This window comes from Streptomyces shenzhenensis, from assembly GCF_021462265.1.
Taxonomy (GTDB): Bacteria; Actinomycetota; Actinomycetes; order Streptomycetales; family Streptomycetaceae; genus Streptomyces; species Streptomyces shenzhenensis.
Map to the genome: position 1 here is coordinate 1 of NZ_JAJONF010000017.1, position 55755 is coordinate 55755.

General features: G+C 73.0%; 54 protein-coding genes (1 of these 54 only partly in view). 21 read left to right on the forward strand and 33 right to left on the reverse strand.

The annotated features are described in order from the left end of the window. Window positions 1–24: 24 nt before the first annotated feature. The 5 genes from pqqB to LQ326_RS22100 all read right to left on the reverse strand — a co-directional run bounded on the left by pqqB (window position 25) and on the right by LQ326_RS22100 (window position 4857). Window positions 25–921, reverse strand: coding sequence for a pyrroloquinoline quinone biosynthesis protein PqqB (pqqB, locus tag LQ326_RS22080; RefSeq protein ID WP_234539038.1), 897 nt, complete (start codon window positions 919–921; stop codon window positions 25–27). A 56-nt stretch (window positions 922–977) separates the two neighbouring features. Further along, window positions 978–2090 (reverse strand): hypothetical protein, encoded by a 1113-nt coding sequence (locus LQ326_RS22085; protein WP_234539040.1) that lies wholly within the window; start codon window positions 2088–2090, stop codon window positions 978–980. Window positions 2091–2140: 50 nt separating this feature from the next. Then, window positions 2141–2542 (reverse strand): SseB family protein, encoded by a 402-nt coding sequence (locus tag LQ326_RS22090; protein ID WP_181809386.1) that lies wholly within the window; start codon window positions 2540–2542, stop codon window positions 2141–2143. 297 nt (window positions 2543–2839) lie between these two features. Then, the gene (locus tag LQ326_RS22095; protein ID WP_234539042.1) at window positions 2840–3385 is read right to left on the reverse strand and encodes a cysteine hydrolase family protein; all 546 of its coding nucleotides are present in this window, start codon (window positions 3383–3385) and stop codon (window positions 2840–2842) included. Further along, entirely contained in the window at window positions 3382–4857 is a 1476-nt protein-coding gene (locus LQ326_RS22100; protein ID WP_234539043.1) for a purine-cytosine permease family protein, read from the reverse strand. The genes LQ326_RS22095 and LQ326_RS22100 overlap by 4 nt, the downstream gene beginning before the upstream one ends. A gap of 244 nt (window positions 4858–5101) precedes the next feature. Between LQ326_RS22100 and LQ326_RS22105 the strand changes: the two genes are divergently transcribed. Together LQ326_RS22105 and LQ326_RS22110 are read left to right on the forward strand one after the other, a co-directional pair. Further along, window positions 5102–6061: an ATP-binding protein gene (locus tag LQ326_RS22105; protein WP_234539046.1), complete on the forward strand. Its 960-nt coding sequence runs from the start codon at window positions 5102–5104 to the stop codon at window positions 6059–6061. Between the two features lie 47 nt (window positions 6062–6108). Beyond that, the gene (locus LQ326_RS22110; protein WP_234539048.1) at window positions 6109–6501 is read left to right on the forward strand and encodes an SCO5389 family protein; all 393 of its coding nucleotides are present in this window, start codon (window positions 6109–6111) and stop codon (window positions 6499–6501) included. 269 nt (window positions 6502–6770) lie between these two features. Here the strand turns inward: LQ326_RS22110 and LQ326_RS22115 are convergent, their stop codons facing one another. Further along, entirely contained in the window at window positions 6771–7739 is a 969-nt protein-coding gene (locus LQ326_RS22115; RefSeq protein WP_234539049.1) for a pyridoxal-phosphate dependent enzyme, read from the reverse strand. A 174-nt stretch (window positions 7740–7913) separates the two neighbouring features. On the opposite strand from LQ326_RS22115, the gene LQ326_RS22120 reads away from it, so the two are divergent. Further along, on the forward strand, window positions 7914–8594 hold the full coding sequence (locus LQ326_RS22120; protein WP_234539050.1) for a helix-turn-helix transcriptional regulator: 681 nt from the start codon (window positions 7914–7916) through the stop codon (window positions 8592–8594). Window positions 8595–8930: 336 nt separating this feature from the next. Here LQ326_RS22120 and LQ326_RS22125 read toward each other — a convergent pair whose 3' ends face one another. The 3 genes from LQ326_RS22125 to LQ326_RS22135 form a co-directional block, all read right to left on the reverse strand. Further along, window positions 8931–10190 (reverse strand): vWA domain-containing protein, encoded by a 1260-nt coding sequence (locus LQ326_RS22125; RefSeq protein WP_234539278.1) that lies wholly within the window; start codon window positions 10188–10190, stop codon window positions 8931–8933. A gap of 206 nt (window positions 10191–10396) precedes the next feature. Beyond that, entirely contained in the window at window positions 10397–11614 is a 1218-nt protein-coding gene (locus LQ326_RS22130; protein WP_234539051.1) for an AAA family ATPase, read from the reverse strand. Window positions 11615–11655: 41 nt separating this feature from the next. Further along, window positions 11656–13074, reverse strand: a complete 1419-nt coding sequence (locus LQ326_RS22135) for a hypothetical protein (RefSeq protein WP_234539052.1) — start codon at window positions 13072–13074, stop codon at window positions 11656–11658. 209 nt (window positions 13075–13283) lie between these two features. Between LQ326_RS22135 and LQ326_RS22140 the strand changes: the two genes are divergently transcribed. The 4 genes from LQ326_RS22140 (at window position 13284) to LQ326_RS22155 (ending at window position 16900) form a co-directional block, all read left to right on the forward strand. Then, complete coding sequence (locus tag LQ326_RS22140) at window positions 13284–13790, forward strand: SigE family RNA polymerase sigma factor (protein ID WP_234539053.1); 507 nt, start codon at window positions 13284–13286, stop codon at window positions 13788–13790. Between the two features lie 10 nt (window positions 13791–13800). Then, window positions 13801–14349 (forward strand): hypothetical protein, encoded by a 549-nt coding sequence (locus tag LQ326_RS22145; protein WP_234539054.1) that lies wholly within the window; start codon window positions 13801–13803, stop codon window positions 14347–14349. 137 nt (window positions 14350–14486) lie between these two features. Further along, complete coding sequence (locus LQ326_RS22150) at window positions 14487–15647, forward strand: dolichyl-phosphate beta-glucosyltransferase (RefSeq protein ID WP_234539055.1); 1161 nt, start codon at window positions 14487–14489, stop codon at window positions 15645–15647. Further along, complete coding sequence (locus tag LQ326_RS22155; RefSeq protein WP_234539057.1) at window positions 15644–16900, forward strand: hypothetical protein; 1257 nt, start codon at window positions 15644–15646, stop codon at window positions 16898–16900. The genes LQ326_RS22150 and LQ326_RS22155 overlap by 4 nt, the downstream gene beginning before the upstream one ends. A 7-nt stretch (window positions 16901–16907) precedes the next feature. Here the strand turns inward: LQ326_RS22155 and LQ326_RS22160 are convergent, their stop codons facing one another. Continuing rightward, window positions 16908–17705 (reverse strand): SAM-dependent methyltransferase, encoded by a 798-nt coding sequence (locus LQ326_RS22160; protein WP_234539058.1) that lies wholly within the window; start codon window positions 17703–17705, stop codon window positions 16908–16910. Between the two features lie 204 nt (window positions 17706–17909). On the opposite strand from LQ326_RS22160, the gene LQ326_RS22165 reads away from it, so the two are divergent. After that, window positions 17910–18302: a cold-shock protein gene (locus LQ326_RS22165; RefSeq protein WP_234539059.1), complete on the forward strand. Its 393-nt coding sequence runs from the start codon at window positions 17910–17912 to the stop codon at window positions 18300–18302. Between the two features lie 178 nt (window positions 18303–18480). Here the strand turns inward: LQ326_RS22165 and LQ326_RS22170 are convergent, their stop codons facing one another. Further along, window positions 18481–19350 (reverse strand): DUF3152 domain-containing protein, encoded by an 870-nt coding sequence (locus tag LQ326_RS22170; RefSeq protein ID WP_234539060.1) that lies wholly within the window; start codon window positions 19348–19350, stop codon window positions 18481–18483. A 139-nt stretch (window positions 19351–19489) separates the two neighbouring features. Here LQ326_RS22170 and LQ326_RS22175 point away from each other — a divergent pair, with 139 nt between their 5' ends. From LQ326_RS22175 to LQ326_RS22185, 3 genes are read left to right on the forward strand one after another with little or no spacing between them, the layout of a single operon-like run. After that, on the forward strand, window positions 19490–20182 hold the full coding sequence (locus tag LQ326_RS22175; protein WP_234539061.1) for a response regulator transcription factor: 693 nt from the start codon (window positions 19490–19492) through the stop codon (window positions 20180–20182). After that, window positions 20179–21666 (forward strand): sensor histidine kinase, encoded by a 1488-nt coding sequence (locus LQ326_RS22180; RefSeq protein ID WP_234539062.1) that lies wholly within the window; start codon window positions 20179–20181, stop codon window positions 21664–21666. Before LQ326_RS22175 ends, LQ326_RS22180 begins: the two co-directional genes overlap by 4 nt. Further along, window positions 21660–22250, forward strand: a complete 591-nt coding sequence (locus tag LQ326_RS22185; protein ID WP_234539063.1) for a hypothetical protein — start codon at window positions 21660–21662, stop codon at window positions 22248–22250. The genes LQ326_RS22180 and LQ326_RS22185 overlap by 7 nt, the downstream gene beginning before the upstream one ends. A gap of 97 nt (window positions 22251–22347) precedes the next feature. Here the strand turns inward: LQ326_RS22185 and LQ326_RS22190 are convergent, their stop codons facing one another. Genes LQ326_RS22190 through LQ326_RS22200 form a run of 3 tightly spaced genes read right to left on the reverse strand, consistent with a single transcriptional unit; the run spans window position 22348 to window position 24105 of the window. Continuing rightward, window positions 22348–23016, reverse strand: coding sequence for a hypothetical protein (locus LQ326_RS22190; protein WP_234539064.1), 669 nt, complete (start codon window positions 23014–23016; stop codon window positions 22348–22350). Continuing rightward, window positions 23006–23491: a DUF6114 domain-containing protein gene (locus tag LQ326_RS22195; RefSeq protein ID WP_234539065.1), complete on the reverse strand. Its 486-nt coding sequence runs from the start codon at window positions 23489–23491 to the stop codon at window positions 23006–23008. Before LQ326_RS22195 ends, LQ326_RS22190 begins: the two co-directional genes overlap by 11 nt. Continuing rightward, window positions 23482–24105 carry a DUF6230 family protein gene (locus LQ326_RS22200; protein WP_234539067.1) on the reverse strand — a complete coding sequence of 208 codons (624 nt, stop codon included), beginning with the start codon at window positions 24103–24105 and terminating at the stop codon, window positions 23482–23484. Before LQ326_RS22200 ends, LQ326_RS22195 begins: the two co-directional genes overlap by 10 nt. A gap of 755 nt (window positions 24106–24860) precedes the next feature. Here LQ326_RS22200 and LQ326_RS22205 point away from each other — a divergent pair. Beyond that, window positions 24861–26597, forward strand: coding sequence for an alpha/beta fold hydrolase (locus LQ326_RS22205; protein ID WP_234539069.1), 1737 nt, complete (start codon window positions 24861–24863; stop codon window positions 26595–26597). Here the strand turns inward: LQ326_RS22205 and LQ326_RS22210 are convergent. Together LQ326_RS22210 and LQ326_RS22215 are read right to left on the reverse strand one after the other, a co-directional pair. Further along, window positions 26587–27777: a beta-ketoacyl-[acyl-carrier-protein] synthase family protein gene (locus LQ326_RS22210; protein WP_308401992.1), complete on the reverse strand. Its 1191-nt coding sequence runs from the start codon at window positions 27775–27777 to the stop codon at window positions 26587–26589. The two genes, LQ326_RS22205 and LQ326_RS22210, sit on opposite strands and share 11 nt — an antisense overlap. A 64-nt stretch (window positions 27778–27841) precedes the next feature. Further along, on the reverse strand, window positions 27842–28021 hold the full coding sequence (locus tag LQ326_RS22215; RefSeq protein WP_234539074.1) for a hypothetical protein: 180 nt from the start codon (window positions 28019–28021) through the stop codon (window positions 27842–27844). A 319-nt stretch (window positions 28022–28340) separates the two neighbouring features. Between LQ326_RS22215 and LQ326_RS22220 the strand changes: the two genes are divergently transcribed. Beyond that, window positions 28341–28865, forward strand: coding sequence for a helix-turn-helix domain-containing protein (locus tag LQ326_RS22220; RefSeq protein ID WP_234539076.1), 525 nt, complete (start codon window positions 28341–28343; stop codon window positions 28863–28865). Between the two features lie 75 nt (window positions 28866–28940). Here LQ326_RS22220 and LQ326_RS22225 read toward each other — a convergent pair whose 3' ends face one another. From LQ326_RS22225 to LQ326_RS22260, 8 genes are all read right to left on the reverse strand, one after another. Further along, window positions 28941–29675 (reverse strand): LuxR C-terminal-related transcriptional regulator, encoded by a 735-nt coding sequence (locus LQ326_RS22225; protein WP_234539077.1) that lies wholly within the window; start codon window positions 29673–29675, stop codon window positions 28941–28943. 105 nt (window positions 29676–29780) lie between these two features. Further along, the gene (locus tag LQ326_RS22230; protein WP_234539078.1) at window positions 29781–31208 is read right to left on the reverse strand and encodes an MFS transporter; all 1428 of its coding nucleotides are present in this window, start codon (window positions 31206–31208) and stop codon (window positions 29781–29783) included. A 62-nt stretch (window positions 31209–31270) separates the two neighbouring features. Next, window positions 31271–32209, reverse strand: coding sequence for a ThiF family adenylyltransferase (locus tag LQ326_RS22235; protein WP_234539079.1), 939 nt, complete (start codon window positions 32207–32209; stop codon window positions 31271–31273). After that, window positions 32206–33195: a hypothetical protein gene (locus LQ326_RS22240; protein ID WP_234539080.1), complete on the reverse strand. Its 990-nt coding sequence runs from the start codon at window positions 33193–33195 to the stop codon at window positions 32206–32208. The genes LQ326_RS22235 and LQ326_RS22240 overlap by 4 nt, the downstream gene beginning before the upstream one ends. Then, a complete protein-coding gene (locus LQ326_RS22245; protein ID WP_234539081.1) occupies window positions 33192–34421 on the reverse strand; it encodes an acyl-CoA dehydrogenase family protein in 1230 nt (409 codons plus the stop codon). The genes LQ326_RS22240 and LQ326_RS22245 overlap by 4 nt, the downstream gene beginning before the upstream one ends. Before the next feature lie 59 nt (window positions 34422–34480). Beyond that, window positions 34481–34876, reverse strand: coding sequence for a hypothetical protein (locus LQ326_RS22250; RefSeq protein WP_234539082.1), 396 nt, complete (start codon window positions 34874–34876; stop codon window positions 34481–34483). 249 nt (window positions 34877–35125) lie between these two features. Further along, a complete protein-coding gene (gene glpK, locus LQ326_RS22255) occupies window positions 35126–36646 on the reverse strand; it encodes a glycerol kinase GlpK (protein ID WP_234539083.1) in 1521 nt (506 codons plus the stop codon). Between the two features lie 42 nt (window positions 36647–36688). Next, on the reverse strand, window positions 36689–37456 hold the full coding sequence (locus tag LQ326_RS22260; RefSeq protein WP_234539084.1) for an IclR family transcriptional regulator: 768 nt from the start codon (window positions 37454–37456) through the stop codon (window positions 36689–36691). A 199-nt stretch (window positions 37457–37655) separates the two neighbouring features. On the opposite strand from LQ326_RS22260, the gene LQ326_RS22265 reads away from it, so the two are divergent. Further along, window positions 37656–38081: an ATP-binding protein gene (locus LQ326_RS22265; RefSeq protein WP_234539086.1), complete on the forward strand. Its 426-nt coding sequence runs from the start codon at window positions 37656–37658 to the stop codon at window positions 38079–38081. 133 nt (window positions 38082–38214) lie between these two features. On the opposite strand, the gene LQ326_RS22270 is transcribed toward LQ326_RS22265, so the two are convergent. Together LQ326_RS22270 and LQ326_RS22275 are read right to left on the reverse strand one after the other, a co-directional pair. After that, window positions 38215–39378, reverse strand: coding sequence for a PP2C family protein-serine/threonine phosphatase (locus LQ326_RS22270; protein WP_234539281.1), 1164 nt, complete (start codon window positions 39376–39378; stop codon window positions 38215–38217). 216 nt (window positions 39379–39594) lie between these two features. Next, window positions 39595–40353, reverse strand: a complete 759-nt coding sequence (locus LQ326_RS22275) for an IclR family transcriptional regulator (RefSeq protein ID WP_234539088.1) — start codon at window positions 40351–40353, stop codon at window positions 39595–39597. A 252-nt stretch (window positions 40354–40605) separates the two neighbouring features. Between LQ326_RS22275 and LQ326_RS22280 the strand changes: the two genes are divergently transcribed. Next, window positions 40606–41973 carry an MFS transporter gene (locus LQ326_RS22280; protein ID WP_234539089.1) on the forward strand — a complete coding sequence of 456 codons (1368 nt, stop codon included), beginning with the start codon at window positions 40606–40608 and terminating at the stop codon, window positions 41971–41973. Window positions 41974–41998: 25 nt separating this feature from the next. Here LQ326_RS22280 and LQ326_RS22285 read toward each other — a convergent pair whose 3' ends face one another. The 4 genes from LQ326_RS22285 to lnt all read right to left on the reverse strand — a co-directional run bounded on the left by LQ326_RS22285 (window position 41999) and on the right by lnt (window position 47064). After that, complete coding sequence (locus LQ326_RS22285; protein WP_234539090.1) at window positions 41999–43966, reverse strand: helix-turn-helix domain-containing protein; 1968 nt, start codon at window positions 43964–43966, stop codon at window positions 41999–42001. Window positions 43967–44042: 76 nt separating this feature from the next. Continuing rightward, window positions 44043–44849, reverse strand: coding sequence for a 3-hydroxybutyrate dehydrogenase (locus LQ326_RS22290; RefSeq protein ID WP_234539091.1), 807 nt, complete (start codon window positions 44847–44849; stop codon window positions 44043–44045). A gap of 54 nt (window positions 44850–44903) precedes the next feature. After that, window positions 44904–45383: an NUDIX hydrolase gene (locus tag LQ326_RS22295; protein WP_234539092.1), complete on the reverse strand. Its 480-nt coding sequence runs from the start codon at window positions 45381–45383 to the stop codon at window positions 44904–44906. A gap of 67 nt (window positions 45384–45450) precedes the next feature. Then, window positions 45451–47064, reverse strand: a complete 1614-nt coding sequence (gene lnt / locus LQ326_RS22300) for an apolipoprotein N-acyltransferase (protein ID WP_234539093.1) — start codon at window positions 47062–47064, stop codon at window positions 45451–45453. 186 nt (window positions 47065–47250) lie between these two features. Here lnt and LQ326_RS22305 point away from each other — a divergent pair, with 186 nt between their 5' ends. Then, window positions 47251–48279 carry an O-antigen ligase family protein gene (locus LQ326_RS22305; protein WP_234539094.1) on the forward strand — a complete coding sequence of 343 codons (1029 nt, stop codon included), beginning with the start codon at window positions 47251–47253 and terminating at the stop codon, window positions 48277–48279. Window positions 48280–48395: 116 nt separating this feature from the next. Here the strand turns inward: LQ326_RS22305 and LQ326_RS22310 are convergent, their stop codons facing one another. Continuing rightward, window positions 48396–48956, reverse strand: coding sequence for a hypothetical protein (locus LQ326_RS22310; protein ID WP_234539095.1), 561 nt, complete (start codon window positions 48954–48956; stop codon window positions 48396–48398). Between the two features lie 87 nt (window positions 48957–49043). Further along, a complete protein-coding gene (locus tag LQ326_RS22315) occupies window positions 49044–49835 on the reverse strand; it encodes a glutamate racemase (protein ID WP_234539096.1) in 792 nt (263 codons plus the stop codon). A 39-nt stretch (window positions 49836–49874) separates the two neighbouring features. On the opposite strand from LQ326_RS22315, the gene LQ326_RS22320 reads away from it, so the two are divergent. Further along, the gene (locus LQ326_RS22320) at window positions 49875–51071 is read left to right on the forward strand and encodes a glycosyltransferase (RefSeq protein ID WP_234539098.1); all 1197 of its coding nucleotides are present in this window, start codon (window positions 49875–49877) and stop codon (window positions 51069–51071) included. Window positions 51072–51084: 13 nt separating this feature from the next. Here the strand turns inward: LQ326_RS22320 and LQ326_RS22325 are convergent, their stop codons facing one another. Beyond that, window positions 51085–52422, reverse strand: coding sequence for a TerD family protein (locus LQ326_RS22325; RefSeq protein WP_234539099.1), 1338 nt, complete (start codon window positions 52420–52422; stop codon window positions 51085–51087). A gap of 279 nt (window positions 52423–52701) precedes the next feature. Between LQ326_RS22325 and LQ326_RS22330 the strand changes: the two genes are divergently transcribed. From LQ326_RS22330 to LQ326_RS22345, 4 genes are all read left to right on the forward strand, one after another. Beyond that, window positions 52702–53160 (forward strand): DUF6643 family protein, encoded by a 459-nt coding sequence (locus tag LQ326_RS22330; RefSeq protein WP_234539100.1) that lies wholly within the window; start codon window positions 52702–52704, stop codon window positions 53158–53160. Window positions 53161–53203: 43 nt separating this feature from the next. Continuing rightward, entirely contained in the window at window positions 53204–54028 is an 825-nt protein-coding gene (locus LQ326_RS22335) for an MOSC domain-containing protein (RefSeq protein WP_234539101.1), read from the forward strand. A 398-nt stretch (window positions 54029–54426) separates the two neighbouring features. Then, the gene (locus LQ326_RS22340; RefSeq protein ID WP_234539102.1) at window positions 54427–55032 is read left to right on the forward strand and encodes an Rv1733c family protein; all 606 of its coding nucleotides are present in this window, start codon (window positions 54427–54429) and stop codon (window positions 55030–55032) included. Window positions 55033–55209: 177 nt separating this feature from the next. Next, a protein-coding gene (locus LQ326_RS22345) for a right-handed parallel beta-helix repeat-containing protein (protein ID WP_234539103.1) crosses the window boundary here: on the forward strand, window positions 55210–55755 show its 5' portion. It continues 1893 nt past the right edge of the window; the window shows 546 of its 2439 coding nt (coding positions 1–546); its start codon is at window positions 55210–55212; the stop codon falls past the right edge of the window.

Below are 55755 nucleotides of genomic sequence, written 5' to 3' on the forward strand. Positions count from 1 at the left end.
AGCCACCTGGCCCCCGGCGGTCCGCTAGATCGCGAGCTCGATCCCGTCAGGGAGGACTTCGACGCCCTCCGCGGCCACCCTGGCGCGGGCCCCGGACGCCGGGTCGAGCAGGGGGTTGGTGTCGTTGAGGTGGGTGTAGATCCGGCGGGTGCGGGGATGGCCGGCCAGGGCGGAGAGGCTGCCGTGCGCGCCGGAGACCGGGAGATGGCACATCGCCGTCCGCCGGGGACCGGAGCCCACCGTGGCGTCCGTCTCGGCGGCGGTGAAGAAGGTGCCGTCCAGCAGCACGCAGTCGGCCTCCGCGCACAGTTCGTCCAGGGTGTCGCTCCAGGCGCCGACGCACGGGGCGTAGAGCAGCACTCCCCCGGTGGCCAGGTCCTCGACGCGGTAGGCCGTGACCCAGCGGCCGTCGGCCCCGGCGAGCGCGGCCGGGACGTACGCCGGGGCCGTGGCGCCGACCGGGTGTGCGGTGACGACCAGGCCGCCGGCCAGCACGAAGCCGCCGTCGGCCAGGCTGTCGGCCCACTCCCAGGGGGCGTAGCGGTCCAGGGCGCCCCGGAGCGGAGCCAGCACCGCCCCCACCGGCGGGGCCGCGTACACCTTGAGGTCCGGCGCCCCGCGCAGCACGGCCAGGCCGGCGACGTGCTCGGCCTCGGCATCGGTGAGCAGTACGCCCCGCACCGGGGTCTCCCGCGGGCCCGGCCCCGGCCACAGCGCGGCCGTGGCGGTGAGCTGGGCGCGGATGTCCGGGGAGGCGTTGAGCAGCCACCAGTCCCGGCCGTTGCCGCTCAGGGCGACGCACTCCTGGCTCCGGGAGGGCAGCTTGCCGTCCCGGGCGGCGGCGCACAGCCCGCAGGCGCAGTTCCACCGCGGGAATCCGCCGCCGGCGGCGGTGCCCAGCAGGACGACCCTCACGACCATCCGCCCCTCTCGCTCTCCCCGGCCCCTGCGGGGATCTTCCCTCAGGACGCGCCGTGTCACCCCTGTTCGGGGGGAACTTCCGGCCGTCCTCCGGAAGGCCGCCGGTCCACCGGGCGCCGCGGCGGAATCGGCTCCGAGGGGAAGTCGCGGCCACCGGTCCACAGCGCGGGCACGGCGTCACAGCGCCGGCACAGCTCGTAGGCGACCGCCTCGTAGTTGACCCGCCAGCCGTGGAAGTGCGGCCAGGCCTCCTCGGTGCCGCGTTCGGCCCGGAAGCCGGTTTTCTCCAGCATGGTCACGGCCTCCTCGAACTCACCATAGGTCAGCTCGACGGGGGCGTCCGGGGCCGGGTCGGTGTCGAAGGCGGCCCGCACGGAGGCGGCGATGTCACGCAGCGCGGTGAACCCGGCGCGCAGCACCAGCCGGGCCTCCGGCGGGGCGCTGCGCGGGGCGAGCGCCAGCTGCATGGCCGCCGCGTCCATCACGGCGATCAGGCCGACCAGCCAGCTGCGGTAGGGGCGGGGCGAGCGGAAGGCCAGCAGGACCGGGTAGGTGGCGTGGCTCTCCCCCATGTCCGCGGCCAGCCGTTCCCAGGACCGGTACAGCTCCGGCAGCGCGGTCTCGGTGTCCACGAGCCACTGCCGGGCGAGGATCTCTGGGCCCCACGCGGGCTCCCCGGCGCGGGACTGCAGAAGGGTGACCTCCAGTTCGCGGCGGTTGTAGGCGGCGTACAGCGTGGGCAGGTAGGCGATCTGCAGCGCGATGACGACCGGGCCGGTGGCGGCGGCGACGAAGTCGAGCGCGGACAGCCGCAGCCGGTCGCCGCTGGCGAAGCCGAGGGTGAACAGGCTGGAGCCGGCCTCCCGGAAGGCGGTGCTCCAGGACAGCGGCGAGAACGCGTACAGCAGCAGCCCGAAGCCGAGGAACGCCCCGCCGAGCCAGGCGGTGAGCATGCCGATCAGCATGAGCGGGGCGAGCCAGGTCTGCGCGCGGTCGATGGCCCGGTAGCCGCCCCGGTGCGCGGCGAGGCAGAGCACGCGGCGCAGGCCCCACCACAGCCGGTAGACCAGCACCGAGTACAGGCCGCGGGGGACCACGAGCGTACGCAGGATGCTGCGCAGGACCAGGATCAGTACCAGTCCCCCGGCCACCCCGGAGATCCATTCCATGGCGCCATTCTGGCCCGCACGGCGGTCTCACGGTGACCGGAGCCCTTCGGTCAGCCCGCGGGCCGGGCCAGCAGGGTGCGCACTCCCTCCGAGGTCAGCGTCAGCGCGTGCGCCGAGCTGCCGTCGATGGCGAGCGACAGGTTCTCCTCGGGCCACTGCGAGGCGAGCGCGCCGAGCGGCACCACGCGGTAGCGGGAGACGGTCGGCAGCAGGCCGGTCAGCTCCCCCTCCGAGGTGAACACGGGGACGACGGGGTCGCCGTCGGGGCGTTCCAGGACGGGCAGGGCGATCATCGCGGGGTCGGCCGCCTCCGCGGCGTCGTCCGGCACCGGGACCAGCACGTCACTGTGCGCGAGTGTGTCCAGGGCGTCGTGGTCCTCGGCGTTCACGGCCAGCGAGTCGAGCGCCCGCTGGGCCGGCGTCGGGAAGTCGTCGTGTGCGGGTGTCACCATGGCAGATCCCCAGGTAGCGGTGGTGGTACGGGCCGCGGAAGTCCGGCAGGGCACCGGGCGGCCACGGCACGCGTACCCGGTCCTGGCCAGGGCATGCGGCCGGAACACGGCCGGGGCTTTCGCCGCACGCGGGCACCGCGCCCGGCCGCCCCTGTCCCGGCAGCTCACGGCCGGGAACCGGCCGGGGTGGCGGAGCGCAGAGAGGGGTGGCGCGGGGCGGGGGGGGAGCCAGGCGGGGTGACGGTTCCCGACGGCCTCGGCGTCCTGGAGAGCGTGGCGGTGTTCCGCCGGGACTGGCTAGGCGAGCACTTCGGCGGTGGTCGTCACCCGGATCAGCGGGCGGTAGAGGTCCAACAGGTGCAGGGCCTTCGCGTGGGAGTCGTCGTCGGCGCCCGCGCAGGCGTCGGCGACGACCAGGACCTCGATGCCGGCGTCGGCGGCCGGCAGTGCGGTGGACAGGACGCAGCAGTCGGTGCTGACGCCGGCCAGGACCAGGCGGCCGTGCGGGGCGGCGCGGGCAGCGAGTTCGGGGGTCCACTTGCCGAACGTGGGGGCGTCCAGGACGACTTCGGCCTGCCCGGCGAACTCGTCCGTCAGGCGCCAGAGTTCGGCGTCGGGAGGCCGGAGTGCGAAGGGCCACCGGTCGTAGTAGGCACGCCATGCTCCGGTGGGGCGGGCCGGGGCGACGAAGCGGGTGAAGACCGTGCGCGAGCCGAACGCCGGGAGCAGGCGTCGTACGCCCGCTGCCGCCTCGGCGTAGCGCGGGGCGGCCCAGGGGCCGGCCGGGTCCGCGAACACGTGCTGCATGTCGATGACGGCCAGGAGGCCGGGCGGGGTGGTCATACGGTCGTCGCCGGGACGCTCGCGGGCAGGGACTCCTGGGCCCTGACCCGGCCGCGGCCCAGGGCCAGGGTGCCGAGGAAGCCGAGCGCCAGGGCGGCCAGGACGCCCAGGTTGGCGTACGCCCAGGCGCCGGACCTGCCGCCGAGGCCGAGCGGACCCAGCAGATACCCCTGCCAGGTCAGCCAGCTCGCGGCGGTGTTGGTGACCAGGCCCCAGCCGAGGGCGGTGGCGGCGAGAGTGAGCAGCAGGGGCAGCAGGGGGACGTCGCCGTAGCGGCCGTCCGGGCGGTAGAGGCCGGCCTCGTCGTAGTCGCGACGGCGCAGTGCCAGGTCGGCGAGCATGATCCCGCACCAGGCGGCGATCGGCACGCCGAGGGTGGTGAGGAAGCCCATGAACTGGCCGAGGAAGTCGCCGGCGAAGAAGACGATGTAGACGGAGCCGGCGGTCATCAGGACGCCGTCGGCCAGGGCGGCGAGGTAGCGGGGCACGGGCAGGCCCGCGGAGAGCAGGGCCAGTCCGGAGGAGTAGATGTCCAGGACCGCGCCGCCGACCAGGCCGAGGACGGCCACGACGGCGAACGGGACCAGGAACCAGGTGGGCAGCAGGGTGGTGAGCGCGCCGATGGGGTCGGCGGCGATCGCCTTGTCCAGGGGCGCCGAGGAGCCCGCGAGCAGCAGCCCGAAGACCAGCAGGAGCAGCGGGGCGACGGAGCCGCCGAAGGTGGTCCAGCCGATCACGCCCCGGCTGGCGGAGGAGCGGGGCAGATAACGCGAGTAGTCGGCGGCCGCGTTGACCCAGCCGAGGCCGAAGCCGGTCATCATGAACACCAGCGCGCCGATGAACTCCTGGGCGCTGCCGGACGGGATCGAGTTCACCGTCGCCCAGTGGATGTGGTCGGCGACGAGGACGACGTAGACGACGGTGAGGACGCCGGTGACCACCGTGATCACGGTCTGCAGCCGCATGATCAGGTCGAAGCCCGTCACTCCGCCGGCCACGGTCAGCCCGCAGACCACGATCAGCGCGACCACCTCGGTCTCGGTGCCGCCGCCCCGGCCGAGCCGGGTGAAGACGGTCGCGGTGGCCATGGTGGCGAGGGCGGTCAGGACGGTCTCCCAGCCGACGGTGAGCACCCAGGAGACGACCGAGGGCAGCCGGTTGCCCCGGACGCCGTAGGCGGCCCGGCTGAGCACCATGGTGGGTGCCGAGCCCCGCTTCCCGGCGACCGCGACGAAGCCGCAGAGCAGGAAGGAGGCGAGGATGCCGAGGACACCGGCGGCCAGCGCCTGCCAGAAGGAGATGCCGAAGCCGAGCGCGAAGGCGCCGTAACTCATCCCGAGGACGGAGACGTTCGCGCCGAACCAGGGCCAGAACAGGGTGCGCGGGGTGCCCTTGCGGTCCCCGTCGCCGATCACGTCGAGCCCGTGCGTCTCGACCTGGAACTGTCTGCCGGGTTCCCGTGCGTCCGCCATCGTCGGCCCATCCGTCCAGGTGTGTTGGCTGGAGGCTAGGTCGGCCGGTGACGACGGTCAAGAACAAATGATCAGGCGGGCCCCGGGGCAGCGGGCCCGTACGGCACCGCACCCCCGGCAGGCCTGTGGCCCCGTCAACCACCCGGATCCGCAACCCGATCGGGCCACCCCGATTTGACACCGTCCACCGCCCGCTCCAATCTTTGCTCATGAATTCCATTTTCAAAAGGAGGAGCGGCAGAGGATGCGTGTGGCTTTCGTCGGCAAGGGCGGCAGCGGCAAGACGACGCTGTCGGCCCTCTTCGCCCGTCATCTGGCCCGCTCCGGCGCACCGGTCGTGGCGATCGACGGTGACATCAACCAGCACCTGGCCCATGCCCTCGGCCTCGACGAGGACCAGCTGTTCGCGGCGCCGCCACTGAGTGCGCGGACCGGCGCGATCAAGGACTACCTGCGCGGCACCAACCCCCGGATCGCGTCCCGGGAGGCCATGGTCAAGACGACACCGCCGGGGCGGGGCTCGCGGCTGCTGCGGCTGCTGGGCGACGACGAGGTGCACTCCCGCCATGTCCAGGACGTCGGCGGGGTGCCGCTGATGGTCACCGGGGCGTTCGCCGGGAGCGACCTCGGGGTGGCCTGCTACCACTCCAAGCTCGGCGCGGTGGAGTTGTATCTCAACCATCTGGTGGACGGGCCCGGCGAGTACGTGGTCGTCGACATGACGGCCGGCGCCGACGCCTTCGCCTCCGGTCTGTTCACCCGTTTCGACATGACCTTCCTGGTGGTCGAGCCGACCCGCAAGAGCCTGTCCGTGTACCACCAGTACCGGGACCACGCGGCCGAGTTCCAGATCCCGGTCGCCGTGGTCGGCAACAAGGTGGCCGGCGCGGACGACCTCGCCTTCCTGCGCGAGCGGGTGGGCGACGACCTGCTGGCCCACTGCGGGCTGTCGCCCTACGTCCGCGCCCAGGAACAGGGGCGGGGCGGCGGCGCGCTGGAGCGGCACAACTCCCGGGCGCTGGACCGGCTGCGGGCCGCGGTGGACGCGCGGAGCAAGGACTGGGAGGCCTTCCAGCGGCACGCCGTGGAGTTCCACCTGCGCAACGCCGCCGCCTGGGCGGACGCGGCGACGGGCCGGGACCTGGCCGCCCAGGTCGATCCGGACTTCCGGCACGGCCCGGCGGCACTGCCCGCCTTCGTCTGACACCACCACCTTCAGTGACCACAACGAGAAGAACAGGACATCACCACATGTCGCTCGACGTCTCCCCGCAACTGCTCGCCGAAGCCGAGAACGGTGCGGTACGGGAGGAGGACTTCATGGAAACCGTCCGTACGTCACTGCCCTACGCGTACGAGCTGATCGCCCGACTGGCCGCCGAACTGCGTTCCGGAACCGCCGAGTTCGCCGACAACCAGACCCCGCCGCCCTCGGAGCGGGAGCGCGGGCAGCTGCTGCGGGCACTGTCCTCCGACGCGATCCGGGGCAGCCTGGAGCGGCACTTCGGGGTCGCCCTGGCCTTCCAGAACTGCCACCGGGTCGCGGTGTTCCCGCCCGGGGCGCGCGGCGGCGAGACGCACACCCGGTTCACCTCGACGCGCGCGCAGATCCTCAACCAGTCACCGGAGTTGCGCGACTGCTGAGTTCTCCGCCGGGCGGCTCCACGAGAGCCGCCCGGCACCGCGGGCGCTCCGGCGCGAACCGTCGGCCCGCGGGCTCCGGGAGACCGCGGCGGCGGCCGCCCGGACCGGCCGGGGCGAGTCCGGCCGGGCCGGCCGGTCCCGACCGGCCGAACACGCCCACGGCGGCGGTGACGGCCCCGTGGGAGTCGCGCACCGGCATCCCGAAAGCCGCCGCGCTCCTCGCCGCCGCCGCTCCTCGGTGAGCGTGCCGCGCGTGCCCTGCCGCGCGCTCAGCCGGCGACGATCTCGGCGAACCGCTCCGCGCCCACGTTGCCGCCGGACAGGACGACCCCGATCCGGCGCGGCAGCGGCGCCACCCGGTGGGCGAGCAGCGCGGCCAGACCGCTGGCGCCGCTCGGCTCCAGGACGGTCTTCAGACGCTCGAAGGCGAACCGCATCGCGTCCCCGATCTGGTCGTCGCCGACCAGCGAGATGTCGTCCACCAAGCGCTGGTTGAGGGAGAAGGTCAGCTCCCCGGGGATGTCCGCGGCCTGGCCGTCGGCGATGGTACGGGGCACCGGGACCGACACCCGGTGTCCCGCCGCCAGGGACCGCTTGGTGTCGTCGCCGGCCTCGGGCTCGACCCCCACCACCCTGATCCCGGGCAGCAGCCCCTTGGCGGCGGTGGCGCTGCCCGCGATCAGCCCGCCGCCCCCGACCGGCACCACCAGGGCGTCCAGTTCGCCGGCTTCCTCGATGAGTTCGAGAGCGGCCGTGCCCTGTCCGGCGATGACGTGCGGGTGCTCGTAGGGCGGGATCAGCGCGAGCCCGCGTTCGGCGGCGAGGGCCTCGCCGATCGCGACCCGGTCGCCGGTGTAGCGGTCGTACGTCACGATCTCCGCGCCGTATCCGGCGGTCGCCTCCAGCTTGGCGCGCGGACTGTCCTCGGGCATCACGATGACGGCGGTGGTCCCGAGTTCACGGGCAGCGAGGGCGACGGCCTGGGCGTGGTTGCCGGAGGAGTAGGCGGCGATGCCCTTGGCGAGCTGCGCGGCGGACAGCCGGGACGCGGCGTTGTAGGCGCCCCGGAACTTGAACGCCCCGACGCGCTGGAGATTCTCGCACTTCAGGAAGACCTCCGCACCGACCAGTTCGTCCAGGGTGCGCGAGCGCAGCACGGGGGTGCGGTGGGCCACGCCCTTGATCCGCGCCGCCGCGTCCTGCACGTCCCGGAGGGTCACGGGCGGAGTGTCGGGCATGTTCGTCCTCCGTTCTGGGCGCCGCCGCGTGCCGGGTGGGCGCCGGCGACGGACGTGACAGCGGCCGTTCGTCACCGGCCGGCGGCCGCTCGGCGCCGACCGCATGGACTGATTGTCTATCATCTGGACGTGAAGTCCAGACCAGATCGGGGCGGATGGCACGGAGGCGAGCCGATGGCACAGGAACGGGCGGTTGCGGGCGGGGAGGCGGCGGCGCGGGCCGAACAGGACGCGATCATCGGCGCGCTGTCCCCGGTCGTCGACGGGATCGCGGCGACCTTCGGCTCCTTCTGCGAGGTCGTCGTCCACGACTTCCGCCGTCCGGAGCACTCCGTCGTCGCCCTCGCCGGATCAGTAACCGGCCGGGGGGTCGGCGGTTCCATGAGCGAGATCGGCGTGAAACTGCTGGCGGCCGGTGACGAGGCACGCGACGAGCTGAACTACCTGACCCGCACCCGGGACGGGAAGCTGGTCAAGTCGTCCACGATGGTGCTGCGCGACTCACGCGGCACGGCGTTCGGGGCGCTGTGCGTGAACCTCGACGTCACGGCCGTCCACCAGGTGCACGCCCTGGTCGGCGGCCTCGCCGGGGTCGGCGGCGGGCCCGGGGCGCCGCCGGCCACCACGTTCGGCGACGACGTCACCGCCGTCCTGGACTCGATCGTCGACGCCGGCCAGCTCCGCCGGCCCAAGCCGTGGCCCCACCTCACCCGCGAGGAACGGCTGGCACTGTTCCGGGACCTCGACCGGCAGGGCGTCTTCGCGGTGCGCGGCGCGGTCCAGCAGGTCGCCACCCGCCTCGGCATCTCCCGGGCCTCTGCCTACACCTACCTGTCGGCGGCGCGCGCCGGCTGACCGACGGCCCCTTTCGAGACCGAGGCCGCCGTCGGGTCGTCCGACCACGCGCTACGGGCCCGCCCCGTGCTCGACGGTGGCATGCACCGACTGCCCGGCACCTGGGCCCCGGCCCGGTCCGGCAGCCGTCGGCACCGCGTTCGTCGCGCCCGCCGCCCCCGGCGGACTCGCCCGCCGTGTCGCCACCGCCCGGTCGGCACGTCCACCGCGCCCCGCCACCCCCGCCACCGCCTGGCCGGCACGTCCACGTCTGCGCGGGACGCGGGCCCGGTCGTCAGCCGCCGCCAGAGCATCCGGAGCCGCACGGGCAGCGCACACGACTCGAAGCCGGCTGTGCTAGCCGATGTCGACGACCCGGGCCCAGGCGGGCGGTGCGTCCGGTACGTAGCCGGGGTCGTCCGTCTCCCATGACGTGCCGCCGTACCGCCGGGGGAACAGGCCCACCACCGTCCGGCAGGCCGGCTGTGTCTTCGGCCAGGGTGTCTGGCCGTCGGTGAGGGCGACGACGACGTCCGGGGCCGGCCGCGCCCGCAGTGCCCTGGCGAAGCCCGCGCGCAGGTCCGTACCGCCGCCGCCGACCAGCGCGATGCCCTCCGCGCGGCACAGCGGCTGCACGGTCCGGGCGGCGGCGTCGCAGGACAGCACGGAGACCAGGTCCCGTCGGCCGCCGACGGCGCGGGCGATCGCGGTCACCTCCAGCAGGGCGCTGCCCAGTTCGGCGTCGCTGACCGAACCGGAGGTGTCGATGACGACCGAGACCCGCGGCGGGCGGCGGCGCAGGCTCGGGAGCACCACGCCGGGCAGCCCGGCCGAGCGGCGCGACGGGCGGCCGTAGCTGTAGTCGTCACCGGCGCCGGCGGCCGCAGCCGCCGAGCGGACCGCGGCGCCCAGCAACTCCCGCCAGGGCTGCGGCGGATGGAAGGCCTCCTCCGCCCAGCGCCGCCAGCCGTCCGGCGTGCTGCCCGGCCGCCCGGTGATGGCCTGCGCCACCCGGAACCGGACCCCGTCCCGCTCCTGTTCGCTGAGGCCGTGCGCGCCGTCCGGGCCCAGGTCCCACTCCCGTTCCCGGCCGTCGGCCCCGCTGCCGCAGTCCAGCCAGGTGAGGTCCTGCGTCAGCGGCCCGAGCCGGAACTGGCGCAGGTATTCCTCCATCAACTGGCCTTCGGGCAGCCGCAGCATGTACGGCCGGACGGCGCCCTGCGGCTGGGCCAGGCCGTCGCCGTACGCGTCGTCGTTGATCTCCAGGTCCGCCGCGATGTTCATCCGCAGCCGCTCACCGGCCCCGGTCAGCCCGCGCTGCCTCGCCACCCGGTCGCTGCGCGCGTGGTGGTCGCGCAGCAGGTGCGACACCTCGTGCACCCACACGCCGGCGAGGTCCTCCTCCGGCATCCGGTCCACGAAGGCGGGCGAGACGTAGCACCGCCAGTGCTTGTCGACGGCCATGGTCGGCACCTGCCGGGACGCCACGACGTGCAGGGCGAACAGCGCCGTCGCGAGGTAGGGCCGGGCCCGGGCGGCCTGCAGCCGGGCGGCGTACAGCTTGTCCAGGTCCAGCGCCCCGGCCGGTACGGCGTCCGGGGCGGTGCTGGGGTCGATGCCCGGTGCGGCCTCCGGTTCGGCGCTCGATTCGGTGCCCAGGCCGGTGCTCGGGCCGGCGCCCGGGCCGACGTCCGAGCCGGTGCTCGGACCGGTGCCCAGGCCGACGTCCGGGCCAACGCTCGGTTTGGTGCTCACGTCGGCGCTCCGTTCGGCGCATCGTTCGGTGCTCACGTCGGCGCTCGCTTCGGTACCCGGTTCGGTGCTCATCGGCCGGCCTTCGCGGTGACGCGTTCGGCGGCCCGGTCGGCGCGGCGGGACACCGCCACCACTCCGGCGAGCCGTTCGATCGCCGCCGGGACGTCCCAGTCGTCCCGGCGCAGCGAGGCCAGGGTGGTGGCGGGGACGACCACGAGGTCGGGGGCTCCGGTGTCCAGCGCCCGCACCAGCAGGGCCCAGGCGGCGTCCCACCGGGACCGCTCCGGCCGTTCGCGGACCGCCGCGACCACACCGTCCAGCACGGCCTGGCGCAGATCACCGCGCTCGGGCAGGTCGGCCGCGGCCGGGTCCGCGAGCAGCGTCTCGGGGTCCGGGAGCTCCATCCGGTCGACGCTCGCCAGCAGTTCCAGCCCCGGGCCGTCCCCGACGGTCCCTCTGACCAGCAGGGAGAGCACGTCCCGGGAGGAGCCGGCGGCGTGCGCGAAGGCGACCAGGCGCAGCGTCATGTCCCAGCTGCGGGGCGACGGCCAGGCGCCGCCCCGCCGCATCTCGCCGCTCGGCAGCCGGTGGACGAGCGTGGGCCGGGTGGCGAGCAGGCCGCACACCGCGCGGCGCGCGAAGTCCACCGCGGCGGGCAGCCGTTCCGGGTCGAGCCGGGGCAGGATCGCCCGCGGCCAGGTGCCGCCGAGACCGCGGACGACGACCTCGTGGTCGTGGGCCCACTGCAGATGCACGAACCGGTTGGCCAGCGGCGGGCTCAGCTCCCAGCCGTCGGCGGCCGAGGAACGCGGGTTGGCGGCGGCGACGATCCGTACGCCGGGCGGCAGCCGGAGGGCGCCGACCCGACGCTCAAGGACCAGCCGGAGCAGGGCGGCCTGCACCGCCGGGGGCGCGGTGGACAGTTCGTCGAGGAACAGCAGGCCGCGGCCGGCCCGCACCAGCCGTACCGCCCAGTCCGGCGGGGCCATCGGGACGCCCTGGACGGCCGGGTCGTCGCCTACGACGGGCAGGCCGGAGAAGTCGGACGGCTCGTGCACGCTGGCGATCACCGTGGTGAGCGGCAGGTCGAGCGTCTCGGCCAGCCGGTTCAGGGCGGCGGTCTTGCCGATGCCGGGCTCGCCCCACAGGAGGACGGGCAGGTCGGCGGCGACGGCGAGGGTGAGCGCCTCCAGCTGGGTGTCGGGCCGGGGTTCGGTGACGGATTCGCCGAGGAGTCCCAGCAGGGTGTCCGCGACGGCGAGTTGGTCAGGGGCATGAGTGGTCATGGGAGATCACCTTGGGGTGTGAGAAAGCAAGTGGGTGGGTGTCAGCGCCAGGTGGCGGGGCGTGGGCCCAGGCGTGGGTCGCGGACGGACCGGCGTCGCCGGGTACGGACCGGCCCGGTGCGGGATCCGGCGAGTCCCGCGCGGTAGAGGCCGTATGTGATCCGGCGTTGCGCGGCCGACTCCAGCTCGTCCTTCAACGGGCCGTCGCGCAGCACGGCTTCGGGCCCCAGCAGGCCTTCGACGACGGCGAGCGCACCGGCGATGTCCCCGTGGTCGAGGCGCTCGCGGACGCCGGTGAGGCAGTCGGGGCGGCGGTGCGCCTCGTCGATGACCCGCAGGCAGGGCAGCGGCGGGCCGCCGAGCGCCACCAGCAGTTCCTCGCGCCGCAGTTCGTCCGGCGAGTGGTCCAGTGGGGACAGCACTCCGTCGACCATGCCGATCCGGTGCCGGGCGCCCCGGCACTCCACGAGGCCCGGCTGCTGCCCGGCCGGGTCCGTGAGCGGGACCCGGGTGGCCGCCTCGTGTCCGGGGACGAGCGCCGCGGCGACCAGCGGATGCAACCGGTCGGCGTCGACCAGCCCGGCACGCAGCAGCTCCAGGTCGGGGAGCGTCCAGGTCGCCGCGTCGGGCAGCACGGGCAGCGCGCCGGTGCCGTCGTCCCGGCCGACGGACAGGGTCCCGTCGGCCGCGAGTCGCAGCGCGAGCCGCCGCCGGCCGCTCAGGCGTACGGCGACGATGCCGCTGTCCCGTCCCTCGGCATCCAGCACGATCAGCGCCTCGTCCGCCCACCGCTCCGTGGCACACGACGCTTCTTCGCGAGCCAGGAGTCCGTCGGCGGACACGAAGGATCCGCCGCGGGCGGGCCGTTCGCCGTACGCGGGCCGGTCGGCGTACGCGGGCCGGTCGGCGTACGCGGGCCGCTCGGCGCCTGCGCGGATCCGCAGCTCACCGGCGGCACCCGCGTCCCACAGATGGCGGTGCAGGTCGAAGCGGAACCGCCGGCTGGGGCGCGGATGCGGATGCCCCCGGGCGGCCGGCTCGGTCAGCGTGCCGTCCCACAGCGCGAGGCTGATCCGCTGCCCGGCGTCGGCCCAGGCGGGCGGGGTCCGGACCACGAGGCACACAGCGCCGTCCCCGGTGTCGTAACGGGCGAGCGGCATGGTCAGCCCCGGCCGCAGCAGCCCGCCTGGCGCGACCCTCGGCAGATGCCAGCGCAAGAGGTCGGGCGCCAGCCGGCGCAGGTCGGCGCGGACCTGTTCCTTCACGTCCCGGCCCCAGGCACGGGCCAGGGCGCGCAGGTCGAGGTCGATGTCGAAACCGGCGGCGGCAGCGGCCCCCGCCCAGTCCCCGGCAGTGCGGCGGGCGGTCGCGGTCTCGATCATGGCGGGCGGCACGGCGAACTCGCGCACGCGCCGCCACAGGGAGAGGCGGGTGTCCCCGTCCGTGAAGTGAGTGGCCATCAGCACTCACCTTGAGCGGACGGGACCCCCAATCTGACAGCGGAGTAAGTGGTCATCGCGGCGAGCATACGGCGGCCTCGCCCCGGTCTGCCAGCCGATTACGCACCGGTGCGCACGTGACGCGGATCACCCCGACCGGGTGCAGCGTTCTGCCGCTTCCAGGGCCTTTTCCCAGGTGTAGACAGCCGGGGAGAGCGGGGACCGTGGGAATGGAGCAGGCTCGGGCCGGTGAGTACGACGAGTTCGTGGCGGCCCGCTGGTCGGGGCTGTTCCATCTGGCCCGTCTGCTCACCGGCGGCGACCGGCATCGGGCCGAGGATCTGTTGCAGGACTCCTTGGTCCGGTTGTGGTTCGTCTGGCCGAAGATCGCCGACGAGGCACCGGAGGCGTACGTCCGGAAGGTCATGGCGCGTGCGGCGGCCCGTTCGGCGCGGCGCCGCTGGTGGGGCGAGCGCCCCGTCGAGGAACTGCCCGAGGTCGCGGTGGCCGGTGACATGTCGGCGATCGTCGCCGAGCGTTCCCGGTTGGAGGCCGCGCTGGCGCTGCTGACACCACGTCAGCGGGCCGCAGTCGTCCTGCGCTACTACCAGGACCTGCCCGACCGGCAGGTCGCCGAGGTGCTGGGGTGCCCGGTGGGCACCGCCCGGTCGCACGCGGCGCGCGGGGTGGCCCGGCTGCGGGATCTGCTGGCGGACGTCATCGAGCCGGTGGGGTGAGGAAGAGGCCATGGATCACTTCGAACGGCAGTTGACGCAGCTGATGCACGGCGACCGGGAACCGGCGGCGTTCGAGCCCCGGCATCGGGACCGGCTGCGGGCCGGTGTGCGGGCGCGACGGCGGGTGCGGGCGGCCCGGCGGGCGGCCGGCGGTGTCCTCGCGGCCGCGGGGCTCTGCCTCGGCCTGTTCCTGTGGCCCCACTCCGATGTCCGTGACGAGCCCAGCGCACCGCACCCCTGGCCCGCGGCCAGCCCCACCGGCGGTACGGCGCCGACGCCGAGCCTGTCCCCCAGCCCGCCGCCCTCCGGCGTCACGACCTCGGCTCCCCCGCCCACGGCCACCACCGCGCCCGACGTCACCCCGCCGGCCACGAGCGGGGACACCGCCTCCTCCTCACCGACCACGACGCCCACGGCCACCCCGGACGCGGGCACGACCCAGGGCGCCGCCCAGGGCTCGTCCACCACGTCCCCGCCGTCGGCACCCGCGACCGCGAACTCCAGCCCGTCGGGCGGCGCGTCCGCCGGCTCGTCGGCCACGGTCGACTCGGCCGGATAACGGCCGGACAGCGGCCGGACAGCGGTCCGACAACGGTCGGACAACCGCCCGGCACCGGACCGCACCCGTCACCCACCCCCACCACCGGGTGTGCCCTCGGCGCGCCCCGAAAACGAGTACGAATGCCAAAAAACATTATGAATCACGCTCGGGCCACCTTCCCGGTTCCGGCGCCGCCGCCTCCGGCGCACCACGACGAACCGGTCCTCGACCTGGCCGTACCGGTGTTCAACGAGGAGACGGACCTGGAGCCGAGCGTGCGCCGGCTCCACGCCCACCTGCGGGAGACGTTCCCGTACCCCTTCCGGATCACCGTCGCCGACAACGCCAGCACCGACGCCACCCCGCTCATCGCGGCCCGGCTCGCCGCCGAGCTGCCCGAGGTGGAGTGGATACGGCTGGCCGAGAAGGGCCGCGGCCGTGCGCTGCGGGCCGCCTGGTCGGCGTCCTCGGCGCCGGTCGTCGGCTATCTCGACGTGGACCTGTCGACCGGGCTCGCGGCGCTGCTGCCGCTGGTCGCCCCGCTGCTCTCGGGCCACTCCGACCTGGCCATCGGCACCCGGCTGGCGCCCGGTGCCCGGGTGGTGCGCGGCCCGAAGCGGGAGGTCATCTCCCGCTGCTACAACGTGCTGCTGCGCTGCACCCTGGCGGTGGGGTTCTCGGACGCGCAGTGCGGGTTCAAGGCCGTACGGCGGGACGCCGCCGCGCGGCTGCTGCCGCTGGTGCGGGACTCCGCGTGGTTCTTCGACACCGAGCTGCTGGTGATCGCGGAGCGGGCCGGGCTGCGGATCCACGAGGTGCCGGTCGACTGGGTGGACGACCAGGACAGCCGGGTCGCGCTCATGTCCACGGCGCTCGCCGATCTGCGCGGCATCGCGAGGCTCGGTGTGTCGCTGGTCCGCGGCACGCTGCCGGCGGGGCGGCCACCACGGCCGTACGCCGTCCCCGCGGCCGTCATGGCTCTCGCGCATCTGCTCCTGTACGCGGCCCTGCGGCCGGACGCCACCGCGCAAGTGGCCAACGCGCTGTCCCTGCTGGTCTGCCGGCCCCTCACCCAGCAGGTCCGCGGCCGGCTTCCGCTGCCCGCCGGGACCACTTTGCCGGCGCTGCCGGCCCTGGCCGCCCGGCTCACCGTCACCGCCGGTTCGCTCGCCGTCCTGCGGCTCGCGGCCCCCGCCGCCGGGCTACGTGCGGAACTCGCCGTACTCGCCGCCGCCCACCTGTTCCTCGCCGGGTCCCTCCTCCTCGCGCGGCCGGCCCTCGGCGGGCGGCGCCGGACCGGATCCCGGGCCTCATGACCACGTCCCTGCGGAGCACGGCACCGCCCCTGACCGCCGCGCTGGAAAGCGCCGCGCCGGGCCCCGGACAGCGGCTGCGCGACACGGTCCGCCGCTACGGCCCGGCCCTCGCCGTGTACGGCGTCCTGAAGCTCATCGGCTTCGGCTCTTTCATGTATCTGCTGGACTCGGCAGGCGACTTCCGCGGGAAGCATCCGCGGTTCGGGGGCGGCGCGCACGCCTGGGACGTGCTGGGCACCTGGGACGGGTGGTGGTACCAGCAGATCGCCCTGCACGGCTACCACCCCGCGCTGGTGCCGGTACCCGGCGCCACCGGCCTGATCACCCTCCAGGGCAACTCAGCCGCGTTCTTCCCGCTCTACCCGGCGCTGATGCGGGTGGCGATGGAGGTCACCGGTCTCGGTCCGTTCGGGGCTGGGCTGCTGGTGTCGGTCGTGGCGTCGTTCGCGGCGGCGCTCGGGATCTCCGCCGTGGCCGCGTGGTTCGGCGGCCGGCGGGCAGGGCCGGCGGCGGCCGGGCTGTGGGCCGTGTGGCCGGGCTCCGGGGTGGAATGGGCGGTCTACTCCGACTCGCTGTACGTGGCCCTGGCCGCCTGGTCCCTGTACGCCGTGCTGACCCGCCGCTGGCTGACGGCGGGGGTGCTGGTCTTCGCGGCCGGGCTCAACCGGCCCACCGCCGCGGCCCTGATCGCCGCCCTCGCCCTGGCCGCGCTGCCCGCGCTGCGCCGCCGCGAGGACGGCGTCGCCCGTCCGCTCACCGCGATGCTGGTGGCACCGCTGGGTCTGCTCGGCTATCTGGGCTGGGTGGGCCACCGTATGGGCGACTACGGCGGCTACTTCGCCCTCCAGTCGGGCGCGTGGGGGCACGAGTTCGACTACGGCAAGCAGACCCTGGACGTCCTGACGTCCGTCCCCGTGGGCCACTTCGGCTATCTCTTCGCGCTCCCCTTCGCCGACGTCATCGGGGTCGGGGTGGTCCTGCTGGACCTGGCACTGCTGCCGCTGCTGTTCCGGCTGCGGCCGCCGGCGGTGCTGGTCGTCCACACGGTGCTCACCCTCGCCCTGGTGCTGGGCAGTCAGCAGTACTTCGCGAACGTCTCGCGCTATCTGCTTCCCGCCTTCCCGCTGTTCGTCCCCCTGGCGGTCGCGCTGCGCCGCGTCAGCCTGCCCTGCCTCTGTGTTGTGCTGGGCATCGCGGCCCTGGCCTCCGGCTCGTACGCGGGCTACGCCCTGTTCGAGCTCGGAGTGCCCTGACGACGGCTCAGGCCTTCTTGACGGCCACCCCGCCGTAGAAGCCGATCTCGTCGGAGCCGGCCGGCGGGGTGGTGTCCGGGCGCCAGAACGGAACCTGGGCCACGCCGGGTTCGATCAGCTCGAGCCCGTCGAAGAACCGCTCGACGCGGGCCTTGGGGCGCAGGTTCATGGAGGCGGTCGCGTTGTTGTAGACGGCCCGCGCCTCGCTGCGGTCGGCGAAGTCGCCGGTGGCGTGCGAGAGCACGAGGAAGCTGCCGGCCGGGAGCGCGTCGCGCAGGGTGGCCACGATCCGCTCGGGCTCCTCCTCGTCGCGGACGAAGTGGAGGACGGCGACGAGGAAGAGGGCGACGGGCTCGCCGAAGTCGATGATCCGGCGCACCTCGGGGTGCTCGATGACGGACCGCGGGTCGCGCAGGTCGGCGAGGACGATACTGGTGGTGCCGGCCCGGCTGAGCAGCGCGTCGCCATGGGCCTTGACGATCGGGTCGTTGTCGACGTAGGCGACGCGGACGTCCGATGCCAGTTCCTGGGCTATCTCGTGCACGTTCGGCGAGGTGGGCAGCCCGGTGCCGATGTCGAGGATCTGGCGGACGCCGCTGTCGATGACGTGCCGGACCGCGCGCTGCAGGAAGCCGCGGTTGGCCCGGACGCCGATAAAGACCTCGGGCGCGACGGAGGCGAGCTGGTCACCGGCCTTGCGGTCCACCTCGTAGTTGTCCTTGCCGCCCAGGAGGTAGTCGTAGATCCGCGCGGGGTGCGGCTTGCTGGTGTCGATCTCCACGGACCCGGTGCCGTCCTGCGTCACGTGCGCTCCTCTCAACGACCGTCCCGGCTCCCTTTGGCTCACCGACGGCTGGCGACAGCTTTCCATATCAACTTCGGTGTCGGCGTCCGGAGTTCCCCGCTCTGCTCCCCTTCTGTTCCCTTCCGGTCGACCGACCGGGCCGGGCTTGACTACCATCGGGGCCAGGTGTCCGGGCAGGTGGCCCGGTTTGGTTGGGGGTTTTACATGGTTACTGGTCGTGTGGTGCGGTTCGACAGCTCGCGCGGGTACGGGTTCATCGCTCCGGACGGTGGTGGCGAGGACGTCTTCCTGCATGTGAACGACATGCAGATGCCCGAGTCGTACGTCCGCCCCGGTGTTGCGGTGGAGTTCGACATCGAGAGCGGCGAGCGCGGTCCGAAGGCGTCCGGAGTCCGGCTCGTCCGCGGAGCCGATGTGGTCCGCACGCTCGGACCGGACGACGACTCGCTGTGCGATCTGCTCAGCGCGGAGGAGTTCACCCGCGAGGTCACCGAGACGCTGCTGGCGTCGGCGCCCACGCTCACCGCCGAGGAGATCGTGCGGGTCCGGGGCGCGCTGGCCCAGTTCGCGAAGAACCACGGCTGGATCGAGGGCTGATCGCAGCGGCGGGCGACCGGTTCACGCATCGCGCGCGAAGCAGCCGGCCGCCCGCCGTGAGGGCGGCGACCGCCCAGAGGGCCGGCACGCCCGGCCCCTGCCAGGGGCCGACGGGCATCCAGCAGACGCCGGCGGTCGCCTGGACGGACCAGGTCGGCGTACCCGTCGTCCCTCCGGGTCAGGACATGGCCGGTCCGGTCAGGTACCGGCCCTTCCCGTCGTACGGCCAGACGTTGGGCAGGCAGCCGTGCATGCCCTTGATCTGCTGCATCATCACGGGGGCGGGCTGCCCCGCTCCCGGGCAGCCGACATGGCCGTGGCCCAGGAAGTGGCCGACCTCGTGGTTGATGATCAGCGCCCGGTAGTCCTTGACGCGATGGGCGTAGACGGGGGTGGCGAGCAGCCAGCGTCTGAGGTTCACCATGACGTTCTTCGCGACGTTGCAGTTGACCTCGCCCCCGGTGTCGAGCCCGTACTCCCCGCAGATCCTGTCCACCGTCCCGGGCGTCGCGACCCGGACGACGAAGTCGGTCGGACCGCTCGACACCCGTTCGAACGCCGAGCGGCCGTCGGCGGTCCAGCCGCGCGGGTCGGCCAGGATCCGCTCCACCTGCCGGGCGACGTCCGTCGCGGACAGGTCGATGCCGTTCTCGACGTCGACCCGGTAGCGCAGGACCGTGCCGGACCCGACCCTGGTGCTCGCGCCGGCCGCGGTGACGAACGTGCCCGGTCCCGTGGCCGGGATCCCGGGCGTGGCCGAGGTGCTGGGGCGCGGGAAGCCGGAGGCGGCGGCCGAGCCGGGCGCGGGACCGGTGGCGCCGGGGCGGCCGGCCCGGGCCCGCTCGGTGGGCCCGGCCGGTGCCCCGCCGTGGGCCGCCTCCGTACCGGCCGGACTCCCGTCGACGGCCGCGAAACCGGCGGCCCCCAGGACGGCCAGCGCGGCCACGGCCGCCCAGACCGGCCCGCGCCGCCTCCGTCCGCTGGGGCCGGCGTGGGAGGGGCCGCTCCGTCGACGGCCACGGGAGGAACGTGCTGTGCGCGTGGTCATGACCGTCAGGCTGTGATCGGAATGTGATCGGATCTGGCGCGTGCGATAACGAAGAGATAACAGGCAAGCGGTTGCGGGTTTATATGATCATCCCGTAACAAATGCGCGGCTGTGCGGATCCGATGCGGATACTGAGCGCATGCCACGCGTACTGCTGATCGAAGACGACCGTGCCGTGCGGGAGGGGGTGGCCCTCGCCCTGCGCCGCCAGGGTCACGAGGTCGCCCCCGTCGCGACCGGGGAGGACGGGCTGGAACGGGTGCGTTCCTTCCGGCCGGACGTCGTGGTGCTGGACCTCATGCTGCCCGGGATGTCGGGACTCGACGTCTGCTCCCGGATCCGCGGCCTCGACCAGACCCTGCCGATCGTCATGGCGACCGCGCGCGGCGACGACGAGGACATCGTCGTGGGCCTGGAGGCGGGCGCCGACGACTACGTGGTCAAGCCCGTGCAGGCGCGGGTGCTGGAGGCCCGCATCCGCGCGGTGCTGCGCCGGGCGGGCGGCGCACCCGCCACGGGCGGCATACCGAAGATCGACACCTACGGGGACCTGTCGGTCGACCGGGCCGGGCTCGCGGTCGCCCGTGGCGGTGTGCCGGTCCCGCTCGCCCCCTCCGAACTCCGGCTGCTGCTCACCCTGTCCGCGGCGCCCGGTCAGGTGTTCAGCCGGCAGCAGTTGCTGGAGGCGGTGTGGGAGCACAGCTACCACGGGGACGCGCGGCTGGTGGACGCCTGCGTACGGCGGTTGCGCGCCAAGCTGGGTGAGCCGACGCGCGAGCCGCGTCACATCCAGACCGTGCGCGGCTTCGGCTACCGGTTCGCGGCCCGGTGAGGCGCCCTCGTCTCCCGCAACTGCGCGGTCTGCGGATCCGGCTGGTGCTCGCCTTCACGCTGGTCGCCGCCGTCACCGCGGGCACCACCGGTGCCCTGACCTTCCGCGAGGCCCGTACCGGCGTGCTGCAGCAGAGCCAGGACGCCGTGATCCAGCAGTTGCGCACCCAGGTCGGCCGCTCCGCCCCGGACCTCGCCTTCCCGCCGGACGAGGACGCGCTGGCCCGGTTCGCGGCGGACGTCGCCCGCTCCGAGCCCTCCGGCACCTGGCGGGTACTGGCCGCCTACGGCCGGCTGAGCGCCACCTCCGCCCCCGGCGACCGCTTCACGGAACTGACCCCGGCCGTCCGCGAGGCCGTCGGCTCCAGCATGGCCACCGTCTTCCAGCGGGTGGCCGTCGGCGACCGCACCGCACTGGTCGTCGGCATGTCGGTCACCTTCGCCCAGGTACCCGTCAAAGGCGTGTACGCCTCCGGCGTCCATGTCTTCCTGACGGTGCCGCAGACCACCGAACGCGCCTACGTGGACGCCCTGGTCACCGCGGCCGAACGCGCCGCCGTGCCCGCGCTGACGCTCGCCGTGCTGCTGGCGCTGCTCGCCGCCCGCGGAGTGCTGCGCCCGGTACGGGCGCTGCGCCACGCCACCCGCAGCATCGCCGAGGGACGCCTGGACACCCGGCTCGCCGTCGACGGATCCGACGAACTCGCCGATCTCTCCCACACGTTCAACGAGACGGCCGCCGCGCTGGAGAAGTCGGTGGCCGAGCTGCGCGGCATGGAGGCCCGGGCCCGCCGGTTCGCCGCGGACGTCTCCCACGAACTGCGTACCCCGCTCGCCGCCATGTCCGCCGTCACCGACGTCCTCGACGAGGAGGCCGCCCGCCTGGACCCGGACACCGCCACCGCAGTCCGCCTGATCAGCGAGGAGACCGTGAAGCTGGCCCGGCTGGTGGACGACCTGATGGAGATCTCCCGTTTCGACGCGGGCGCCGCGGTGCTGCACCTGGACGAGATCGACCTCGCCGAGTCCCTGCGGCGCACCCTCGGCACCCGCGCCTGGACCGGCCTGGTGGAGTGCGACCTGCCGCCGCCCGGCGCCCTGCGCGGCCGCGTCGACCCGCGCCGCCTCGACGTCGTCGTGGCCAACCTGGTCGGCAACGCGCTGCGGCACGGCGCCCGGCCCGTCACCCTGCGCCTGTACGACGGCACGGAGCCCGGCGGGGCACGGCTCGCGGTGATCGAGGTGCTGGACAGCGGAACCGGGATCCCGGACGACGTGCTGCCGCATGTCTTCGAGCGGTTCTACAAGTCGGACGCCGCCCGCACCCGCACCGAGGGCAGCGGCCTGGGCCTCGCGATCACCGCGGAGAACGTCCGGGTGCACGGCGGCACGGTACGCGCCGCGAACCGGCCCGGGGGCGGCGCGGTCTTCACCGTACGGCTCCCGCTGCCGGCCGCCGAAGTGCTCCAGGAGGAACCGTGGTGACCCTCCTGGGCCGGGCCCGCCGCGCGCTCCTGCTCGTCGTGGCCGCGGGCGCCCTGGCCTCCTGCGGCATCCCCACGACCGGTGTGGTGCAGGCGGGCGGTCCCGCGAGCGGGGTCGTGCCGACGACGTGGGTGTACCTGGTGCGGGACGGCACCCTGATCGCCGTGCGGCGCAGGACCGACGCGCCGGGCGACGCCGAGACGGCGCTGCGGTCACTGCTCCTGGGCCCGACCGACGCGGAGCGGCTCAAGGGACTGACGACGCGGCTGCCGCTGCCCAGGGCCGTGCCGACGGCGGCCCCGGCCGTCCCGGACGGCGGCGCCACCGCCCTGCCGAACGCGTCCCGCTGGGCGGACCTCGTGAAGGTGACAGCGCGCGACCACCGGATCTCCGTCGAACTGTCGTTCCCCACAGCCGAGTTGACCGATCCCGGGCTCGCGGCCGCGCAGCTCGCCTGCACGGCCGAGGCGGCACAGCGTACGGCCGCCTCCGGTGCCGAGCCCGAACCGGTGACGGTCACGCTCGCGAGCGGCCTGCGCGTCGATACGGCCGCCACGAGGTGCCCGGTCCCTGAGCCGTCGTGACGGCCCGTCAAACGGTGCCGCGGCAGATGCGGTGACCCGGTCCGGGACGGCCGGGTGCGTCCGGTCAACCGTCCGCGTCGGCGCCCGCGGGCCCGCCTCACGCACCGTGCCGCCCCCGTGCCGCAGACCGCAGTTGTGGCCCCCTGATGGACAGCCGGCCGCCGAACTGGGTGATCTGGGAGGCGGTCGCCCCGCTGAAGGTGATGGTGCGCGCGGAAGAGCGGGTGGCGAGGTGCGACAGCCAGTGGGGTACGGCGTCAGGGGTGACGGTGACGGTGCGGTGCGCCGGGAGCCGGCCGCCGCTGATGCTCGTGACCCTGCCCGTCAGTTTGCGGACGTAGAGGGTCGCCACCCCGCCGGCGCCCTGCCCCCTGAGCGTGGAGGTGGTCGCCGGCCTCGCCCGGAGGCGCATCGCCGCCCGGCCCCGGCCCGCGGTCAGATCGAGGTTGACGGCGTCCAGCGACCGTACGGTGAACTTCAGGGCCCGGACGGTCCCGCCCCCGGTGCTCACCGAGACCACCCCGCGAAACCGCGCGCCGCGCAGTACCAGGCGGTCGGCCCGGAGCACGCAGGGGCCCTTCGCGGATCGAACCGAAGGCACCGGACGCAGCCGCGCGGCGGAAGCACCGGCGATGCCGCCGGCCGCCTGCGGCAGGCCGAGGTGCAGGAGCGCGGCGACGCCGGCCACGGCCAGCGCGGCCGCGAAGGGCCGGGCCCCGCGACCGAGCGCGAGACGGGCCGTACCGGCGCGCGGGTCAGGTGCCACTGCGTCCCTCTTCCGCCGTCGTCGTCGGTTCGTCCGCCCGGGGTGGCAGCCAGGCACAGGCAAGCGAACCGCCGATCAGACCTGATGCCACCCCGAGAAAGAGACCGCCGAAGTTCGCGACGGGGAAGGAGATGAGGGCGAGCAGCAGGGTGGCGATCCCGGCGAACACGCGGAGGTGGGGGCGCCAGCAGAGCCCGACCCCCAGGGCCGGCAGCAGGGTTCCGATCAGCAGCGAACCGGCACCGGAGGTGGTCGACAGGGCGAGCGGAATCCCACCCAGGCTCAGGTGCGCGTAGGGCCAGTAGAGGATGGGCAGACCGGCGGCGAAGGTGAACAGCGCGGCCCAGAAGGGACGTTCGCCACGCCAGGTGCGGAAGCCGCGTCGGAACTCCGGTGCCCTGGTGAGCAGTTGCCGTCCACGGCCGAAGAGGCCGGCGATCACGCGTCCGCCCCTGGCCAGGGGGTTCAGAAGCATGCGTGGTCGCCCTGTTCGAGTCGCACGCGCAGGCCCGGGATGCTGAACGTGCCGGCGGACACCGCCACCGCGCTCACCTGCACGTCGTTCAGGGTGGTCGACAGTGCCTGCTGGGCGACGCCGTCGGGGTCGAAGAACCTCGAGTTCCGGTCTCCGGACCTGACCGGGCCCTTGGTGAGGGCTCCCTGGGCGACGCCGATGTCGATGCCGCTGAAATTCGCTTCACCGACCGACTCGGCCGTCGCGTCGATGAAGAAGTCCGAGGTCTCGACCGGCCGGCCGTCACCGCCGGTGAGCCGCAGAGTCTGCGGGCCCAGCACCGGGACGTCGACGACGACGGACTGGCACAGCCCGTTGATCGTGGCATGCCGGAAGCCGGAGACCACGACGGGGACCAGCTGGTGCTCCCTGGTCACGTCGACCATGCCGTAGAGACTGAACCCGCGGGCGGTCAGGGAGTCGGCGGCGAGCTGGAAATGCCGGCCGGAGATGAAGAACGAGGCGGCGAGCACTCCCTGTGCCATGGCGATGCCGAGGGTCGCACAGGCGCCGACGCTGGGCACCAGGACCACCGCGAAGCGTCTCCAACGGGTTCTCCCGGCGCGGTGCGACATCCCGTCTCCTTCGGTCGTGAGCTGGACCCACCCATGCCGACAAGGCGGCAGATGCCCCGTTTGTCCGGTGTGGATCCTAGGCTCCCCGCCGCGCGGACCGACCGCACGCCAGGCCCGCCGGACGAGTGACGCAACTTCTGCTGCTCCCTTCGGGCGACGCGGCCCCGCGACAGCCGACGGAGCAGGGAACTCAGCGCCTCGAGCTCCGCCGCGGAGAGCCGGTCCGTGAAGTGGCGGCGCACCGCGGCCTCCAGGCCGGGGTGCACGGCGGCGACGGTGCGGCGCCCGGCGCCGCTGCGGGTGACCGTGACGCCGTCGCCGCGCTCACGGGCGACGAGTCCGCGCTCACCCATGCGGGTGAGCCGATGGGAGATGCGGGTGCGGTCCCAGCCGAGCGACGCGGCGAGCTCGCTCCGCCGCAGGGCGCCGCCCGCCTTGTCGAGGCTGACGAGGATCGTCGGGTCCGGTTCGGACAGGCCCGCCGCCTCGGCGGTGTCCGCTCCGCGCGCGGCCGGCCGGGGCAGCGCCCCCTCCGGGCGGCGCCGGCATCCGCCGCCGCCCCTCGGACCCGCTTCTGGCGATGCGGTCAGATGGTTTTGCCGGGCTCCGGCGCACATCGTCCTGATCGTGGGATGCGGGCATGGTTCGCCCCCTTCGCCCGCGGTGTTTCGGTACGGTGTGAACCGCTCCGCGGTCGGGGCCCCCGGGTCCCCCCGAGCGCTGTCACGGCATTCCGCCCCCGGCAAGGAGACTGCATGCTCTCGGACTCGATCGTCTTCGGCGCCGGGGGCTTCATCGGCCGCTCCCTGGTGGCGGAACTCCTGCGCCGGGGCCACCGGGTGGCGGCCGCGGTGCGCGGCTCCGGTGACGGGCTGACGGCATGGCTCGACGGGCAGGGGGTCGACCGTACCGCTCTGACAGTGGTCCGGGCCGACATCACCACCCCTGGTCTGGGGCTGCCCGCGGACGGGCTGGCCGGGATCCGCGATGTCTACAACACCGCCGCGCGCTTCGCGTTCGGGATCACGGCGGCCGAGGCCCGGGCGGTCAATGTGACGGGCGCCGTACACGTGGTCGCCTGGGCGGCGGGTCTGCCGAAGCTGCGCAGGGTGGTCCACATCAGCGGTTACCGGATGGCCGCCGCCGACGGACGGCCGCCGGACTACCGCAGGCAGGGCGCGTACGAGGCGTCGAAGCAGGAGGGCGACGCCGCGGTGCGGGCCGGCGCCCGCGAACTGGGCGTCCCGCTGAGCATCGCCAATCCCAGTACGGTGATCGGGCCGGGACAGTACCTCGGCCTGGCCGAAATGGTCGCCGCTCTGTGGCAGGGCAGGCTGCCGGCCCTGCCCGGCGGTCCCGGCATCTTCCTTCCGGTCGTGCCCCTCGACCACTTCGTCCGGTTCCTGGCCACTCTTCCGGAGGATCCCGAGAGCGCGGGCGGCACCTACTGGGTGCTGGACGACTCGACCCCCGAACTGCCGGTGATGGCCGGCCTGCTCGCGGAGCACATGGGGGTGCGCGCCCCCCAGCGCTCCGTCCCGGTGGGTGTGCTGCGCAGGCTGCCCCGCGCGATCACCCGGGCGGATCCCGAGACCCTGTCGTTCCTGTCGGCCGACCGCTACGACACGGCCGCCGCCCGTGCCCTGTCCGAGGCGCACGGGCTGTCGATGGCGCCCGTCCAGGCGGCCCTGCGTCAGTGGGCCGACGACCTGGTCGCCACCCGCTTCGGCCGCTCCGGCCCCTGTCGCGGCCCCTACGGCTTCCACGGTGTGGCGGGCACCCGTACCTGGGTGACCGGGGAGCGGCGGCGTCCCGGATACGTCCTGTTGCACGGACTCCTGCTGAGCGCCGACGCCTGGGCGGGGGCGGCGGACCACTTGGACGCGCCCGCGCTCGCTCCCGACCTGCCCGGCTTCGGCAGGTCGGGAGCGAGCGCGGGACCACTCGACGACTGGCTCGCCGACCTGCTGCGCCCGGTGGAGACCCGGCCGGTCCTCGTGGCGCACTCGCTCGCGTGCGGCCCCGCCCTGCGCTACGCGGCGGCCCGTCCCGACCGGCTCGCCGCACTCGTGCTGATCGCGCCCGCCTTCCTCCAGCGGCCGTCCGCCGCGCCGCTGCGCTCACCCCTGGCCGTACCGCTGCTGCGCACGGCGCCCGCCTCCCGCCTGGCTCGTTCACTCGGTCTGCCCGAGGGCCCCGGGCTCGACGCCCTCACAGTGGACCTACGGCGGGCAGGGACGTCCCGCCGGACGGTCGCGGCGATGCGCGACGCCCACCGGCAACGCACCGAACTACGCCGTGTGCTGCGGGAGTTGAGGCTGCCCGTGGAGATCGTCGTGGGGTCGGCGGATCCGCTGACGGAGCCCGTGGACACGCCGGTGACGGTGATCGAGGGGACGGGGCACTGTCCCCAGGTCACCCATCCGGCGTCCGTCGCACACCTGCTGACGTCCTGCCGGGACCGGGCCGCCGCCCCGCGGACTACCGCGTGAAGGCGAGGACCACGTTGTGTCCCCCGAATCCGAAGGACGTGGACAGGGCCGCCCTGGCGGGTGCCCGCCGTGGTTCGCCGGACACCAGGTCCAGGTCGATGCCGTCCGACGCCTTGTCCAGGTTGCGGACCGGCGGGATCAGCCCGTGCATCAGCGTGAGGACGGTGAAGACGGCCTCGACCGCGCCGGAGGCGCCCAGAAGGTGGCCGGTGGCCGACTTGCAGGCGGTGACCGCCGGATGCCGGCCCACCGCCTCCTGCACGGCTCTGGCCTCGGTGACATCGCCCACGGGCGTACCGGTGGCATGCGCGTTCACGTGGTCGATGTCGGTGCCGGTGAGGCCGGCGTCCCGTAACGCCGCCCTGATGGCCCGCGTCTGGCCCTCGGCGGCGGGGAGCGTGACGTCGTACGCGTCGGACGTGACACCCGCGCCCGACAGGGCAGCGTGCACACGCGCGCCGCGCGCCCGCGCGAAGTCGGCGCGCTCCAGGACGACCATGCCGGCGCCCTCGGCCATGACGAACCCGTCCCGCTCCTGGTCGAACGGCCGGGACGCCAGGTCGGGGGCGTCGTTGCGCAAGGACAGGGCGCGCATCCGGGCGAACGCGCCGAGTGCCAGCGGGTGCAGGCAGGCGTCCGTGCCGCCCGCGACGACCACGTCGGCACGGCCGGAGCGGATCAGCAGCGCGCCGACCGCCAGTGCCTCCGCACCGGACGCACAGGCACTCGTCGGGGCGTGCGTGCCGGCCCGTGCGCCCAGCAGCAGGCCGACCGCCGCGGCACTGCCGTTGGGCATCAGCATGGGCACGGTGTGCGGGGAGATGGCGCGCGGGCCCCGTTCCTCCAGCCGGTCGTCCTGTTCGAGGAGGGTGAGCCCGCCGCCGATGCCGGTGCCCACGACCACGGCGAGCCGTTCGGGCTCGACCCGCGGCACGCCGGCGTCCGTCCACGCCTCCCGGGCCGCCACCACCGCGGCCGCCTGACTGCGGTCCAGCCGCCGGCGCTGGATCCGGTCCAGCCGGTCGGCGGGGTCCTCGCGCATACCTCCCGCGATGCGGACCGGCAGTTGCTCCGCCCAGGGGGCGTCCAGCCGGGACACACCGGACCGGCCGGACAGCAGTGCCGTCCAGCTGGAGGGCACGTCACCGCCGAGCGGGGTGGTCGCTCCCAGGCCCGTCACCAGCACATCGGCACTCGGAGGTGGACGCCGGCCGACGTGGGACCGGTTCGCTTCAGTGGTCGGGTCAGTGGTCGCGGGCAGCATGACGGGTTCCTTCCGCGCGGTGTTCCTGTCTCTGGCCTTGCGCCGCCGGCGGGAGGCTCCCCTGCGTCTCCCCGGACGGCCGCGGGAGCCCGGCAGCCACCAGCGCCATGATGGCGATCAGCAATTCCCCGGTGGTGAGAATGTCTTCGGCCTTTTCCATGCAATTCCCGGCGTCTTCTCATACCGACCGTTCTCTTCGGCAGGTCCGCCCTACGAAATCTACTCGCCCGGAACGGTACGGCGCCTCATTCTTTCTCACGAAATCTCGGGAAGGTCAGGGAGACCACACAAAGGACCATTAGAACTATTAGCAGCCCGCCACCTGTCCTATCTTATGCAGATATCCCGGCAGTGCCCCACTAATGAAGCTGTTGCAGCGACGCTTGGCGGCACTGCATAGTGAGGTAGTAATGCCGCAGGGGGAGCGAAACGAACTGGCCCGTGCGCTATTCCACCCATCAGAAAGGGGAAGCAAATTCGTGCCTCAATACAGTGAGGGGCAGTTATTCTCAGACACCCAGGACGTACGGGTCCTGCGTTGGCCGGTCGAGGGGCAGGAACTGGAGCGGTTGCGGCGCCGGGGAATCCTCCGGCTCCTCGTGGTGGAGAACGGCGCGACCCCGCCGGTGCCGAGCGACTCACGGGAGGACTGGATCCGGGCGCCCGTCAGCAGGGCCGACTTCGCCGCCCGGGTCGCGGCGCTCCGGGCCAGAGCCGACACACACCGGATCCCCGTCCTCGACCAGGACGGACTCCTCCGGTACCGCGACCGCATGGTGCCCGTGTCACCGACCCAGATGGACCTGCTGCAGCCGCTGGTCGAGCGGTACGGCACGCTCGTGGCCCGGGACGAGCTGATCGCCCTGCTCCGCGCGCGGCGCGGAACGGCCAGCCAGAACGCCCTGGATCTGCACATCATGAGAATCCGGCGCAAGGTGGTCTGCCTCGGACTGTGCGTCAGGACCGCCAGCGGACGGGGATATCTCCTCGAATCGAGTGACTGATCCTCCCAACCGCCAAAGAAACGAGCCCTGTTGAGCGCCGTGCGCGCAACAGGGCTCGCGTGGGGCACGGCAGGCTCACTGGAGCGCCACCGGAGCGCTGGAGCAGGTCCGCCGCCGGACGGGCTCCGGGCAGGGCAGCGCCATCAGGCCCGTTCGATAGGCATGGATGACCGCGTGCACCCGATTGCGCAGGTTCAGTTTTTCCAGCAGCCGCTGCACATGGGATTTCACGGTGTTTTCGCTCAGTACCAGCACCGCGGAGATCTCCGTATTGCTCAGTCCCTGCGCGAGCAGCCGGAACACCTCTCTCTCCCGCGGGGTCAGCGACTCGAATCCCGACGTCTCCGCCGCGGGCACATCAGGGTGTTCCGCGGCCTCGGGGAACCGGCCGCCGGCGCCCGCCCGAGGGCCCTCCTCGTCGAAGAAGATCCGGTAGCCGGCCGCCACCACGTGAATGGCGGACAGCAGTTGTTCCGGGGTGACCTGGTGGAGCAGGACGCCGTGCACTCCGGCCCGCAGGGCGCGCCGCGCACCCACGCCCCCCTCATGGGCCATCAGCAGGACGCCGGGCCCCCCTTCGCCGCAGCACGCGGACAGTTCGTCGACCAACTCCACGGCGTCGGTGAGGTCCGGCAGCGCACCGGCGAGCAGCAGATGCGGCCGCAGTTCGCCGGCCTTTGCCACCGCGCTCGCCCGGTCGGACACCTCGCCGACCACCTCGATCGCGCCGTCCTCGTCGAGGACGGACCGGATTCCGGTGCGGGCGATGGACCGGTCGTCCACCAGCAGGATCCTGATCCGTGGACTCATACTGTTCCCTCCTCTCCAGCCAGACATCTGTCATGCGGACATGTGTCATGCAGACATGTGTCATGGGGACATGTGCCGCTTCCTACGCCGGTGGCGTGCACGCCGTCAGACCACGTCGCCCGCGCACCCGGGCACGGCCGCCTCCGGATCGGCGGAGCTGGCGTCGCGGGGGCGCCGCGGGACCAGCAGCACCGCCAGCGCTCCGCAGGCGATCAGGGCGACGCCGGTCCACACCGCCGGAGTCATGCCGTCCGTGAACCGGTCCGGCGTGGTGAGGTCGCCGTGCGCGGAGAACACCGAGGCGAGCACCGCGATGCCGAGCACGCCGCCGAGTTCGCGCAGCGCGCTGATCGCCCCGGAGGCCATGCCGCGCTCCCCTGCGTCGACAGCGCTCATCACCATGTTCGCGGTGGGCGTGAAGTAGAAGGTCATACCCAGGCCGCACAGGACCAGGGCGGGGATCAGCGACGGGTAGGGGACCTCGGGCGAGACCCGGGCGGCGATCCACCCCAGTCCGAGAGCCTGCAGGGCCAGGCCGAGCGCGACGATGGTCCGGCTGCCGACGCGGTCGGAGACGAGGCCCACCAGGGGCGCCACGAAAATGGGCACCGCGGTCCACGGGAGGATCCGCACTCCCGCCTCCAGGGGCGTGTAGCCGCGTGGCCCCTGGAGGAACTGGGTGAGCAGGAAGACCGACCCGAACATGCCGGCGAACATCAGCAGGCCGGCGCCGTTCATCGCGCTGAAGGTGCGGTGACGGAACAACTTCATCGGGAACATGGGGTGTTCGACCCGCAGCTCCCAGCGGACGAAGGCGGCCAGGACGGCCGCGCCACCGGCCAGCGACAGCAGGACGCGCACGCTGCTCCAGTGGTCGGCGTGACCGTTGATGATGCCGAAGACGATCCCGAAGAGTCCGGCACTGGCCAAGGCAGTGCCCACCAGGTCCAGCCGGGGGCTGGGGCCGTGGCTCTCGGTGAGCTTCCAGCGGGCGACCGGCAGCACCACCGCCCCGATCGGCACGTTGATCCAGAAGATCCACTGCCAGCTCAGGTGCTCCACCACCGCTCCGCCGAGGAGCGGCCCCATGGCGATCGCCACGCCCTCCACGGCGCTCATCGCCCCCAGCAGGGCACCGCGGCGCCGCTCGGGCGCCGCTTCCGTGAGGATTGTCAGGTTCAGCGGCATCAGCAGCGCGGCGCCCAGCCCCTGCACGGCGCGCGCGGCGATCAGGGCGCCGATGCCGGGGGCCAGCGCCGCCCCGGCCGACGCGACGACGAAGACGCCCAGCCCGATGCCGAACATCCGCCGCCGCCCGAACCTGTCCCCGAGGGCCGCGCCGGTCAGCATGAGCACGGAGTAGGTGAGGGTGTAGGCGTTGACGGTCCACTCGAGCTGCTGGATGCTCCCGCCGAGGTCCTCGCGGATCGACGGCAGGGCCGTGATGACGACGAGGTTGTCGAGCGACACCATGGCCACGCCCAGGCCACAGCAGAAGAACGTCCACAGCACGCTGCGTCGCCGAGCACTCATGTCCACCTCCATGGTCGAAATGGCCGCGCGGGCATCGCCGGTACGGCCTCGCCCGGCCCGCGTCACGAGGCCGCGCCGCGGCGACGGGCCAGCCGCAGGAGTTCCGGCAGCAGCGCCCCCAGTTCCACCGGCCACCGCGCCCGGGTGCGCCACCGCTCCCCGAACGGCCTGGCCTTCTGGTGCACGTCGAAGCGGACCTCGGGCCGCACCCGCCGGCCGGTCAGCAGCCGCACCACCATGTGCGAACTGATCACCCCGAACGCCATGGCCGTGTAGGCGACCTGGGGGAAGCTGTAGTCGGTCCGGGCGTGGTTGGCCCGGATCTCGGCCAGCATGTCGGTCGGCACGTGCCGCAACGGCACGGCCCGGCGCAGCAGTTCCCACATGTCGTAACGGTCCGTGTCGTGCGGTCCGATGGCCCCCGCGAACGGTTCGCGGACGTGCCGGTAGTCGTAGCAGCGGACGTACTGGGTGCCTGCCATGTCCCAGCCGGTGATCAGCGGCAGCCGGCGCCGCACGGCCTGGTGATGCAGCAGGAGTTTGGCCCGCCACCCCTCGGGGGTCGTGACGTCCACCCCGTCGATGATCACCTGGCAGGAGGCCGTCAGCTTCTCGACGGTCTGCGGGGTGACTCCCTCGGTGAACACGTCGACCGAGGCATGGGGGTTGATCGCCCGCACGCGGGCCCCGGCCAGCAAGGCCTTGTTCCGGTCGAGGTCGGCGACGGTCGCCGACTGCCGGTTGAGATTGTTCAGTTCGTACGTCCCCGGGTCGGCGAGGACGAACTTCTGCAGGCCGAGCCGGGTCAGCGGTTCGACGACCGCGCCGCCGATCGACCCGCAGCCGGCCACCAGGACGGTGGCCGTGCGCAGCGCCCACTGATCGGCCCCGGGCACCACGCCGGCGTTGCGGGCGGTCAGTTCGGCGTAGAACCCGGCTTTCGCCATGGCCCCCGCGGACGTCTCGGTCTTCGCTTCCCTCTCCCTGTCGCCTTTCGTCACCTGCGAGTCCCTCCTCGTGCGGGATCGGGACGGTGTCCCGTACGCCCCCGGTGTGCGGCCAGGGTGGTGATCACGGCCTGCCACGAGGCCAGGTCGCTGGTCCCGTCGAGGTAGGAGCGGACCACGTCGCGGTACCAGGAGATGTCCGCGGGCACCGGGGCGGCGAACGGCTTGGCCACGACCGTCTGCCGGTAGATCGGCGCCATGGGATCCGACGCGCAGAGGTAGGGCGAGGTGCCCTCGACGACGTGCAGGTCGAAGCCGACCAGCCGCAGATGGCGCAGGGCGACGTGTTCCTTGGCGTCGCCGAGCACGACGCGCACGCCGTCGCCCAGGGTGAGCAGCGCCTCGCCGATGCCGAGCATCAGGTGCCAGGGGACGCGGGTGTACTGCTCGTCCCGTGGCATCGTCTGGTCCCGCAGGAACCGTTTGAACTCGAAGGCCTGGTGGGTGCCCAGGCCGGGCCGTGCGTACCGGGCGAGCAGGTCGATGCGGTGGGCCGCCTCCGTCGGGAACGGGATGCGGCACGCGGAGTCCAGGGGCAGGCTCTCGGTGTCCGCCGAGCAGGACAGTCCCACGTAGCCGCGGATCTTCCCGGAGCGCGCGCACAGCGTGACGGTGTGGATGTTCTCCACGGGCGAGTGCGGCAGTGGTTCGTGGAAGGCGGCGGTGCGGTGGACCGCGTCGGCGGAGATCCAGTCGAGCCGGAGGTACTGGGCCAGACGGAACCCCAGCACCCCTTTGAGGTAGCGGGAGGGGAACTGGCTGTCGCGGCCCGTGACGGTGACCAGGGCGCCGTGCGGGTCCTCGACGAGGGAGAGCGGGGCGCCCCTGAACTCCAGGGGCAGCCGCCGGTAACTGAGCCGGTCGTGGAGTTCGATGATGTCCTCGGCGTAGCGCCGGGCGCGGGGGTCCCGGGTGCCGTCGGGCTCCGGGGCCGGCGTATCGCGCAAGACGGCGCCGACGGCTCGGGCGGCGGCGCTCACCACTCGTCCCCACCGGCGTAGAGACTGTCGGTGATGGCGAGCGCCAGGACCTCGGGGGTGCCCTCGTAGATCCGGGTGCCCAGCGCGTCGCGCATCGTCTTCTCCACGCCGTACGAGCGCAGATAGCCGCGGGCACCGAGCAGGGACAGGGCCGTCTCCGCCACGTCGATCGCGGTCCGGTCCGCGAACAGCTTGGCCGTGGCCGGTTCGTAGACCGGTGGCGGCAGTTCGTTGTCGACCTTGTCGGCGGCACGCAGGTACAGCATGCGGGCGGCGTCGACCTTGGCGGCCATGCCGGCCAGCTTGGCCGCCGTGAACTGCTGGTCCTTGAGGCGGCGCCCGCCCTGGACCCGCTCGCCGCACCAGGCGATCGCCCGTTCCAGGGCGCTGCGTGCCACCCCGGTGGAGATGCCGGCCACCGCGGCGCGCGCCATGTTGCTCTGCGCCATGTTGATGGCCATGCCCTCGCCCTCCGCGCCGATCATGTACTCGGCGGGCACCCGGACGCCGTGGAACTCAAGTTCGCTGCCCAGGCATACGCGGTATCCCATCTTGTCCGCCACGGGCCCGCGGACCACGCCAGGCAGGTCGAGGGGAACGATGAAGGAGGTGAGTCCGGTCGCGCCCCGGCTGCCCTCCATGGTGGCGAACACGGAGGCGAACGCGGCGACCTCGGCGTTGGTGATGAATCGCTTGCGGCCGGTCAGAACGTAGTGGTCGCCGTCCCTGCGCGCGGTCGTGACGTTGCGCGCGTGCTCGGCCTGGGAGGGGATGATGAGGTCGCAGCCCGCGTCCTCCTCGGTGACCGCGTTGCAGGCGAGGACCGGTTCGTCGCCCGAGAACAGGGGCAGGAAGCGGGCCTGCAGCCGCGGATCGCCGGACAGCAGGATCGGCGCCTGGCCGAGCAGGGTGGCGCCGAAGATCAGTGCCGTGCCCGGGCAGACCGCGGCCACCTCCTCCAGCGCGGTGGCGACGCCCAGCATCCCCACCCCCAGGCCGCCGTATTCCTTCGGAATCGCCGCGCGGGTGAGACCGATGCGATGGCCGTGACCGACGAGGTCCCAGTCGAAATGCGCCGCCGGTTTCTGGTCCAGATCCTGGACGCGGGGTTCGACCACGTTCCGGGCGAATTCCTGCGCGGATTTCCGGAACTGCTCGACGCCGCTCGGCAGTACGTCGAAATTCAGCGCCGTCTCGGACACGGATTCGGAGAGAGCGGTGTTCACGTGCGGTGTCACTCCTTGTGGGTTGGTTCGGTGTTCGGGGCGGGCCACTGTGCGGCGGTTCACGCGCCGATGCCGGCGGCCGCCGCGATATCGGGGTACCGGTCGAACGCGGGCCGCAGCATGGGCACCAGTTCCAGCACCTTGGCGACCCTCCCGCGGATCCGGAGCCGGCCCGTGGCGATGGCGACGGGCACCAGGAGCCGTCCCATCCACAGTGCGTGGGCCGTGTCGCAGGACATCCGGAGGGTGATCGCCGCCGGCCCCGCCTGCTCCTCGCCGATACGGACACCGCCCTGCGGTGACACGAAGATCTCGCAGTCGGGCTTGGTGTGGACGAGCCGGACGGAGAGCCCCTCCTGCCGGGCCCGCACCACGAAGTCGTCGTCCTCCAGTAATACGGTGAACAAACTGCTGAAGACCTGCGCGGCCATTTCACTGGACGGAAAAACGGACATGTTCCCCCTTCGCTCTTCGCTCGCCTCACCGGCGTCAAAGCACCGGCGAAAGCGTCCGCATAAGAACGCTAAGGGGCGGCAGGACCGGCTTCCACCGGGCCGACATAAGACCGAAGGGAAGCTAACAGGACACGGAAAGGAGACATGGGAATCCGGCGGCGGAAAACAGATACCGGAAAGGAGAACGACCACAAATACCTTCGCGGCTTTTCACGCGCATCAACCGCAACCCTCTGCGTTTCCGGCCACTCAGGATGCCCCGGGTGATCTGATCCAGCCCAGCGACCTTTCGACGGCCCGCCGCCAGTTGTCGTACTCCGACTCCCGGTGGCCGGGGTCCATTCTGGGGAGCCACCGGGAGGCCGGGTGCCAGTTGCGGCGCAGTACCTCGAGATCCGTCCAGTAACCGGCGGCGAGCCCGGCGGCGTAACCCGCCCCCAGGGAGACCGTCTCGGAGACCATGGGCCGAACGACGGGCACGTCGAGCACGTCGGCGATGAACTGCATCAGCAGGTTGTCCGCCGTCATCCCACCGTCCACCTTCAGCTCCTTCAGGGCCACCGAGGAGTCGGCGTTCATGGCGTCGACGACCTCACGTGTCTGCCAGCCCGTGGCCTCCAGGACGGCCCGGGCCAGGTGCCCGCTGGTGATGTAGGAGGTGAGGCCGACGATGACGCCGCGTGCGTCACTGCGCCAGCGGGGTGCGAAGAGGCCGGAGAAGGCGGGGACGATGTAGCAGCCGCCGTTGTCCTCGACGGTCCGCGCGAGGGTCTCGATCTCCGGCGCGCTGCTGATCAGCCCGAGTCGGTCACGGAACCACTGGACCAGCGCGCCGGTGACGGCTATCGATCCCTCCAGGGCGTAGACCGGCGGCCGGTCCCCGATCTTGTAGGCGACCGTCGTGAGCAGTCCGTGCCGGGAGCGTACGACGTCGGTGCCGGTGTTGAGCAGCAGGAAGCTGCCCGTTCCGTACGTGCACTTGGCTTCGCCCGGGGAGAAGCAGGTCTGGCCGAAGAGCGCCGCCTGCTGGTCGCCGAGCGCGGCCGTGATGGGAACGCCGGGAAGCAGCGCGCGGGCCTCGCCGTAGGTCTCCGCGGAGGATCTGATCTCGGGCAGCATCGGGCGGGGGACGCCGAAGAACGCCAGGAGCTCCTCGTCCCAGGTGAGCGTGTGGATGTTCATCAGCATGGTGCGGCTGGCGTTGGTCGCGTCGGTGATGTGCAGACCGCCGTCGACGCCGCCGGTGAGGTTCCACACCAGCCAGCTCTCCATGGTGCCGAACAGCACCTCGCCGTCCTTCGCGCGCTGTTCCAGTCCTTTGACGTGGTCGAACAGCCAGCGGATCCGCAGCGCCGAGAAGTAGGTGGAGGGCGGCAGGCCGCACCGGTCCAGGAAGAACTCCTCGCCGGGCCGCTGCCTGAGCTCCTCGACCAGCGGCCCCGTGCGCGTGTCCTGCCAGACGAGTGCCCGGCCCAGCGGGGTACCCGTACGCCGGTCCCAGAGCACCGTCGTCTCCCGCTGGTTGGCCAGGCCGATGGCGGCGACCTGTTCCCCGTCGACGGCCGTGCCGGAGCCGGTCAGCACCTCGGAGACCACACGCCGCAGGTTGTGCCATATCTCGACGGCGTCGTGCTCGACCCAGCCGGGCCTCGGGAAGTGCTGCTGGTGCTCGCGCTGCGCGACGGACACCAGCCGGCCGCCCCGGTCGAACAGGATGCATCGCGTGGAATTGGTGCCCTGATCGATGGACATCACATAACGCTCCACCATGATCGGGTCCGCCTTCCGATGGGTCGCGGAGGAAGCTGGGGTCTACCAGCGGGCGGCGCCCAGGTCTCTGGAGATCGCCCGTGCGGCCTCCCGGATCAGTGTGATCAGGCTGGGCCTGGGACGCCCCTGGCTGTCACAGATCCGCTCGACCGGACCGGACAGACCGATGGCGCCGACGACGAGGCCGCCATGCCCCCGGATCGGCACGGCGAGCCCCGCCTCGCCCATGCTCATCTCCTGGTTCTCGACGGCCCAGCCCTGTTCCCGGACCTCGGCGAGGGCCCGGGTGAGCTGTTCCCGGGTGACGAGGGTGTGCCGGGTGTACGCGTCCAGTCCCGATTCCAGGGCGGAGTCGAAGGGCGCGGTCCCGTAGGCCAGCAGCACCTTGCCCAGCGAGGAGGCGTGCAGGGGCAGCAGCGCGCCCACGTCCAGTGTCTGGAGGGTGTCGTCCGGCCGGAACACGTGGTGGACGACCAGGACCATGCCTTCCAGGGGGGTGCCCAGGCGCACCGCTTCCCCACTGCGGGCGGCCAGGGCGTCGGCCCAGTTGATGGACCGGGACCGCAGCTCGTTGACGTCGAGGTAGCTCGTGCCGAGGTGCAGCAGGGCGGCTCCGAGCTGGTACTTCCCGGTGGTCGCGTCCTGCTCCACGAAGTCCACGTGCTGGAGCGTGCGCAGAATGCCGTGGGCGGTTCCCTTGGCCAGCCCGAGGGAGGCCGCCACCTCCCCGAGTCCGAGTCGGCGAGGCCCAGCGGCGAGCAGGCGCAGAATCGCGGCCGCCCGTTCGATCGACTGGACCGGACCGGCCATGAAGCGAGCTTATTACCGTCTCGGGCGGTCTGCCGTGCGGGCGTGGGGCTTCCGCGACGCGGCGGGGAGGGCGGCGTTCGGTAATGCCGACCCACGTTCATTGACCGACCCGGCGCGGCTCCTTACGGTGCTTGAAGGCCTGGCGGCGTGCCGAGGGATGAGATGCCGGGCCTGTGACACGGACCCCTGGAGACACGAGATGGCGGTACAGCTCAACACGCGGGTGCGGGGGGCAAGCGAACAGGTCTTCCCGATGCTGCCCGTCGCCGGTGCCGTACCGGACGTACGCCGACGAGCGGGTGCGGTCCTGGCCGTCTGGAAGGTGTCCCCGGACGTCGTCGAGGACGCGCTGCTGGTGATATCGGAACTGCTCACCAACGCGATCGTCCATGCCCTGCCCCCGGCGGTGCTGCGGCTTTCGTGGCTGCTGGACGGCGGACTCGGCACTTTGCGCATCGAAGTCACCGACTCGGGTCCCGCGCGTACGCCGGGACAGCAGCCCGCCGGGATCGACCCGGACGAGCACGGCCGGGGCGAGGAGATCGTCCACGCGCTGGCGACTCGGTACGGGGTGGAGGCACGGCCGGGCGCGATCACCCGGTGGGCCGATCTCGTCGCGGTGTGAACCGACGTGGTGTGAACCTACGCGGCGTGAACCGTCGTGGGCTTTCTTCCTGTCGGCGGCCGGGTGCGGATGAGCACGCGGGGTCCGTCCGCGCGGCCGACCGGATTCCGCCGCCCTGGCCGACGACGGCGGATCAGCTGCGCGAGACCACGGGAACGGCTTCGCGGCCGTCCTTTCCGTCCTTTCCGTCCTGGCCGTCCTGGCCGTCCTGATCCTGGCCTGCCGTTTCCGGGACGGCCTTTTCCCGCGCCTTCGATGCGGTCGGGACCGGTTCGCCCACCGCCTGCATACGGAGCAGGAGCAGCGCCGCGTCGTCGTGCAGCCGGCCCCCCACGTGTGCCAGCAGTTCGTCATGGACCGCCGAGAGGATGTGTTCCGGCTCGTCGGACACATGACAGGCCACTCTTTCGGCCAGCGGGTAGAACTCACGGGCGCGGTCGCGGGCCTCGATGACGCCGTCGGTGTAGAGCAGCAGCTGATCGCCCTCGGAGAAGGGCAGGGTCTCCAGGCAGGGGGGCTCAGCGACGAGGGCGCGCAGGCCAAGGGGCGGAGCCGGACGGGCGGCCTCGACCGCGACGACGTCCCCGGACCGGGATATCAGCAGCGGAGAGGCGTGTCCGCAGTTGACCACCTCGAGCTGCCCGGCGTGCGGGTGCCCGACGACCACCGCGGTGACGAAGTCGTCGGGGCCGAGGTTGCGTGCCAGGCTCCGCTCGATCCTGCCGACGACGGCGAGGAGGTCGGGCTCGTCGTAGGCGGCCTCGCGAAAGACGCCGAGGACGAGTGCCGCGATCTCGACCGCCGGCAGCCCCTTGCCGCGCACGTCGCCGACGATCAGCCTGACCCCGTGCGGGGTGGACACCAGCGCGTAGAGATCGCCGCCGATACGGGCCTCGGCCGCCGCCGCACTGTAGCGGACCGCCACCCGGAACGGACCGACGGTCCGCGGGATCGGCTTGAGCACGGCGTGCTGGGCGGCCTCCGCGACCGAGCGGACGGCGGCGAGCACCCGTTCCCGGCGACCGCGCAGCGCGCTGGACAGCGCGCTCGCCAGGGTGACGGCCAGCAGTGCCGCGAGCATGGCCACCAGTTCGTGCCCCGGACCGGCCTCCCTGACGCCGAGGGCGGCGCCCAGCACCACGGCGAGGAGTCCCACGTACAGGACGCCTCGGGGACCGTTGGTACTGGCGGCCAGGGCCGGCCCGGCCGCCAGCAGCGGCAGCCAGAACATCCCCGGGTCTGCGCAGACGGCGACGAGCGCGACGCCGGAGACGATCAGAACCGGCGCCACCGGCATTCCGGCGGCCAGTTGCGAGACGGCACGGCTGGGGACCGGTACTCCCGGACCGGCCCCTGACTTCCTGAGCGGCCGCAACGGCCGGCGCTTGCCACCATGGTCACCCGCCTGCCTCATGTCCCTGTTCGCAATACTCACCCGTTAAGCCCTTAAGACCGACTTGTCCGTTTCATCCAGGAAACGGGATTCGGTCGGCACATCGCAAGGAGAGGGTTTTCAGATAGTGAGCGAGAGACCTCTGGTCACGCGTTCCGCGGTCAGGAGCAGCCGGCCCCGGGCCTGCGGGAGACGGGAGAGCCGTTCCACCGGGAACGAGACGCCGAGCGAGCCGAGGACGTCGCCGCGGTAGACGGGCACGGCGATGCACACCGTGCCCAGCGCGTACTCCTCAAGGTCCGTGACGGCCGGTGCCATGGGAGAGGCGTCGAGGTTCCGGAGCAGCTCCGGCAGGCTGGTGATGGTCCGCGGCGTCAGATCGGCAAGATCATGCCGGGAGAGGTAGTCACGGCGGGACTCCTCGTCCAGTTCGCGCAGGACGGTCTTGCCCAGCGCGGTGGCGTGTCCCGCCTCCCCGAATCCCACCCAGAGGTCGACGCGGGGCGCACGGGGTCCGTCGACGATCTCGGTGACGCTGATCTCGCCGCTCTCGTAGAACGTGAGGTAGGTGGCGGCGGTCAGCTCGTCACGCAGCGCGGCGAGCGTCGGCCGGACGCGGCTGAGCAGCGCCTGGGTCTGGCCCGTGATGTGCAGCGTGTGCACCCTGTCACCGAGGACGAAGCCGCCGTCGGCCAGCTTCCGCAGGTATCCGTCGTGGGTCATCGTCCGCAGCAGGTGGTAGGCGGTGGCCAGGGGCAGCCCGGTCTCACGTGCCAGCTGCTTCGCGGGCGCGCCGTTCTCATGCACGCTCACCGCCTCCAGCAGGCGGAAGGCACGCTGTACGGACATGATGAGCGTGGGGCTCTCCTGGACGCCCATGTCACCAGCGTGCGCCCGACACGCGGCGTGAGCAAGACGCGGGCTTCTTCGGCCGTGGCGTCAGCAGGGCGTGGGGCTCCTGAGCGGTCCGCACGACCGCCGTACGGCCCCGGCGGCACGGCGGCTTGATGGTTGCCGCACTCACTCCTGTGCCCATAAGTATGGTGTCCCACCACATACGCCTCTGACCTGCGACTTCCTACGGTGTGGCGACACGCAAACGTCCCCGTCGAACGCCAGGAAGTGGTGCCGATGTCGTCGCCCACAAGCGCTCCACCAGCCCCGCACAGCCTCCCCCGCATCGTCGCCGCAAGTCTCGTCGGCACCACGATCGAGTGGTACGACTTCTTTCTCTACGGCTCCGCGGCCGCCCTCGTCTTCAACAAGCTGTTCTTCCCGGACTCCGATCCGCTCGTAGGCACCCTGCTGGCGTTCCTGACGTACGCCGTGGGGTTCGCCGCCCGGCCGCTCGGGGCTCTGGTGTTCGGGCATTACGGGGACCGGCTCGGGCGCAAGCGGCTGCTCGTGCTGAGTCTGCTTTTGATGGGCGGGGCCACGTTCGCGATCGGGCTGCTGCCCACGCATGCCACGGTCGGCGGCGCGGCGCCGGTGCTGCTGACTCTCCTGCGGCTCGTCCAGGGGTTCGCGCTGGGCGGTGAGTGGGGCGGAGCCGTCCTGCTCGTCTCCGAGCACGGCGACGCACGCCGGCGCGGCTTCTGGGCCTCGTGGCCGCAGACCGGAGCCCCGGCCGGCCAGCTGCTGGCGACCGGGGTGCTGTCGCTGCTCACCGCCGTCCTGTCCGACGACGCCTTCGGGAGCTGGGGCTGGCGGATCCCGTTCCTGCTCTCCGGTGTGCTGGTCGTCGTCGGTCTGTGGATCCGGCTCTCCGTCGACGAATCGCCCGTGTTCCGTGAGGCGTTGGCACGGTCCGAGGCCCGGCGCAGCGCCGGGACGGCCGAACCGCCGCCACTGGTCTCGGTGTTGCGGAACCACTGGCGTGACGTACTGATCGCGATGGGCGCGCGCATGGCGGAGAACATCGGCTACTACGTCATCACGGCCTTCGTCCTCGTCTACGCCACCACCTCCGCCGGGGTCTCCAAGCAGACCGCCCTGAACGCCGTACTCATCGGCTCCGCCGTGCACTTCGCCGTGATCCCGGCGTGGGGCGCGCTGTCGGACCGGATCGGGCGGCGGCCCGTCTACCTGCTGGGCGCCGCCGGGACCGGGCTGTGGATATTCCCGTTCTTCGCCCTCGCCGACACCGGTCGATTCGGGTATCTGGTGCTGGCGGTCACCGTCGGCCTGGTACTGCACGGCGCCATGTACGCGCCTCAGGCCGCCTTCTTCGCCGAGATGTTCGCGACCCGGATGCGCTACTCCGGCGCTTCCATCGGCGCCCAGTTCGCCTCCGTCGCGGCCGGTGCGCCCGCCCCGCTCATCGCCACCGCACTGCTGTCCGACTACGGCAGCTCGACCCCGATCGCCCTCTACGTGATCGCGGCGTCCCTGCTCACGCTGGTCGCGGTGGGCGTGGCGAAGGAGACCCGGCGGCGCGACCTGGCCGACGACGGCCTCGCGACCGTCTCGCCGCGCACCGACGACGTGCCCGCCCACTGAGCACGTGCCGCCGGTCCCCCCGGGATCAGCGGCGCTGCGGCTGCGCCCCCAACCGGTGCAGCCGCAGCGCCAGTTGGATCTCCAGGGCGCGGGCGGGGCTCTGCCAGTCGTCGCCGAGCAGACGGGTCACCCGCTCCAGCCGCTGGGCCACCGTGTTGACGTGGACGTGCAGTTCGTCCTTCGTACGGGCCGGGCTCATCCCGCAGGCGAAGTACGCGTCGAGAGTCCGCAGCAGCTGCGTGCCGCGCCGCGTGTCGTACGCGACGACCGGGCCGATGGTGCGGGTGACGAACGCGGCGACGTCCCGTTCACCGGCGAGGAGCAGACCGAGGAAGCCGAAGTCCTCGGCGGCGGCGCCGTCTCCGCCCCGGCCGAGGAGGTCCAGCGCGTCCAGGCAGCGGCGGGCCTCGGCGTACGCGACGGCCACGGTGTCGGGGCGGGTGGCGAGGTCGGCGACGGGAGCGGAGGCGCCGACGGTCACCGGCTGGTGGACGGCGGTGCCCAGCTGCCGGGCGGTGCGCCGGGCCAGGCCGGTCGCGGTGCCGCCGGGGCCGAGGGGCAGCAGCAGGACGGTACCGCCGTCACGGGCCGCTGCCAGGCCGTGCCGGGTGGTGGCCAGGTGGGACGCGGCCGACCACAGCCGGCGGCGTGCTGCCGCCGCCTCTTCGGCGTCCGCCGCCGGGCCGTCCAGGCGGGCGGCGAGCACGACGTGGGTGGCGTCAAGGTCGGCCTGCAACCGGGCGGCGCGGTCGCTCAGTTGGCGTGGCTCGCGATCACGGGCGTCGAGCAGGTCGTCCAACAGCTCGCCACGCACCCGCTGTTCGGCCTCGGCGGCGGAGCGACGGGCGAGCAGGAGCAGTGAGGTGACCATCGCGGCGCGCTCCAGGGTGCGCTGGTCGACGGGGTCGAGGCCCGGGTTGCCGCGCAGCACCAGCGCGCCGAGGAGTTCGCCACCCGCGGCGACCGCGGCGATCCAGTCGTCGCCGTGCCGTACCGCGTGCCCCTCCGTGCGCGACGTCTCCAGCGGGCGGGGATCGGCGGTGTCGGTGAACTCGACCGTACCGCCGAGGACTTCGGAGACGGCGGCGGCCACGTCATGGACCTGGCCGCCGCGCAGCACGAGTTCGGCGAGCCGGTCGTGGATCTCCGAGGCACGTTCGATGACGGCGCTGTGGGCCTTGATGATCTCGTTGGCCCGCTCCAGGCCGGTCATGGCCGAACGGGTCTCGGTGAGCAGGTTCGCCGTGTCGATGGCGGCCGCGGCGAGCGCGGCGAAGGATCCGAGCAGCGCGATCTGCTCCCGTTCGAAGACACGGGCCCGCCGGTCCGCTGCGAACAGCACCCCGATGACGTGCGGCCCGAGCATGAGCGGGACACCGAGGATGGCGACCAGGCCCTCGTCGCGCACCCCGGCGTCGATGGTGAGCGTGTGCTGGAAGCGGTCGTCCTTGAAGTAGTCGTCGGTGACGTACGGCCGCGCGGTCAGTGCGACAAGTCCGCCGAGCCCTTCCCCCATGCCGAGCCGCAGCTGCTGGAAGCGGGCCGCGACCGAGCCCTCGGTGACCCGCATGTAGGTGTCGCCGCGCGCCGGGTCGTTCAGGCTCAGGTACGCGACGTCCGTGCCGAGCAGGGAACGGGCCCTTTGGACGATGGCCTGGAGCACGGCGTCCACGTCCCGCAGTCCTGCCAGGTCATGGGCGGTCTCGAACAGGGCGGACAGCTCGGCCTCACGCCGGCGTCTGCCCTCCAGCTCGGTGCGCACCCGCAGCGCGAGGAGTTTGGCCCGCTCCAGGGCGGCGATCCGCTCCGGCGGCCGGTTCTCGGCGCGGGCGAGCAGCACCGGCTGCTCGTACGCCTCGGCCGAGGCGCCTCTGGCCAGCAGTTCGAGGTACGCCGGCTCGGCGCCCCCCAGCGCTTCGGCGTCCAGGTCGAGGTCGCCGGCCGCCGCAGCCGGGGCCGGCCGCCTGACGGGCTGCACGTGATCGCGAGACATGGTCACAGGATTCCGCATCGCCGCTCCGGCCCGTCGGGCCTGTGGAAAACTCACGGGCCGACGGGTGCCCGGTGTGTCAGTGGGCCGTCCAGCCGCCGTCGAGCACCAAAGAGGTGCCCGTGACGAAGGACGCCTGGGGGGCGCAGAGGTAGGCCACCGCCTCGGCGACCTCCTCCGGTTCGACGAGCCGTTTGACGGCGCTGTCGGTCAGGAGCACCTCGGACAGCACCCGCTCCTCGGGAATGCCGTGCGCGCGGGCCTGGTCGGCGAGCTGCTTCTCGACCAGTGGAGTGCGCACATAGCCCGGGTTCACACAGTTCGAGGTCACCCCGTGGGGCGCGCCCTCCAGAGCGGCCGTCTTCGACAGCCCCTCCAGACCGTGTTTGGCGGCCACATAGGCGGATTTGTAGGCCGAGGCACGCAGCCCGTGGACGGAGGACACGTTCACGATCCGTCCCCAGCCCTGCCGGTACATGTGCGGCAGCGCGCCCCGGATGAGCCGGAACGGTGCCTCCAGCATCACGGTCAGGACGGTGTGGAAGACGTCCGGCGGGAACTCCTCGATGGGGCGCACCAGCTGGAGGCCCGCGTTGTTGACGAGGACGTCGGTGCCGGCGGCGGCGCGTTCGGCCGCGTCCAGGTCGGTGAGGTCGAGGACGTACGGTTCCACGGCGCCGCCGCCCGCCGGGCCCGCGGTCCGCCCGGCCAGATCGACGAGTTCGGTCAGCCCCGTCTCGTCCCGGTCGACGGCTCTGACCCGGGCACCGGCCGCCGCGAGACGCAGGGTGCAGGCGCGGCCGATGCCTCCGGCGGCACCGGTGACGAGGGCGGTGCGGCCGTGCAGGTCGAGGGCGGGGGCGAGGCGGGTACTGGGCGAACTCATGGGTCGACCCTAGGGGGCACCCATCACCTCCCCCATGGCGTCAGCACACATACTTCAGCTGAAAGCCGTAGCGTCGAACCATGTGGGTGCATCCGACATGGCCTGCTTGATCCGGAACACCCCGAACTCGTGCAGCTCCGGCAGGGCGTCCACGTCGAACCAGGCCACGTCCAGCGACTCGTCGTCGTTCACGCGGGCCTCGCCGCCGACGGCCCGGCAGCGGAAGGTGATGTCCATGAACTGGCAGACGTCCGCGTTCGGGTAGGTGACCGGCTCCAGCGCCTGGACGAGGACCACCCGCTCGGCGACACAGCGCACCGCCGTCTCCTCGAAGACCTCCCGCACGGCGCAGGCCGCGGGCTGCTCCCCCGGCTCCGGAATGCCGCCGATGACCGACCACTTGCGGGTGTCGGTACGGCGGCCCAGCAGCACTCTGCCGTCGTCGTCGAAGACGATGGCGGTGATCCCGGGCAGCCAGAGCAACTGGTGGCCCGCGCTGGCCCGGACCGTGCGGATGAAGTCAGGAGTAGCCATGGGCCGACCCTAACCGCCCGGTTCCTCGCACCCGGGCGGAACCAGGGGGCGTACAGCGGGTGTACGGCTACGCGTCACCGGCGCGCCGGCCGCGCATCCCGGCGCCGATCGCCCAGCCGGCCCCGCCCGCCGCGACCAGCACCAACGCGATCTCCGGCAGGATGCCGAGACGGGTCGCGGGCGTCTCGGAGGTGCGCAGCGGCACCTTCTGGACCAGGTAGGCGGGCACGAACATGCCGGTCTTCTGGGTGATCTCCCCGTCCGGCATGATGACCGCGCTGACGCCGCTGGTCACCGGCACGGTGACGGTCCGGCTGTGCTCGACCGCGCGGATCCGGGACATGGCGAGCTGCTGGTAGGTCATCTCGCTGCGGTCGAAGGTGGCGTTGTTGCTCGGCACGGAGATCATCTCGGCGCCGTGCGTGACGGTGTCCCGCACGTCCCAGTCGAAGGCGGCCTCGTAGCAGGTGGCGAGGCCGACCTCGGCGCCGTCGATGTCGAACACACCGGGCTTGGTGCCCCGGCTGAAGTCCTGGCGGACCATGCTGGTCCAGTCCTTGTTGACGGCGCCGACCAGAGTGCGCAGCGGGAGGTACTCGCCGAAGGGCTGGATCTGCCGTTTGTCGTACGTCGCGGTCGGGCCCTTGACCGGGTCCCACAGGATCTGCTCGTTGAGCAGCTTGCCGTCCCGCTCGACGACCCCGCCGACCGAGATGGGCACGCCCATCGCCTTGGCGGCCTCGTCGATCACGGCGGCCGCGCCGGCGTCGGCGAACGGATCGACGTCGGAGGAGTTCTCCGGCCACAGCACGAAGTCGGGCTTGGCGGCTTTGCCCGCCTTGACATCGGCGGCCAGCTTGAGCGTTTCCTTCACGTGGTAGTCGAGAACCGCCTGCCGCTGGGAGGCGAAGTCCAGGCCCGCGCGCGGCACGTTGCCCTGGATGAGCGCGACGGTGACCGAGCCCTTCTCGGCCTTGTCACTCACCAGCGTCCGCGCGGCGACCGCGCCCGCCACGGGCACGGCCACACTCAGCAGGGCCGCGGCCGCGGCTCCGCGCCGGATCTCCAGGGTCCGCCGGCCCTCGACGGCCAGTCGCCCCGCCTCGTACAGGCCGAACCCGCACAGGACGACGGCGAAACCGAGCACCGGGGTGCCGCCCACCGCGGCGAGCGGCAGGAAGACGCCGTCCGCCTGCCCGAAGGCGATCTTGCCCCAGGGGAAGCCGCGGAAGGGCACGCGCGCGCGTGCCGCCTCGCCCGCGATCCACAGGGCGGCCGCCCACACCGGCCAGGCCGGCAGCTTGGAGACGGCGGCCACGCCCACCCCGACCAGGGCGATGAAGATCGCTTCGATCGCCACCAGCGCCAGCCACGGCCCGGGGCCGACCTCCACGCCCGTCCACACCAGCAGGGGCAGCAGGAAGCCGAGCCCGAAGAGGTAGCCGAGCCCGAGGGCCGCCTTCCAGGAGCGGCCGCGCAGCACCCATCCGAGTCCGGCGAAGGCGGGCAGGGCCAGCCACCACAGGGTGCGCGGCGGGAAGCTGATGTACAGCAGCACTCCGCTGAGCGCGGAGGCGGCGGCCGGGACCAGACGGCGAAGCAGCCGGAGGCCGCGTGCGCGGGGCGCGGGGCGCGACGTGAGCTGGTCCGACTGGTCCACGGAAGTTGCGGTGGCGGTCACTCCGGGAGTGTACGGCGGTTGACCTTGCGGCCGACAGCGCGGTCTCGGCATGCGTGAATCACACCGTTCCCGCGCAAGTCATCCACAAAAGGGGCATCACCCGGTTACGGTGTGCCGTGGCGGGCGGCGGGGCCCGCCACAGGTCGGGGGACCGGGGTACGGGGGGCGACGGTGGGGTCTACCGGGATGACGTCCGCTGCCGAGAAGGACACGGACAACGACAGACGAAACGTTTCTGACGCGCTGGGCGTCGTGGTGCTCGGGGCCTGCGCCGGGTGGCCGCTGGTCTCGTCGATCGGACGCGACGCGCGGCCCGAGGGAGTGCTGCTGGCGGTGCTCGCGGTGGCCGCGGGCTACGCGGCGGGCCGGATGTCCGGCTCGCTCTTGCCGGTGGCGGCGCCGTGTGCCGGCGCCGTGGCGGGGCTGGGACTCGCGGTGGCGATGCCCCAAGTGGCTCCGGGCCCGCAGTTCACGACCCCGCTCGGCCATACGGGTGCCGTGGCGGCGCTGCTGGCCCTCGCGACGGGCGCCGCGTGCTGCGCCGCGTGGGCGACGCCGGTTCCGGCGCTGCGGTTCGGGCTGCGGATGCTGGCCGCCGGGATCGCGGTGGCCGGGGCGGCCATGGGCTCGGCGGCCGGCTGCGCGGCCAGTGCCGTCGTCCTGCTGTGTTCCCTGGCCGCCGGCCGGATGCGGCGACGGGGGCCGGGCCTCGCCGGGCTGCTCCTGGCGGCCACGCTGGTGACCGCCACGGTGTGGGGGGTAGCCGCGAACGTCCTGCCCGCCGGGCTCACCTCCGCCCTGCGGGGGCCCCTTCCTGAGCACCGCGTCCAGCTGTGGCGGGACGCCCTGCGCCTCGCACGCCGGAACACCGCCCTGGGCGTCGGCCCGGGGCGCCTCGGCGAGCTGAGCGGCAGCGCGCCCGAGGCCCTGCTGCCCGACGGCAAACCGCACTCCGCCCCGCTCCAGCAGGCCGCTGAACAGGGCCTGTTCGGTGTCCTGCTGCTGGCCACGGCGTTCTGCTGGATCCTCTACGCCCTGTGGCGGTCGCCCCGCTCCACGCCGGTCACCCTCACGGCGGGCGCGGCACTCACCGCCCTGGCCGCGATCGCCGCGGTCGGCGACGCGCTCAGCTTCACGACGGTGTCGGCGGGCGCGGGCCTGCTCGCGGGCCTGGCGACGGCACATCCATGGGGGGCGGGGGTACCGGGCAGTTGAGCCGTACGGCTCTATGGCCCTGGCACATGTGGCTCACCCCCATAGGGGCACGGCCACATGCGGCCTGGCCACATGTGCGCCAGCCATGGGTGCTCCAGCCCCGCCTGCGGCCTGCGTCAATGCGCCGCCGTACCCGGTGTGATCGTCCGCAGGCGCTCCCTGATGACACGCACGGCGGACTCGGCGTTGTCCACGGTGATCGTGAAGGTATGGCCGTCCCACAGACGCAGGACGATGCCCTCGCCACGGCGGACGACGACGGCCGTGCCCTTCTCGGGGCGCCAGCGGTAGCCCCAGCCGCCCCAGTGGCGCGGGGTGATCTGCGGGGAGAAGTCGGCGCCGACCACATGGGAGAGCGGAATACGACGGCGCGGTACTCCTATATGACCGCAGCGGATTTCGAGGCACTCCCCGTCGAGCTTCAGGTCGACGTGCACGAAGGCGAGGGTGCCGAAGAGGACCAGCAGTCCGGCCGCGATGCAGCCCACGACCGACATCACCAGCGGGGCGGCCCCCGATGACCAGGCGGAGTCCACGGCCAGTTCGATACCGAGCGCCATGCAGGCCGCGCCCACCAGCGCCAGCAGCCACTGGACCCGGTTCGTGGCGCGCCCGGTCCAGACATCCGGGTGCGAGGCGTCCTTGTCGGGAGAGAGGTCGCGGGGTTGGTCCCTCATGGCTACGAGATTACTCAGGTTTCGCTGCGCGGGTACCGCGTCGCGCAGGGTGACTGCTCACATCGGCGGTACAGCCGACCCCCAGGGTCACTGGGACGCGGCAGGACTGGCCGCGCGCAGCAGTCGGGCCTCGGCGTAACTGAGCGCGGCCTCGGGCAGCTCGCCCTCCCGGCTGTTGAGCAGTACCGTCACCGTGCCGGTGGCCGGTGCGTCGGGGGCCGGCCGCGCGCCGATCCGGCGCAGCGCCTGGGCGGCCACCGCGCCGGCTGAGCCGTGCAGGGCGAGCGGGGCGGCGCCGGGGCGCTGGACGGCGGCGCGGATACGTTCCGCCAGGAGTTCGTAATGGGTGCAGCCCAGGACGACGGTCGTCACGTCGTCCGGCGTGAGCTGGGCCGCCGCGGCCACGGCGGCGTCGATGGCGGCCTGGTCGGCGTGCTCGACGGCCTCGGCCAGCCCCCAGCAGGGCACCTCGGCGACCGGCACGCCGCCGGCGAACTGCTCGATGAGGCCCCGCTGGTAGGCGCTGCCCGTGGTGGCGGGGGTCGCCCAGATCGCGACGGGGCCGCCGGCGGCGGCGGCCGGCTTGATCGCCGGTACCGTGCCGATGACCGGGATGCCGGGTTCCAGGCGCGCGCGCAGCGCGGGCAGGGAGTGCACGGTCGCCGTGTTGCAGCCGATGATCAGCGCGTCGGGCCGGCGGGCGGCGGCGGCCTCGGCGACGGCCATGGCGCGCTCGGTGACGCCCTCGGGGGTACGCGGTCCCCAGGGCATGCCCGCGGGGTCGAAGGAGAGGACGAGATCGGCGTCGGGGCGCAGCCGCCGTACCGCTGCGGTGGCCGCCAGCAGGCCGATGCCGGAGTCGATGAGCGCGATCTTCACCCGGCCACGATAGACGATGGGCCGTTGGGAGCAGGCCCCATGGGGCAGACTGCGCGGGTGAGCGCCTTCGCGTGGACCGCCGCCGTATCCCTCGCCGCCTGGTTGTGGCTGCTGCTCTGCCAGGGCTTCTTCTGGCGCACCGACGTCCGGCTGCCGCCGCGGCGCGAGCCCGCCGCGTGGCCGGACGTGTGCGTGGTGGTCCCGGCCCGGGACGAGGCGGACGTCCTGCCCCTGAGTCTGCCGTCGTTGCTGGCGCAGGACTATCCGGGGCGGGCGGAGGTGTTCCTCGTCGACGACGGCAGTACGGACGGCACGGGGGAGCTGGCCAGGGAGCTGGCCGCGCGCGGCGGCGGGCTGCCGCTGACCGTGAGCTCGCCCGGTGGTGAGCCGCCGGCGGGCTGGACGGGCAAGCTGTGGGCGCTGCGGCACGGCATCGCGCTGGCACGCGCGCGTGGCCCCGAGTACCTGCTGCTGACGGACGCCGACATCGCGCACGAGCCGGACAGCCTGCGGCTGCTGGTCGCGGCCGCCCGCACCGGTGGCTTCGACGTGGTTTCGCAGATGGCCCGGCTGCGGGTGGCGAGTCTGTGGGAACGGCTGGTGGTGCCGGCCTTCGTCTACTTCTTCGCCCAGCTGTACCCGTTCCGCAGGATCGGGCGGAGGGGGTCGCGCACGGCGGCAGCGGCGGGCGGCTGTGTCCTGCTGCGCGCCGACACCGCGGCGAAGGCGCGCGTCCCGGACGCCATCCGGCACGCCGTGATCGACGACGTGGCGCTCGCCCGCGCGGTGAAGGGCGGCGGCGGGCACATCTGGCTGGGGCTCGCCGACCGGGTGGACAGCGTGCGCCCGTATCCGCGCCTGCGCGACCTGTGGCGGATGGTCTCCCGCAGCGCGTACGCGCAACTGCGGCACAACCCGCTGCTGCTCCTCGGGACGGCCGCCGGTCTGGCGCTGGTGTACCTGGTGCCGCCGGCGGCGGTGCCGGCCGGGCTGGTCACCGGCGACGCGCCGGCGGTGCTCCTCGGCGTGGCGGCCTGGCTGGTGATGACCGCGACGTACCTGCCGATGCTCCGCTATTACCGGCAGCCGCTGTGGCTCGCCCCGCTGCTGCCGTTCACCGCGTTCCTCTATCTCCTCATGACGGTCGACTCGGCGGTGCAGCACTACCGGGGGCGCGGCGCGGCCTGGAAGGGCCGCACGTACACGCGTCCCGGCACGGTCGCCGACGAAGGCTGACCGCCCCGTGCGGTCACTTGCGGCCGGGCGTCCAGTTCATGCCCCAGCCGTAGGCGCGGTCGACGGTCCGCTGCGGGCTCACCCCGCGCTCCGGAACCAGATAGCGCGCCTCGCGCTGCACCAGGAGATCGCCGCCGGTGTTGGTGAGCAGGGCCAGCGCGCACACGGTGGAGGGAACCGTGCACTCGTCCAGGGAGAAGTCGACCGCGGCGCCGTGCTGGGGCCGGAGGGTGACCGTGGCGTGCAGGTCGGCGAAGGACGAGGCGCCCCGGTAGATCGTCACGAAGACCAGGATGCGCCGGAAGTCCTGTTTGTGGTCGAGGTTGACGGTGAGGTTCTCGCCGCTCGACACGGCGCCGGTGCGGTCGTCGCCGTCGAGGTGGATGTACGGCGGCCGGTTCAGGGAGCCGAAGGCGTTGCCCAGTGCCTGGACGACGCCCTTGCGGCCGTCGGCGAGTTCGTACAAGGCGCACAGGTCGAGGTCGAGGTCGCCCGCTCCGCCGTGCGGTCCGCCCCAGCCCGGGAGCTGCTTTCGGACCTGCCAGTTGAGGTTGACCCGCAGCGCGCCCGAGGTGCCGCCCTGTTTGGCCAGCGAGACGGAGGGCGCCGCCTTGGTGAGCGTCACCTTGGACAGCCGTACGGGTGCGGTGGGCGCAGGCGGCGGAACGGGCAGACCGGCGGGGGCCGGCGCCGGATGCCGCGGGAAGGGCGGTGCGGCGGGCTGCGGCGGGGTGACCGGACCGGGGGCCGCGGGAGCCACGGGATTCGGGACCGAAGGGGCGGCCTGCGGTTTGGGGGGCCGCGCCGGGTGCTGCGGCTCGTCCACCGTGATCCCGAAATCGGTGGCGAGCCCCTCCAGCCCGCTGCTGTACCCCTGGCCGACCGCACGGAATTTCCAGCCGGCCTGGCGCCGGTACAACTCACCGAGCACGAAAGCGGTTTCGACCGTGGCGCCCATGCTGTCGAACCGGGCGACCACACTTGCGTCCGCCGCGTTCCGCACCTCGACATAGAGGCCGGGGACCTGTCCGAACGTTCCGCCGTCGGCCGAGGCCGCGAGGACGATCCGCTCGATGGGCGTCTCCACGCGCGCGAGGTCGACGAAGAGGGTGTCGGTGACCAGGTCGCCGGAGCGCCGCTTGCCCTCGTGCCGGACTGCGCCCGAGGCGTGCGCCGGCTGGTTGTAGAAGACGAAGTCGCCGTCGGAGCGTACTTTCCCGGCGACCAGCAGCAGTGCCGAGGCGTCCGCGTCGGGGGCGCCCGGACCGGAGCGCCAGCCCAATTCGACGCGCAGGGCCGTCGTCGGCACCGGCGTATTCGATCCTTTCGGCATTGACATGTCCGCCCCCATCGCGTGTCGGCATGCCGGGCACGTCCCGGCGGTCCCGCGTCATCCGTACTCTCACAACCTATTCCCGGGGCCGTGGATCTCCCATGAGTGGCACAGGAAGATCGCTGGCCAACTGCCGGTAGCCGGCTCGGAACTCGGCCTTTACACGATCAGAACGCTGATTGCCGTCCTTTTTTGCCGACTTCGCTCGGATTGGGGATCCGGCGTCACTGCCGACACGAAAAACAACCCTCTTATCGGTCTCCCCAACCAGCACATCGTGGGCTTAACTTATGTGCCATGACCTCCCCCCGCTCCACCTATGGCGGCGGCTACTACTCCGCCTCCTTCCCGGACACCCCGATCTACGACTCGCTCGTGGCCGAGCGGGGCACCCCCCAGATCGCCCCGATCCGGGTCCCTCCCGCCTACGACGCGCCCAGCAGCTTCAGCAACCTGCCCGCGCTGCCGTCGGCACTGCCCGCCCTGCCCGCGGGCCCCTCCCAGCCGGCCCAGGGCTACGGCTACCCGCAGCAGATGCAGCAGCCCGCACCGCTGCAGCAGGCGCCCACGGCCTACATCCCCCAGCAGGCGACGGGACCGCGCGGCTACCCGGCCCAGCAGCCGCAGCCGCCCCGTCCGGCGATGGGGGGCTCGGGTTACGAGGCGATGCGCCCGGCCGCCCCGCGCCCCGCGCAGGGAGCTCCGTACCAGGACCCGTACAACAACCAGCAACAGCAGCAGTACCGCGGCTACTGACCGGCGACCCCCGGATGTCCGTGCGGCCTGGCACGATGGCGTCATGGGGAAGGCCGAACTGCAGTCGATTCACGTTCACCCGGTCAAGGCGCTCCGGGGCTTCGCGCCCCGGGAGGCCGTCGTGGAGCCCTGGGGGCTGGCCGGCGACCGACGCTGGGTTCTGATCGACGACGGGGGAAAGGTCGTCACCCAGCGGGTGCAGCCGCGCCTCGCGCTCGCCGCTGCCGAGCTGCTGCCCGGCGGCGGCGTACGTCTGTCCGCGCCCGGGCGCACACCTCTGACAGTGCCGGTTCCGGAGCCGGGGGGCACGGTGCCGGTGGACATCTTCGGTACGAAGGTGGAGGCGGTCCTCGCGGCCGAGGCGGCCCATGCGTGGTGCGGCGCGTATCTGGAGGCCGACGTCCGGCTCGCCCACATGGACGCCCCCGCGATCCGCCGCCCGGTCGACCCGGGCCACGCGCTGCCGGGCGAGACCGTGAGCTTCGCCGACGGTTTTCCCCTGCTGGTCACCGCGCAGGCCTCGCTGGACGCCCTCAACTCCCTGATCGCGCGGGGTGAGCACGCCGACGAGGGTCCGCTGCCCATGAACCGGTTCCGGCCGAACGTGGTCGTGCGCGGCACACCGGCCTGGGCGGAGGACGACTGGCGACGGATCGCCATCGGCGAGGTCGAGTTCCGGGTCGCGAAGATGTGCGGGCGGTGCGTCGTGACCACGACCGACCAGGTCACCGCCGAGCGCGGCCGAGAGCCGCTTCGGACACTGGCACGGCACCGCAGGTTCGGCAACCAGCTGGTCTTCGGCCAGAACCTGGTACCGCTCTCCCCCGGCACGATCCGGGCGGGGGACCCGGTCCGGGTCCTCGACTGACAGTGAGCCGGGCGGTGCCGGGGGCCGAAGGACGTCGGTGACCGCACGACGTCGGTGACCGCACCGCACCGGTGACCGCACGATGTCGTCGTCCAGCGGCATCGACGGCGGCGGTCCCGGTGGCCGAACGGGGCCGGCCCGAGCCACCCGCACTCCCGTGACGGTCCCGCCGTCCGCACCGTCCGCAGCGGTGCCACCCCGTCCGTCGTCCTCCGAGCGTCGCACGCGACGAACGATCTTCGGCTCCCGGCGGGAACCCCGGCCCACTGCCCGGTCGTTGGGGTCGTGAGAAGTTCATGAAGGTGCCGGCCGGGGTGATTTCGCTCTCTCTTCGGCCAGGGGCTCGGGTGAACGGACCGGGCGGGGGTTATCACGGAGCGGGAAGGGGGTGGTGGTCGGTGCGAGCGATCCGCGGCCTGTGGCGGTGGCGGCGCAATCCGCTGCGCCGCGCGACCGACCTGGTCGAGGCCTGGGTGGCCCTGGTGGCGCTGGTACTGATCGTGGTGGCCGCGCCGCTGCTCGGCTCGTTCGTCGGCGCCGCCGCCCAGGGCACCCTCCAGCGGGCGGTCCGGCAGCAGCAGCACGACCGGCATCTCGTCATGGCCACGGTGGTGCGCAAGCTGGGCGGCGCCCCGGTGGAGGCCGACCCCGACGCCGCCGGCGCCCACGACAACCGCAGCCGCGTCCTCGCCGACTGGACCGCGCCCGACGGCACCCGCCGGCACGGCCCGGTCCTGACGACCCTCAAGTCCCCGCACAAGGGCGACCACTTCGACGTCTGGACCGACCAGCACGGCGTCATGACAGCCCGCCCGCTGGACTCCGCGACGGCCACGACGCACGCCGTGCTGGCCGGGTTCGGCGCGGCCCTGCTCACCGCGGGGCTGGTCGAGGGCGGCAGACGGATGATCGTCTGGCGTATGGTCCGTCGCAGGTACGCACGTTGGGACCAGGCCTGGGACCGGGCAGGCCCGGACTGGGGCAAGGCAGGCACGGGCAGCTGACGGCCTTTCCGTCTCTGGTCATTCCACCACCTCGGCGCACGCTACGGTGGACCGGCCGAAGCGTATTCGGCATCGACCCGCGCGCGAGCGGACCACAAGGGGCCGGGCTCCGTTCACGGTGCCGCCCCGAAGGCGAAGCGAGCGATCTGTACGACGAGGTGGGGGCAGAGCAACGCCATGGCACAGGGCACGGTCCAGGTGACGCACACCGGCACATCGCGGTGGCGGCGCCGCACAGGTGAGTACGCGTCGCTCGCCGCCGCCCTGGAGGCCGCCGCCGACGGCGATGTCCTCACGGTCGCGCCCGGCACCTACCGGGAGAACCTCGTCGTCCAGCGCGCGGTGACGCTGCGCGGCCCGGAGGGCTCGCCGGGCTCGGTGCGCATCGCCCCGGTGGACGGGGTCCCGCTGACCGTGCGCGCCTCGGCGGTCGTACAGGACCTGCTGGTCGAGGGCCAGGACGCGGCCGCGCCCGCGCTGCTGGTCGAGGAGGGCACGCCCGAGCTGCTGGACCTACGGATCGTCACCAGGTCCGCCGCCGGCATCGAGGTGCGCGGCGGAGCCCGGCCGACCGTGCGGCGGTGCACCGTCGACAACCCGGCCGGCATCGGTGTCGCCGTGCTGGACGGCGGCGGCGGGGTGTTCGAGGAGTGCGAGGTCGTGGCGGCCGGACAGGCGGGCGTGGCGGTGCGCGGCGGCGGCCACCCGCGCCTCGAGCGCTGC

Bases quoted from the DNA above. Each gene is read 5' to 3' on its own strand.
- LQ326_RS22270 (WP_234539281.1), bottom strand. From the start codon at position 39,378: ATGCCGGTGGCGCCGGTTCTGATCGTCTCCGGCGTCGCGCTCGTCGCC.
- glpK (WP_234539083.1), bottom strand. From the start codon at position 36,646: ATGGTGGAGCGTTATGTGATGTCCATCGATCAGGGCACCAATTCCACG.
- LQ326_RS22095 (WP_234539042.1), bottom strand. From the start codon at position 3,385: ATGACCACCCCGCCCGGCCTCCTGGCCGTCATCGACATGCAGCACGTG.
- LQ326_RS22105 (WP_234539046.1), top strand. From the start codon at position 5,102: ATGCGTGTGGCTTTCGTCGGCAAGGGCGGCAGCGGCAAGACGACGCTG.
- LQ326_RS22335 (WP_234539101.1), top strand. From the start codon at position 53,204: ATGGGGAAGGCCGAACTGCAGTCGATTCACGTTCACCCGGTCAAGGCG.
- LQ326_RS22090 (WP_181809386.1), bottom strand. From the start codon at position 2,542: ATGGTGACACCCGCACACGACGACTTCCCGACGCCGGCCCAGCGGGCG.
- LQ326_RS22250 (WP_234539082.1), bottom strand. From the start codon at position 34,876: ATGTCCGTTTTTCCGTCCAGTGAAATGGCCGCGCAGGTCTTCAGCAGT.
- LQ326_RS22115 (WP_234539049.1), bottom strand. From the start codon at position 7,739: ATGCCCGACACTCCGCCCGTGACCCTCCGGGACGTGCAGGACGCGGCG.
- LQ326_RS22320 (WP_234539098.1), top strand. From the start codon at position 49,875: ATGGGGCAGACTGCGCGGGTGAGCGCCTTCGCGTGGACCGCCGCCGTA.
- LQ326_RS22130 (WP_234539051.1), bottom strand. From the start codon at position 11,614: ATGACCACTCATGCCCCTGACCAACTCGCCGTCGCGGACACCCTGCTG.
- LQ326_RS22155 (WP_234539057.1), top strand. From the start codon at position 15,644: ATGACCACGTCCCTGCGGAGCACGGCACCGCCCCTGACCGCCGCGCTG.
- LQ326_RS22085 (WP_234539040.1), bottom strand. From the start codon at position 2,090: ATGGAATGGATCTCCGGGGTGGCCGGGGGACTGGTACTGATCCTGGTC.
- LQ326_RS22215 (WP_234539074.1), bottom strand. From the start codon at position 28,021: ATGGAAAAGGCCGAAGACATTCTCACCACCGGGGAATTGCTGATCGCC.
- LQ326_RS22275 (WP_234539088.1), bottom strand. From the start codon at position 40,353: ATGGGCGTCCAGGAGAGCCCCACGCTCATCATGTCCGTACAGCGTGCC.
- LQ326_RS22170 (WP_234539060.1), bottom strand. From the start codon at position 19,350: ATGACCACGCGCACAGCACGTTCCTCCCGTGGCCGTCGACGGAGCGGC.
- LQ326_RS22225 (WP_234539077.1), bottom strand. From the start codon at position 29,675: ATGAGTCCACGGATCAGGATCCTGCTGGTGGACGACCGGTCCATCGCC.
- LQ326_RS22165 (WP_234539059.1), top strand. From the start codon at position 17,910: ATGGTTACTGGTCGTGTGGTGCGGTTCGACAGCTCGCGCGGGTACGGG.
- LQ326_RS22290 (WP_234539091.1), bottom strand. From the start codon at position 44,849: ATGAGTTCGCCCAGTACCCGCCTCGCCCCCGCCCTCGACCTGCACGGC.
- LQ326_RS22295 (WP_234539092.1), bottom strand. From the start codon at position 45,383: ATGGCTACTCCTGACTTCATCCGCACGGTCCGGGCCAGCGCGGGCCAC.
- LQ326_RS22265 (WP_234539086.1), top strand. From the start codon at position 37,656: ATGGCGGTACAGCTCAACACGCGGGTGCGGGGGGCAAGCGAACAGGTC.
- LQ326_RS22145 (WP_234539054.1), top strand. From the start codon at position 13,801: ATGGATCACTTCGAACGGCAGTTGACGCAGCTGATGCACGGCGACCGG.
- LQ326_RS22310 (WP_234539095.1), bottom strand. From the start codon at position 48,956: ATGAGGGACCAACCCCGCGACCTCTCTCCCGACAAGGACGCCTCGCAC.
- LQ326_RS22230 (WP_234539078.1), bottom strand. From the start codon at position 31,208: ATGAGTGCTCGGCGACGCAGCGTGCTGTGGACGTTCTTCTGCTGTGGC.
- LQ326_RS22305 (WP_234539094.1), top strand. From the start codon at position 47,251: ATGACGTCCGCTGCCGAGAAGGACACGGACAACGACAGACGAAACGTT.
- LQ326_RS22150 (WP_234539055.1), top strand. From the start codon at position 14,487: ATGAATCACGCTCGGGCCACCTTCCCGGTTCCGGCGCCGCCGCCTCCG.
- LQ326_RS22200 (WP_234539067.1), bottom strand. From the start codon at position 24,105: ATGTCGCACCGCGCCGGGAGAACCCGTTGGAGACGCTTCGCGGTGGTC.
- LQ326_RS22140 (WP_234539053.1), top strand. From the start codon at position 13,284: ATGGAGCAGGCTCGGGCCGGTGAGTACGACGAGTTCGTGGCGGCCCGC.
- LQ326_RS22135 (WP_234539052.1), bottom strand. From the start codon at position 13,074: ATGGCCACTCACTTCACGGACGGGGACACCCGCCTCTCCCTGTGGCGG.
- LQ326_RS22325 (WP_234539099.1), bottom strand. From the start codon at position 52,422: ATGGGGGCGGACATGTCAATGCCGAAAGGATCGAATACGCCGGTGCCG.
- LQ326_RS22120 (WP_234539050.1), top strand. From the start codon at position 7,914: ATGGCACAGGAACGGGCGGTTGCGGGCGGGGAGGCGGCGGCGCGGGCC.
- pqqB (WP_234539038.1), bottom strand. From the start codon at position 921: ATGGTCGTGAGGGTCGTCCTGCTGGGCACCGCCGCCGGCGGCGGATTC.
- LQ326_RS22260 (WP_234539084.1), bottom strand. From the start codon at position 37,456: ATGGCCGGTCCGGTCCAGTCGATCGAACGGGCGGCCGCGATTCTGCGC.
- LQ326_RS22285 (WP_234539090.1), bottom strand. From the start codon at position 43,966: ATGTCTCGCGATCACGTGCAGCCCGTCAGGCGGCCGGCCCCGGCTGCG.
- LQ326_RS22280 (WP_234539089.1), top strand. From the start codon at position 40,606: ATGTCGTCGCCCACAAGCGCTCCACCAGCCCCGCACAGCCTCCCCCGC.
- LQ326_RS22205 (WP_234539069.1), top strand. From the start codon at position 24,861: ATGCTCTCGGACTCGATCGTCTTCGGCGCCGGGGGCTTCATCGGCCGC.
- LQ326_RS22195 (WP_234539065.1), bottom strand. From the start codon at position 23,491: ATGCTTCTGAACCCCCTGGCCAGGGGCGGACGCGTGATCGCCGGCCTC.
- LQ326_RS22100 (WP_234539043.1), bottom strand. From the start codon at position 4,857: ATGGCGGACGCACGGGAACCCGGCAGACAGTTCCAGGTCGAGACGCAC.
- LQ326_RS22330 (WP_234539100.1), top strand. From the start codon at position 52,702: ATGACCTCCCCCCGCTCCACCTATGGCGGCGGCTACTACTCCGCCTCC.
- LQ326_RS22110 (WP_234539048.1), top strand. From the start codon at position 6,109: ATGTCGCTCGACGTCTCCCCGCAACTGCTCGCCGAAGCCGAGAACGGT.
- LQ326_RS22175 (WP_234539061.1), top strand. From the start codon at position 19,490: ATGCCACGCGTACTGCTGATCGAAGACGACCGTGCCGTGCGGGAGGGG.